The sequence below is a fragment of the Kiloniella laminariae genome, assembly GCF_027214005.1.
Taxonomy (GTDB): Bacteria; Pseudomonadota; Alphaproteobacteria; order Kiloniellales; family Kiloniellaceae; genus Kiloniella; species Kiloniella laminariae_A.
In genome coordinates, this window is record NZ_JAPWGY010000001.1 from 742345 (window position 1) to 797175 (window position 54831).

The 54831-nt window shown below is 54.3% G+C and carries 61 protein-coding genes (2 of these 61 cut by a window edge); 28 read left to right on the top strand and 33 right to left on the bottom strand.

Going from position 1 to position 54831, the window contains the following annotated elements:
• A protein-coding gene (locus O4H49_RS03425; protein ID WP_269422014.1) for a helix-turn-helix transcriptional regulator crosses the window boundary here: on the bottom strand, positions 1 to 195 show its beginning. 492 nt of this gene lie to the left of the window's left edge; 195 of the gene's 687 nt are visible here — the first part of the coding sequence; the start codon lies at positions 193 to 195; the stop codon falls past the left edge of the window.
• Positions 196 to 399: 204 nt separating this feature from the next.
• Positions 400 to 795: a RidA family protein gene (locus O4H49_RS03430; protein ID WP_269422015.1), complete on the bottom strand. Its 396-nt coding sequence runs from the start codon at positions 793 to 795 to the stop codon at positions 400 to 402.
• Between the two features lie 246 nt (positions 796 to 1041).
• Here O4H49_RS03430 and O4H49_RS03435 point away from each other — a divergent pair, with 246 nt between their 5' ends.
• Positions 1042 to 1722: a GNAT family N-acetyltransferase gene (locus tag O4H49_RS03435; protein ID WP_269422016.1), complete on the top strand. Its 681-nt coding sequence runs from the start codon at positions 1042 to 1044 to the stop codon at positions 1720 to 1722.
• A 5-nt stretch (positions 1723 to 1727) separates the two neighbouring features.
• Here O4H49_RS03435 and O4H49_RS03440 read toward each other — a convergent pair whose 3' ends face one another.
• The 6 genes from O4H49_RS03440 to O4H49_RS03465 form a co-directional block, all read right to left on the bottom strand.
• Positions 1728 to 2765 (bottom strand): hypothetical protein, encoded by a 1038-nt coding sequence (locus O4H49_RS03440; RefSeq protein ID WP_269422017.1) that lies wholly within the window; start codon positions 2763 to 2765, stop codon positions 1728 to 1730.
• Positions 2766 to 2999: 234 nt separating this feature from the next.
• Positions 3000 to 4484 carry a hypothetical protein gene (locus O4H49_RS03445; protein WP_269422018.1) on the bottom strand — a complete coding sequence of 495 codons (1485 nt, stop codon included), beginning with the start codon at positions 4482 to 4484 and terminating at the stop codon, positions 3000 to 3002.
• Positions 4485 to 4603: 119 nt separating this feature from the next.
• A complete protein-coding gene (locus O4H49_RS03450) occupies positions 4604 to 4852 on the bottom strand; it encodes a hypothetical protein (protein WP_269422019.1) in 249 nt (82 codons plus the stop codon).
• A gap of 62 nt (positions 4853 to 4914) precedes the next feature.
• Positions 4915 to 5184 carry a hypothetical protein gene (locus O4H49_RS03455; protein ID WP_269422020.1) on the bottom strand — a complete coding sequence of 90 codons (270 nt, stop codon included), beginning with the start codon at positions 5182 to 5184 and terminating at the stop codon, positions 4915 to 4917.
• Entirely contained in the window at positions 5184 to 6212 is a 1029-nt protein-coding gene (locus O4H49_RS03460) for a hypothetical protein (protein ID WP_269422021.1), read from the bottom strand. Before O4H49_RS03460 ends, O4H49_RS03455 begins: the two co-directional genes overlap by 1 nt.
• A gap of 4 nt (positions 6213 to 6216) precedes the next feature.
• Positions 6217 to 6789, bottom strand: coding sequence for a hypothetical protein (locus O4H49_RS03465; RefSeq protein ID WP_269422022.1), 573 nt, complete (start codon positions 6787 to 6789; stop codon positions 6217 to 6219).
• 390 nt (positions 6790 to 7179) lie between these two features.
• On the opposite strand from O4H49_RS03465, the gene O4H49_RS03470 reads away from it, so the two are divergent.
• Positions 7180 to 8559: a tyrosine phenol-lyase gene (locus O4H49_RS03470; RefSeq protein WP_269422023.1), complete on the top strand. Its 1380-nt coding sequence runs from the start codon at positions 7180 to 7182 to the stop codon at positions 8557 to 8559.
• Between the two features lie 198 nt (positions 8560 to 8757).
• On the top strand, positions 8758 to 9393 hold the full coding sequence (locus tag O4H49_RS03475; RefSeq protein WP_269422024.1) for a LysE family translocator: 636 nt from the start codon (positions 8758 to 8760) through the stop codon (positions 9391 to 9393).
• A gap of 156 nt (positions 9394 to 9549) precedes the next feature.
• Here O4H49_RS03475 and O4H49_RS03480 read toward each other — a convergent pair whose 3' ends face one another.
• On the bottom strand, positions 9550 to 11151 hold the full coding sequence (locus O4H49_RS03480) for a BCCT family transporter (protein WP_269422025.1): 1602 nt from the start codon (positions 11149 to 11151) through the stop codon (positions 9550 to 9552).
• A 1047-nt stretch (positions 11152 to 12198) separates the two neighbouring features.
• On the opposite strand from O4H49_RS03480, the gene O4H49_RS03485 reads away from it, so the two are divergent.
• The 6 genes from O4H49_RS03485 (at position 12199) to O4H49_RS03510 (ending at position 17921) form a co-directional block, all read left to right on the top strand.
• Positions 12199 to 13179 carry a substrate-binding periplasmic protein gene (locus O4H49_RS03485; protein WP_269422026.1) on the top strand — a complete coding sequence of 327 codons (981 nt, stop codon included), beginning with the start codon at positions 12199 to 12201 and terminating at the stop codon, positions 13177 to 13179.
• Between the two features lie 347 nt (positions 13180 to 13526).
• The gene (locus O4H49_RS03490) at positions 13527 to 14501 is read left to right on the top strand and encodes a substrate-binding periplasmic protein (RefSeq protein ID WP_269422027.1); all 975 of its coding nucleotides are present in this window, start codon (positions 13527 to 13529) and stop codon (positions 14499 to 14501) included.
• A gap of 286 nt (positions 14502 to 14787) precedes the next feature.
• Positions 14788 to 15762: a substrate-binding periplasmic protein gene (locus O4H49_RS03495; protein WP_269422028.1), complete on the top strand. Its 975-nt coding sequence runs from the start codon at positions 14788 to 14790 to the stop codon at positions 15760 to 15762.
• Between the two features lie 106 nt (positions 15763 to 15868).
• The gene (locus O4H49_RS03500) at positions 15869 to 16642 is read left to right on the top strand and encodes a phytochelatin synthase family protein (RefSeq protein WP_269422029.1); all 774 of its coding nucleotides are present in this window, start codon (positions 15869 to 15871) and stop codon (positions 16640 to 16642) included.
• Positions 16643 to 16814: 172 nt separating this feature from the next.
• Positions 16815 to 17279 (top strand): mobile mystery protein A, encoded by a 465-nt coding sequence (locus O4H49_RS03505; protein ID WP_269422030.1) that lies wholly within the window; start codon positions 16815 to 16817, stop codon positions 17277 to 17279.
• Between the two features lie 54 nt (positions 17280 to 17333).
• A complete protein-coding gene (locus O4H49_RS03510; protein ID WP_269422031.1) occupies positions 17334 to 17921 on the top strand; it encodes a mobile mystery protein B in 588 nt (195 codons plus the stop codon).
• Positions 17922 to 17967: 46 nt separating this feature from the next.
• On the opposite strand, the gene O4H49_RS03515 is transcribed toward O4H49_RS03510, so the two are convergent.
• Entirely contained in the window at positions 17968 to 18633 is a 666-nt protein-coding gene (locus O4H49_RS03515; RefSeq protein ID WP_269422032.1) for a hypothetical protein, read from the bottom strand.
• Between the two features lie 145 nt (positions 18634 to 18778).
• Entirely contained in the window at positions 18779 to 20458 is a 1680-nt protein-coding gene (locus O4H49_RS03520) for a protein adenylyltransferase SelO (RefSeq protein ID WP_269422033.1), read from the bottom strand.
• 292 nt (positions 20459 to 20750) lie between these two features.
• On the opposite strand from O4H49_RS03520, the gene O4H49_RS03525 reads away from it, so the two are divergent.
• The 3 genes from O4H49_RS03525 to O4H49_RS03535 all read left to right on the top strand — a co-directional run bounded on the left by O4H49_RS03525 (position 20751) and on the right by O4H49_RS03535 (position 23282).
• Complete coding sequence (locus tag O4H49_RS03525) at positions 20751 to 21347, top strand: heme NO-binding domain-containing protein (protein ID WP_269422034.1); 597 nt, start codon at positions 20751 to 20753, stop codon at positions 21345 to 21347.
• Positions 21340 to 22335, top strand: coding sequence for a sensor histidine kinase (locus O4H49_RS03530; RefSeq protein ID WP_269422035.1), 996 nt, complete (start codon positions 21340 to 21342; stop codon positions 22333 to 22335). Before O4H49_RS03525 ends, O4H49_RS03530 begins: the two co-directional genes overlap by 8 nt.
• A gap of 131 nt (positions 22336 to 22466) precedes the next feature.
• Positions 22467 to 23282: a class I SAM-dependent methyltransferase gene (locus O4H49_RS03535; protein WP_269422036.1), complete on the top strand. Its 816-nt coding sequence runs from the start codon at positions 22467 to 22469 to the stop codon at positions 23280 to 23282.
• 51 nt (positions 23283 to 23333) lie between these two features.
• Here O4H49_RS03535 and O4H49_RS03540 read toward each other — a convergent pair whose 3' ends face one another.
• Positions 23334 to 24155 carry a hypothetical protein gene (locus tag O4H49_RS03540; RefSeq protein ID WP_269422037.1) on the bottom strand — a complete coding sequence of 274 codons (822 nt, stop codon included), beginning with the start codon at positions 24153 to 24155 and terminating at the stop codon, positions 23334 to 23336.
• Positions 24156 to 24229: 74 nt separating this feature from the next.
• On the bottom strand, positions 24230 to 24751 hold the full coding sequence (locus O4H49_RS03545) for a hypothetical protein (protein ID WP_269422038.1): 522 nt from the start codon (positions 24749 to 24751) through the stop codon (positions 24230 to 24232).
• A gap of 242 nt (positions 24752 to 24993) precedes the next feature.
• Between O4H49_RS03545 and O4H49_RS03550 the strand changes: the two genes are divergently transcribed.
• From O4H49_RS03550 to O4H49_RS03565, 4 genes are all read left to right on the top strand, one after another.
• A complete protein-coding gene (locus tag O4H49_RS03550) occupies positions 24994 to 25416 on the top strand; it encodes a GNAT family N-acetyltransferase (RefSeq protein ID WP_269422039.1) in 423 nt (140 codons plus the stop codon).
• A 32-nt stretch (positions 25417 to 25448) separates the two neighbouring features.
• Positions 25449 to 26195 carry a hypothetical protein gene (locus tag O4H49_RS03555; protein WP_269422040.1) on the top strand — a complete coding sequence of 249 codons (747 nt, stop codon included), beginning with the start codon at positions 25449 to 25451 and terminating at the stop codon, positions 26193 to 26195.
• 46 nt (positions 26196 to 26241) lie between these two features.
• A complete protein-coding gene (locus O4H49_RS03560) occupies positions 26242 to 26391 on the top strand; it encodes a hypothetical protein (RefSeq protein ID WP_269422041.1) in 150 nt (49 codons plus the stop codon).
• A gap of 206 nt (positions 26392 to 26597) precedes the next feature.
• Entirely contained in the window at positions 26598 to 27329 is a 732-nt protein-coding gene (locus O4H49_RS03565) for a sulfite exporter TauE/SafE family protein (protein WP_269422042.1), read from the top strand.
• Here the strand turns inward: O4H49_RS03565 and O4H49_RS03570 are convergent.
• Positions 27326 to 28231, bottom strand: coding sequence for a LysR family transcriptional regulator (locus O4H49_RS03570; RefSeq protein WP_269422043.1), 906 nt, complete (start codon positions 28229 to 28231; stop codon positions 27326 to 27328). The genes O4H49_RS03565 and O4H49_RS03570 overlap by 4 nt on opposite strands.
• Before the next feature lie 107 nt (positions 28232 to 28338).
• Here O4H49_RS03570 and O4H49_RS03575 point away from each other — a divergent pair, with 107 nt between their 5' ends.
• Positions 28339 to 28854 carry a lactoylglutathione lyase family protein gene (locus O4H49_RS03575; RefSeq protein ID WP_269422044.1) on the top strand — a complete coding sequence of 172 codons (516 nt, stop codon included), beginning with the start codon at positions 28339 to 28341 and terminating at the stop codon, positions 28852 to 28854.
• A 111-nt stretch (positions 28855 to 28965) separates the two neighbouring features.
• Here the strand turns inward: O4H49_RS03575 and O4H49_RS03580 are convergent, their stop codons facing one another.
• From O4H49_RS03580 to O4H49_RS03600, 5 genes are all read right to left on the bottom strand, one after another.
• Positions 28966 to 29406 (bottom strand): DUF6463 family protein, encoded by a 441-nt coding sequence (locus O4H49_RS03580; RefSeq protein WP_269422045.1) that lies wholly within the window; start codon positions 29404 to 29406, stop codon positions 28966 to 28968.
• A gap of 205 nt (positions 29407 to 29611) precedes the next feature.
• On the bottom strand, positions 29612 to 31174 hold the full coding sequence (locus tag O4H49_RS03585; protein ID WP_269422046.1) for an ABC1 kinase family protein: 1563 nt from the start codon (positions 31172 to 31174) through the stop codon (positions 29612 to 29614).
• The gene (locus O4H49_RS03590) at positions 31164 to 31958 is read right to left on the bottom strand and encodes a TetR/AcrR family transcriptional regulator (RefSeq protein WP_269422047.1); all 795 of its coding nucleotides are present in this window, start codon (positions 31956 to 31958) and stop codon (positions 31164 to 31166) included. The genes O4H49_RS03585 and O4H49_RS03590 overlap by 11 nt, the downstream gene beginning before the upstream one ends.
• Before the next feature lie 304 nt (positions 31959 to 32262).
• On the bottom strand, positions 32263 to 32841 hold the full coding sequence (locus O4H49_RS03595; RefSeq protein WP_269422048.1) for a DUF6151 family protein: 579 nt from the start codon (positions 32839 to 32841) through the stop codon (positions 32263 to 32265).
• Between the two features lie 69 nt (positions 32842 to 32910).
• Complete coding sequence (locus O4H49_RS03600; RefSeq protein WP_269422049.1) at positions 32911 to 33564, bottom strand: hypothetical protein; 654 nt, start codon at positions 33562 to 33564, stop codon at positions 32911 to 32913.
• Between the two features lie 255 nt (positions 33565 to 33819).
• On the opposite strand from O4H49_RS03600, the gene O4H49_RS03605 reads away from it, so the two are divergent.
• Together O4H49_RS03605 and O4H49_RS03610 are read left to right on the top strand one after the other, a co-directional pair.
• On the top strand, positions 33820 to 34938 hold the full coding sequence (locus O4H49_RS03605; RefSeq protein ID WP_269422050.1) for a DUF2157 domain-containing protein: 1119 nt from the start codon (positions 33820 to 33822) through the stop codon (positions 34936 to 34938).
• Entirely contained in the window at positions 34935 to 35606 is a 672-nt protein-coding gene (locus O4H49_RS03610; RefSeq protein ID WP_269422051.1) for a hypothetical protein, read from the top strand. The genes O4H49_RS03605 and O4H49_RS03610 overlap by 4 nt, the downstream gene beginning before the upstream one ends.
• 19 nt (positions 35607 to 35625) lie before the next feature.
• On the opposite strand, the gene O4H49_RS03615 is transcribed toward O4H49_RS03610, so the two are convergent.
• Positions 35626 to 35928: a YciI family protein gene (locus O4H49_RS03615; protein WP_269422052.1), complete on the bottom strand. Its 303-nt coding sequence runs from the start codon at positions 35926 to 35928 to the stop codon at positions 35626 to 35628.
• A gap of 262 nt (positions 35929 to 36190) precedes the next feature.
• Here O4H49_RS03615 and O4H49_RS03620 point away from each other — a divergent pair, with 262 nt between their 5' ends.
• The 3 genes from O4H49_RS03620 (at position 36191) to O4H49_RS03630 (ending at position 38848) form a co-directional block, all read left to right on the top strand.
• The gene (locus tag O4H49_RS03620; protein ID WP_269422053.1) at positions 36191 to 36838 is read left to right on the top strand and encodes a glutathione S-transferase family protein; all 648 of its coding nucleotides are present in this window, start codon (positions 36191 to 36193) and stop codon (positions 36836 to 36838) included.
• A 131-nt stretch (positions 36839 to 36969) separates the two neighbouring features.
• On the top strand, positions 36970 to 37785 hold the full coding sequence (locus O4H49_RS03625) for a substrate-binding periplasmic protein (RefSeq protein ID WP_269422054.1): 816 nt from the start codon (positions 36970 to 36972) through the stop codon (positions 37783 to 37785).
• A gap of 223 nt (positions 37786 to 38008) precedes the next feature.
• Entirely contained in the window at positions 38009 to 38848 is an 840-nt protein-coding gene (locus O4H49_RS03630) for a substrate-binding periplasmic protein (RefSeq protein WP_269422055.1), read from the top strand.
• 46 nt (positions 38849 to 38894) lie between these two features.
• Here the strand turns inward: O4H49_RS03630 and O4H49_RS03635 are convergent, their stop codons facing one another.
• Positions 38895 to 39746, bottom strand: coding sequence for a substrate-binding periplasmic protein (locus O4H49_RS03635; protein ID WP_269422056.1), 852 nt, complete (start codon positions 39744 to 39746; stop codon positions 38895 to 38897).
• 752 nt (positions 39747 to 40498) lie between these two features.
• Here O4H49_RS03635 and O4H49_RS03640 point away from each other — a divergent pair.
• The gene (locus tag O4H49_RS03640; RefSeq protein WP_269422057.1) at positions 40499 to 41119 is read left to right on the top strand and encodes a TetR/AcrR family transcriptional regulator; all 621 of its coding nucleotides are present in this window, start codon (positions 40499 to 40501) and stop codon (positions 41117 to 41119) included.
• Between the two features lie 3 nt (positions 41120 to 41122).
• Positions 41123 to 41410: a YciI family protein gene (locus O4H49_RS03645; RefSeq protein WP_269422058.1), complete on the top strand. Its 288-nt coding sequence runs from the start codon at positions 41123 to 41125 to the stop codon at positions 41408 to 41410.
• A gap of 49 nt (positions 41411 to 41459) precedes the next feature.
• On the opposite strand, the gene O4H49_RS03650 is transcribed toward O4H49_RS03645, so the two are convergent.
• The 6 genes from O4H49_RS03650 to O4H49_RS03675 all read right to left on the bottom strand — a co-directional run bounded on the left by O4H49_RS03650 (position 41460) and on the right by O4H49_RS03675 (position 46121).
• Complete coding sequence (locus O4H49_RS03650; RefSeq protein WP_269422059.1) at positions 41460 to 41822, bottom strand: VOC family protein; 363 nt, start codon at positions 41820 to 41822, stop codon at positions 41460 to 41462.
• A gap of 149 nt (positions 41823 to 41971) precedes the next feature.
• Entirely contained in the window at positions 41972 to 42724 is a 753-nt protein-coding gene (locus O4H49_RS03655) for an RES family NAD+ phosphorylase (RefSeq protein ID WP_269422060.1), read from the bottom strand.
• Positions 42725 to 42735: 11 nt separating this feature from the next.
• Positions 42736 to 43167: an antitoxin Xre/MbcA/ParS toxin-binding domain-containing protein gene (locus tag O4H49_RS03660; protein WP_269422061.1), complete on the bottom strand. Its 432-nt coding sequence runs from the start codon at positions 43165 to 43167 to the stop codon at positions 42736 to 42738.
• Between the two features lie 77 nt (positions 43168 to 43244).
• Entirely contained in the window at positions 43245 to 43715 is a 471-nt protein-coding gene (locus O4H49_RS03665) for a GDYXXLXY domain-containing protein (protein WP_269422062.1), read from the bottom strand.
• A gap of 2 nt (positions 43716 to 43717) precedes the next feature.
• Entirely contained in the window at positions 43718 to 44986 is a 1269-nt protein-coding gene (locus O4H49_RS03670) for a DUF4401 domain-containing protein (protein WP_269422063.1), read from the bottom strand.
• Positions 44979 to 46121, bottom strand: coding sequence for a DUF2157 domain-containing protein (locus O4H49_RS03675; protein WP_269422064.1), 1143 nt, complete (start codon positions 46119 to 46121; stop codon positions 44979 to 44981). Before O4H49_RS03675 ends, O4H49_RS03670 begins: the two co-directional genes overlap by 8 nt.
• Positions 46122 to 46373: 252 nt before the next feature.
• Between O4H49_RS03675 and O4H49_RS03680 the strand changes: the two genes are divergently transcribed.
• From O4H49_RS03680 to O4H49_RS03690, 3 genes are all read left to right on the top strand, one after another.
• Positions 46374 to 46880, top strand: coding sequence for a GNAT family N-acetyltransferase (locus O4H49_RS03680; RefSeq protein WP_269422065.1), 507 nt, complete (start codon positions 46374 to 46376; stop codon positions 46878 to 46880).
• A 398-nt stretch (positions 46881 to 47278) separates the two neighbouring features.
• On the top strand, positions 47279 to 48151 hold the full coding sequence (locus tag O4H49_RS03685) for a substrate-binding periplasmic protein (protein WP_269422066.1): 873 nt from the start codon (positions 47279 to 47281) through the stop codon (positions 48149 to 48151).
• A 143-nt stretch (positions 48152 to 48294) separates the two neighbouring features.
• The gene (locus O4H49_RS03690) at positions 48295 to 48789 is read left to right on the top strand and encodes an AAA family ATPase (RefSeq protein WP_269422067.1); all 495 of its coding nucleotides are present in this window, start codon (positions 48295 to 48297) and stop codon (positions 48787 to 48789) included.
• 63 nt (positions 48790 to 48852) lie between these two features.
• Here the strand turns inward: O4H49_RS03690 and O4H49_RS03695 are convergent, their stop codons facing one another.
• Both O4H49_RS03695 and O4H49_RS03700 read right to left on the bottom strand, forming a co-directional pair.
• A complete protein-coding gene (locus O4H49_RS03695; RefSeq protein ID WP_269422068.1) occupies positions 48853 to 49179 on the bottom strand; it encodes a low molecular weight protein tyrosine phosphatase family protein in 327 nt (108 codons plus the stop codon).
• A gap of 50 nt (positions 49180 to 49229) precedes the next feature.
• The gene (locus O4H49_RS03700) at positions 49230 to 49736 is read right to left on the bottom strand and encodes a hypothetical protein (protein ID WP_269422069.1); all 507 of its coding nucleotides are present in this window, start codon (positions 49734 to 49736) and stop codon (positions 49230 to 49232) included.
• A gap of 302 nt (positions 49737 to 50038) precedes the next feature.
• Between O4H49_RS03700 and O4H49_RS03705 the strand changes: the two genes are divergently transcribed.
• Positions 50039 to 51301, top strand: a complete 1263-nt coding sequence (locus O4H49_RS03705) for a hypothetical protein (RefSeq protein ID WP_269422070.1) — start codon at positions 50039 to 50041, stop codon at positions 51299 to 51301.
• Between the two features lie 91 nt (positions 51302 to 51392).
• On the opposite strand, the gene O4H49_RS03710 is transcribed toward O4H49_RS03705, so the two are convergent.
• The 4 genes from O4H49_RS03710 to O4H49_RS03725 form a co-directional block, all read right to left on the bottom strand.
• Complete coding sequence (locus O4H49_RS03710; RefSeq protein ID WP_269422071.1) at positions 51393 to 52406, bottom strand: RDD family protein; 1014 nt, start codon at positions 52404 to 52406, stop codon at positions 51393 to 51395.
• Complete coding sequence (locus O4H49_RS03715) at positions 52399 to 53355, bottom strand: RDD family protein (RefSeq protein WP_269422072.1); 957 nt, start codon at positions 53353 to 53355, stop codon at positions 52399 to 52401. The genes O4H49_RS03710 and O4H49_RS03715 overlap by 8 nt, the downstream gene beginning before the upstream one ends.
• A gap of 226 nt (positions 53356 to 53581) precedes the next feature.
• Positions 53582 to 54424 (bottom strand): CbtA family protein, encoded by an 843-nt coding sequence (locus tag O4H49_RS03720; protein WP_269422073.1) that lies wholly within the window; start codon positions 54422 to 54424, stop codon positions 53582 to 53584.
• A 244-nt stretch (positions 54425 to 54668) separates the two neighbouring features.
• Positions 54669 to 54831, bottom strand: the 3' portion of a protein-coding gene (locus tag O4H49_RS03725) for a CbtB domain-containing protein (protein WP_269422074.1). The gene runs 23 nt beyond the window's last position; the window shows 163 of its 186 coding nt (coding positions 24–186); the start codon falls outside the window, past its right edge — the gene reads right to left on this strand; its stop codon occupies positions 54669 to 54671.

The window sequence follows — 54831 nt, forward strand, 5'->3', positions numbered from 1 at the left end:
ATCAAAGCCCGGGCGCAGCAGATACCCCACTCCGGCCTCGCCTTCAATCGGAAGGCCGGAGGCCTGGAGATGGGCAATATCCCGATAGATCGTGCTGACGCTGACTTCCAGATGCCGGGCAAGTTCGTTGGCCCGGCTGATACCCCGGGTCCGCATTTCGTTGATCAGCCGGAAAAGTCTTTCTGCGCGTCGCATGGGCTATATCGTTATCCGGATATCAAGGTTGTGGGGACAGAGCTGTTCCAATCCTAGACTATACATAAACCCGGCGCGCTTCGATAGTTCAGAACGGGAGAGACGCAACAGCCTGTCCGTGATCGCGTGATCTTTCCCTCAAACCTTTCCCCCAGATCTTTGAGGGCGCAAGCCGTCGCGTTGCGGACTTTACGGCGCTCTCTCTCAGTCCGCAGCCGTGGCCTCGATCTCGAACAAGAGCGGGGGGATCGCCAGCCGGGTTACGCCCAGAAGCGTCATCGGCGGGGCGACCTCTAGCGGCCCGAAACGGGAGCCAAGGATGTCAAAGTGCTTCATGGCTTCGTCTACATCCGTGGTATAGATCTGGAGCCGGATGACGTTGGCCAGGCTCATACTGGCAGCGCCGAGGACGGCTTCCAGATTGTCGAGAGCAAGGGCGATCTGGCTGCGCATGTCTCCAGGATGCTGCGGGTTGCCCTCGGCATCGACGGCGGTCTGGCCGGCACAGACCAGATGACGCTGTGTGCCTTCGACGATCTCGGCCTGGTTATAGCCGAAATTCAGTGACCAGGCCCAGGGGTTAACGGCTGTTCGTTTCATCGATTTTGTGTCCTTAACAATAATGAAGATGACAGCAATGTAACAAAGGCCTCTGTTCACCGTGGTGACAGGAGTGAAGCAGGTCCGAAGGCGTTGTATTCGACAGCTTTCAAATCGGGTATCGCGCGACTTGTGGAACTGGCCTGACAGGATCGGGGCCGGATCGGGGGGGCGAGATCAGAGGCCGGATTGGGTCCGGATGATTGCAAAACCCGGCAGCCGACGATAAGAATAAGGGTGACTGATATGAGTATTGCTGATCGTGAGGTGCCTTTGAGCCAACAGAACTTACCGACCTTTGAAAGTGAACGGCTGCTGGTCCGGCCCCGGGTCTTGGCCGATCTGGAGGACTGTCTGGCGATGGACCGGGACCCCGAGGTGACACGCTATATCCCCGGCCCCTGGAATGATCCGCAAAAACACCCGAATGATCACCCGAATAATCACAGGGATTTTGTTCTGGGGCGGATGACGGCGGACTATCCAGCCGGGTTGGGGTACTGGTCGGTTGTAGCCAAAAGGGAAAACAAAGCCAGAGAACAAGCCAGAGAACAAGCCGGAGAACAAGACAACAGTGCAGGGCAGTCAGAGGAATTCCTCGGCTGGATCCTGCTGCTGGCCTATCCTGACGAAACCGCAGAGGTTTTACCGGGTAAAGCTGAAGATACGAGCCGGGTCGAGATCGGCTGGCGCTTTGTCCGTGCGGCCTGGGGCAAGGGCTATGCCTCTGAAGCTTCGGCGCTGGTCCTCAAACATGCGCTGGCCCTGCCCGCCGTCCGCGAGGTGGTGGCCGATATCGATCCGGAAAACAGCGGATCGATCCGCGTGGCGGAAAAAATCGGTCTGGTCTTCTGCGGGGAACGCCGGGTCGATGGCGAATGGGTCTATTGCTATCACCAGACCTGTGACGCTAAGCCTGCTTTCTAGGGGCTTTATCTCAGGTCAAGCTGCGCGATGTTCAGATAACCGTAATCCCCGTCGGGGGTATAGACGGGATACCAGTTGCCGAAAATCTCGGCACCGGCACGCTGCAGGGGCGCGGCCTGTTCGTCACCATTGAGCCAGATCAGCACCGGGGCGGTTGAGGCCGGACCTACCCGCAGCGCCTGTCGACCGGGCAGGAGGTAAAGCCCTTTGCTTGCCTTTGCCGGGGTGTCTGTCTCTGTCGTGGTCTCGGCTTCGGCTTCGTCCTCGGCTTTGGGCGTAATTTCAGTGACATCAGAAGACGCGGTTTCAGCTTCGGGAGAGGGGGCAGAGCCATCGCTGCCTGCGGGGACATCACTGTCCTCGATGCTGCCCAGCTGGTAATCAGCCTGGGAGATCAGCAGGATTTCCTGTTGTTTTTCCGGCGGGAAGACGGCCTGTTCCAGAGACATCTCGCTTTCGGTAATCATGCGGTCATAGGCAACAGACAGTGCGCCGGGGTAAAGGGTCATTTCGGTAAAATAATCCCCGGTGACTTCGAACAGCGGCACCGTGCTGCCGGGAGCATAGATACTGACGCGCTGGCTGTGGGCGCCCACATGACAGGCGACCCCGACATAACTTTCCTGTCCAAGACGCAGGGGGAAGATTCCGTCCGCACTGCAGTTGTCTTCGTCATCCGGGTCTTCTGAAGTGATCTGGCAGAAATGACAGCCGGAGAGATCGACACGGCTGATGCTGCTGTCGGGATTATTGTCAGCATTGTTTTCCGGATTATTTTCTGGTGTGCTGGCTGGTGACGGGGCAAGGGGTGTCATCAACAGTTGCCACTGGCCCTGTGAGCCTTCGATCCGGTAGGTCCCGGTTCCCCCGGGCAGCGGCAGGGTCTGTCCCTGCTCGGGCATTTCGGCCAGGACGCTCTGCGAAAAAAGTACCAGGGCCAAAAGCCCGCCAAGCCCTGCCAGATGATCACGACAGCGGGCAGCAGCGAAAGATATAGGGGCACGGAAACGTGCGCGGTTCGGGACAGAGACAGGTTCGGACAAGAAACGGGCTTTCGGCGGAAAACAGTTGTGGCTGAGGACCGGGCAGAAAATATAGTATTTGCCCGATCGGGTCCACAGGACTTTAACCAAAGAACCTTGTCAGGAAAATATGACGGCAAGAGCGGATGGCCTGGGCGCGGGAGGGGGCGCCCAGGCCATCACATCGAAAACCGGATCCCCTGCTGGATCTTCTGCTGGATCCTGTGCCGGATCCTGTACGGGATGCCCTGTGCCCTAGGGAGCTTTGCGCTGTTTCAGGCGGGCAGGGTTCTGGCTTTTCTGTTGCGGGTTTTCCTGTTTTTGCTGCAGCAGGGGGGCTGTCCGGAGCGTGGGGCGCGGGATGAGGTTCTGCCGGGCAGGAGCTGTTGGGGCAAAGCCGTCTGCGGCACTCCCTGCGAGGGGAGAGGCTGTGATCGGGCGACAGGTGAAAACGCTGGTTTTCTCGACACTGTCGACCACATCGCCGCTGGCATTGGTGACATTCAGCCGGAAGGTAACGGACTGTTGCATGAAGGCCAGACCGTCCCAGGACAGGCTGTGGGGACCCTGAAAAAAGACGGTTTCTTCCTGGTCAATGGTATAGGCTTTCAGGGCTTTAATTGCGCCTTCGGCCAGAATTGCGGCCGCGCCTGATGATTTCCCCCGACCTGCGAGTTTGCCAATCAGGTTCAGGTTGTCCGGGCAGGCCATGCCCCGGTGGATGGCTTCCTTCTGAACGGCGACCACAAGGCTGGCCTCTGGTGGCAGATGGGTCATCAATTCGTCGGGGGCGGCGCTGCAGTTGACCTCGTAATCAGCCCAGTTTGACAGAAAGGCATGGCTGCTGCCGATCATCCGGACTTTGCCATCTGCCGTGTCGGCACTGACGGGATAGCTGTGTTCAAAGCTGCTTTCGCCAAATCCGTTGGTGGTGATGGTTTTTTCATCACTTTGCTGGCCTGTGTTGTCGTGATAGCGGAACTTGACCTGTTTATGGGGCTCGGCAGAAATGATCTGTCCGGTGAGTGTCATTTCACAGGCACCGCTGATGTTGCTGATCTGGGCTGTCTGGGCGGAAAGAGTTGCGTCTTCGATGGTCTGGACCACCGGGCTGAGAGAGGTATCGCGTTTTAGACAGGTAACGGTGATCGCCTTGAAAGCGTTCCAGCTGTCGACCTCTTCCGGTGTTTGCTGGCCGGTAATCCCTGTTGTGCTGTAATCCAGATTGCCGCGCACCGCGATTTTAGCTTCCCGGTTCTGGGCAAAGATTGCGCTGTTGTCCAGCCCCTGTCCGGCCAGTCTTGCAGCTTCGGCATTGCAGGCTTCGACGGCCAGAAAACCATAGCTGTCACTGTCGAGAAAGAAAGGGGCGGCGGTGTTGACCGACTTGGGGCGGGGGCGGGAATAGCTTGCGCTGTCGCCGTCGTTTTCAAACACGAGCCAGGCACCGGGATGCGCTGGATTGTCAGGCTCCAGGGCAAGGGAAGGCCAGCTTTTCCAGCTTTTGACCCGCCCGGATATTCCGGCGTCAATCTGGACGATAAAGGCTCCTTGCAGCGGCGCCGTGGGAGAAACAAGGGAAGTATATCTGTTGCCGTTGTTGGCAACAGATACATCAGGGTTGCTCATCCACTGCAAAAAGGTATCGGCGCTGTCGGCAGCAGCCAGAGAGGGATAAAGCGCTGGAAAGAGGGTTCCGGCGAGCAGGAGGCTGGTACAGGAGAGATATCTGTTTTTCATAAGAGTGTTCCCATCGCGAGTTACACAAGAAGTCCGGTTAACGGCGAACCTGTTGGTTGGTCGGGCCAAGGCGAGGGGAGGTTCAATCTTTTGGGTGTGATCAGCTGCAGGGGCGCCAATCAGCCGGGGGGATGTTGACGTTTTTTCCTGATTTTTCTGTAAGCCAGCCAGGCAAAAGTCAAGCAGCCAGAGGCAATCAGTCCCCAGCCGGACAAGCCCGCAATTCCCCGGAAAAATCCGTATCGGCCATAGCCGGATGACGGGGGGCTTATGGCGTATAGATAAAGGGCTATACCGGTGAGGATCAGAAAACTGCCGATAAAGAGGGGCCGGCATGAACCTGTTTTGGGATCAGTGTTGTCTGCCATTTTGTCCTCATTTGATTTATTCCCCATGATTTATGCACGGTCACATCAGGGCGCAGGGGGGATCAATCGGAGGGGCGGCGGAAGGCTGAGATGATTTTCCTGAGGGCGATCCAGCAGAAAACCAGGAGACCCAGAGCAATCAGTCCCCAGCCGGACAAGGCCAGAAGCCCCCAGAAAATTCCCGCCATGGCTACTCCAGAGGCCGGGCCGCTCATGGCATAAAAGTAGAGGGCAATACCGGCAAGTATCAGAAAGCTGCCGATAGACAGGAGCCCCCGCGTACTGGGCCGGGTGTCAGGGCTTTTGGGGTGTTCAGGGATTTCATTCTTCATTACGTCACGACCTCAAGGCAATAGGGGGCTTCGTCATAGGAACCCGGAATGACCTTGGGGTCAAAGTCCCGGATGCGCAGGGCAAGGGCGGTTTGGTTTTCCAGTGACCGGTCTGCCAGCTCCCGGCTTTTGCTTTTCGGGTCTTCGCAGATCCAGGTCATGTAAACCGCGGGTTTGAAAGGGGCACCAAGTTTGACCAGATAGGTTATGAAACTGAGTTTGGCCCGCTGGTTTTTACGGTTGCGATGATAATGAAACCGGCGGGCCAGCACTTGCCCCTGCATTTCGTATCCCGGCCTTATTCTGGCCGGGATGGTCAGCGCCCGCGGGCTGTCTCCGATGTCGAGCGCCATCTTTGCAGGACGAAACAGCCGGAACAGAAAAACCAGGGAGACAAAGAGAAGGAGAAGCCCGGCTGACCAGGGATAAAAGGCAAAGCTTTGCTGTTGCACGAGCAGACTGGCAATCCCTTCGATATTGGTATTGTTGCTGGTGATGAAGCCGGGGAAGAGCCCGTTTTCGAAGGCATAGATCTTGAGAACAAAAAGGTTGGTGACCGAGGCAAAAAAAGCACAGATCAGACAGCTGACCAACAGGATAACCGCGCGGGCGGGCTGGAATTCCAGCGGGGAATAAAACCGCCCTCTGTAGCGGGTGATCATGATCTGACGGTAAAGGCTGTCGATCCCGGCAGCCCCGAAAAAAGCAAAGTCACCGGGCAGGTAGTTCTCTTCTTGGGGGCGGGATGACCTGGCAAGATAGATCCCCTTGTCCAATGCCAGGCCGAGATAGATAAAAACCTCTTTTGTCCCGCAGAGCAGCGCGGCGAGATTGTGCGCGACCAGACCGAAAATCAGGGCGGCGACAAGCAGCAGGAAATTCATGCCCAGACAGAGGGCGCGAAGTTCGCCATAGCCCCACCAGCTGACGAGCAGGTCTGACAGAGGGATCTGGAACAGTGCCTGGGACAGACCATTGAAAAAGAGAATATAGGTGGCAAGAAAACCGATGAAGCCCAGAACGACCATGCTGTTATTCCTTCGGGCCAAAGGCCAGCCAGCAGAGGGCATCAAGGGGACGGCCTTGCCTGTTCCTGATCAGCTTTTCACAGCTGAGCCGGACCAGCGGGTAATCGGCATCATCAGCAGGAAGGCGAAAGGGATCAAGGGTGCCTGAAACCATCAGGTCGATCTCAAGATCCTCCAGAACCTTGTTATCGGGATCATCCGGTGTGGTTCCGGCAACAGGGAGAAGGGCAAGATAATCGCCAATCCAGTCGTATTCATCCAGCCTGCCAATAAAAACCGAGGTCAGCCGAGGCGGGCTGGGCTGTTGTTTATAGACGGCAAAGGCACTTTTCAGACTGTCGGAAACGGTAGTCTCCCGGGGAGAACAGCGGTGCCGGATGCCAGCTTCATCGCGGGTAAAGGCATCGAACCGGAGCGCCGCAGTATTGCTTTGTATGTCATGAAAGGCGCTGATGTCGATCTGGCAATCCGCGAACTGTTCCGAAAACAACAGGTTTTCTTCTGCCGACGCACTGCGCAGGAAAAGGATGACAAACAGCAGGGGAGCAAGGAAGAGCGGGCTTCTGTGCTGGTCCAATTCTCTGGTTCCTTTTCTATACATTTTCTATACATTTTCTGTGCATTGCTCTGGTGTGGCGGTTTGGCCCGCAGCCGTGTCAATCAAGGTAACTTGAATAGGTCGGAGCGGGGGTGAAAAAGGTTCAAGGGCCAGATGTTTTTTCTGATATCGGCCTATCTGTTCTTGGTCTCCACTCCATCACTACTCCATCTCTGCTCTGGGAGGAAAAAATCGGATCAGAGACTTGACCGGGGTCAAGTTCAGGGACGCCAGCCCGGGGCTAGACTGACCAGGTTGGCCACTTGTTCGAGCGCAATCTCCAAGGGTTGAAATGCCAAGTCCCTGCGGGCTTGGTGTCATTTTTTTAAAAGCCAGGCTCGTTATCGATGTTTTTATGGAGACACGAAGATGACGATTACTTCCTGGGCTGAACCCTATAAAATCAAGATGGTCGAATTGATCCGCATGACCTCGCGGCAAGAGCGGGCAAAAGCGATCCGCGATGCCGGGTTCAATACTTTCCTTTTGAAATCCGAAGATGTCTATATCGATCTGCTGACAGATTCCGGGGTCGGGGCGATGAGTGACCGGCAGTGGGCCGGAATGATGACCGGGGATGAAGCCTATGCCGGCAGCCGCAATTTCTATCATCTGGAAGAAACCATCCGCAGTTGCTACAGCTATAAATACACCTTGCCGACCCATCAGGGGCGCGGTGCAGAGCATATCCTGAGCAAGATCCTGATCAGGCCGGGCGATTACGTCCCGGGAAACATGTATTTCACCACCACCCGGTTGCATCAGGAACTGGCGGGCGCGACCTTTGTCGATGTGATCATTGACGAGGCCCATGACCCGGCCTCGGACCATCCCTTCAAGGGCAACATCGATCTGGACAAGTTCAGCGATCTGATCGCCCGGGTCGGGGCTGACAAGATCCCCTATATCTGTGTGGCGACCTGTGTGAATATGGCCGGAGGACAACCGCTGTCCCTGGAAAACCTGCGGGCCCTGCGGGGGATCTGTGATCATCATGGCATCAGGATCATGCACGATATGACCCGTGTGGCCGAGAATGCCTTTTTTATCCAGCAGCGCGAAGCGGGCTATGCCGACAAGACCGTAGCCGAGATTACCCATGAGCTTTGCGCGCTGACCGACGGGGCGACCATGTCGGCCAAAAAAGACGCCATGGTCAATATCGGCGGATTTCTGGCACTGAATGACGAACTGCTTTATGAACAGGCCTGCGAACAGGTGGTGATCTATGAAGGTCTGCACACCTATGGCGGCATGGCCGGGCGCGATATGGAGGCGCTGGCCATCGGCATTCGCGAAAGCCTTTGCGATGATCACATGCGTGCACGCATCGGGCAGGTGGAATATCTGGGGCAGAAGCTGATCGATGCCGGGGTGCCGATTGTCCGGCCGATCGGCGGACACGCGATCTTCCTTGATGCCAGGGCGATCCTGCCGCATCTGCCACAGGAACAGTTCCCGGCCCAGGCTCTGGCGGCGGCACTCTATGTCGAAAGCGGGGTGCGGACCATGGAACGGGGCATTGTATCCGCCGGGCGCAGCCCGGAAACCGGCGAGAACTATGGATCAAAGCTGGAACTGGTGCGCATGACCATTCCGCGCCGGGTCTATACCCAGTCGCACATGGATGTGGCTGCAGAGGCGGTGATTGATCTGATGGAGCGGTCAAAACAGATTTGCGGTCTGGAATTTACCTATGAACCAAGCTGTCTTCGTTTCTTTATGGGCAGATTCAAGGTGTCGGAATAAAAGGAAAAATTAATCTTAACTTGAAATAAGTTAACTAAACAAAAAGTGTGTGTTTTATTGCTGCCCCCCTCCGAAACAACGGGCTGTTTCGGAGGGGCAGGCTTGTCCGGCGCAAGAGCCGGTTGCCCCGATCCGGGAAAAGGATCAAACTGATCTGCCCGGTTTTCCTGATGTATCGGGTTTTCTATGGAGGGGATCGTGCCGTCTCTTGATCTTATGCTTCCCTTGCTGGTGGCGTCAGTCCTGCTTGCTGTTACCCCTGGTCCCGGAATGCTTTACACCACTGCCCAGACAATCAGCCGGGGCCGAAAGTCCGGGCTTTATGCGGCGGTTGGCCTTCATCTTGGAAGTTACCTGCACATTCTGGGGGCAGCCTTCGGTCTGTCCCTGCTGCTTGTCGCGGTTCCTTTTGTCTATACGATTGTGAAATTTGTTGGGGCCGGATACCTTGTCTGGATGGGGGGCAGGTATCTGACGACGAGCTTGTCCGGGGCTGTGACAAGCGGTGAGGCCGGGGGAGGCGATCACGTCAAGGCGTTGAAAGAAAGCGCCCTTGTCGAGGCGCTTAATCCAAAATCCGCGCTCTTCTTTATTGCTTTCCTGCCCCAGTTCACTGATGTAAACGCGGCTTTTCCGATCTGGCTGCAAATCCTTGTGCTCGGCGTTATTGTGAATGTCGTCTTTTCAATCGCAGAAGTGGGATATGTGCTGCTGGCTGGCAGGGCAACCCAGTTCTTTCAGAACGCCCCGACAGCGGCACGGTGGCTGCCCCGACTGGGGGGCGGCATTCTGGTGGCTCTGGGGATCAGGCTTGCGACCTCGGATCTTCGCTGATTTTCCCGCGACCCGGAAAGATAAACCCGACAGGCCGACCAGATAAAAATCCGGATAAAAGATCCAGATAAAAAAGCCCCCGGAGCAGCCTGTTGCTTCGGGGGCAGTTCGCAAGCTGACTTACTTGCAGGGTAGATTCTTGATTGTGCCGAACGGCTACATCAACTTGCGTTCGGCACTCAATCCTTTCCAGATGCTGACGCACATGAGCAGCAGCACCGCGGCGAAGGGGAAGCCTGTTGTCACCGCCATGGCCTGAAGTGCGGCCAGTCCGCCGCCAAGCAACAGGGTGATGGCAACCAGCCCCTCGAACACACACCAGAACACCCGTTGCGGCATGGGGCCATCGGTCTTGCCGCCAGCGGTGATGGTATCGATCACCAGTGAACCGGAATCAGAAGAGGTCACAAAGAACACCACCACCAGAATAATGCCGATGGCTGAGGTGATCTGGGTCAGGGGCAGTTCGGACAGCATGGCAAAGAGCCGCAGTTCGGTTGCCGCATCCTGTGCCCCGCTGTAGCCATCAACCACAATCTGGCTCAGGGCTGTGCCGCCAAAAACCGTCATCCAGAGTGCGCAGACCAGTGAAGGGATCAGCAGCACACAGATGACGAACTCGCGCACGGTCCGGCCCCGGGATACCCGGGCGATAAACATGCCGACAAAGGGCGACCAGGAAATCCACCAGGCCCAGTAGAACGAGGTCCAGCCCTGGCTGAAATTGGCATCGGTCCGGCCAAAGGGATTGGACAGGGCGGGCAGGTTGGTGACATAAGCCCCCAGACCTGAGAAGAAACCCTTGAGCAGATCTGCGGTCGGGCCGACCAGCAGCACAAAGACCAAAAGCAAAAAGGCCAGCACCATGTTGATTTCCGAGGCCCGTTTGACCCCGCCATCCAGACCGCGCACCACGGAAATCAGGGCAACGGCTGTTATCCCGATGATCAGGATGATCTTGGTGCCGCTGCTGTCGTCGATACCAAAGAGGAAGTTCAGCCCGGCATTGGCCTGTGATGCGCCAAACCCCAGCGATGTCGCCAGACCAAACAGGGTCGCCAGCACCGCCAGTACATCAACCATGTGACCGAACCAGCCCCAGACCCGATCGCCAAACAGCGGGAAAAAGGCCGAACGGAGCGAGAGCGGCAGCCCCCGGTTATAGCTGAAAAATGCCAGGGCCAGCGCAACCACGGCATACATGGCCCAGGGGTGAAGCCCCCAGTGATAGATCGTGGCAGCCATACCCAGCTGTGCAGCCGCGGCAGGATCGCCCGGAGCCCCGGCCAGTGGTGCCCAGCTTTCAGCTGTCCCTGCGGTTTCTGCGACAGAACTGGCATAGTGGGAAATCGGTTCGGATACACCAAAGAACATCAGGCCGATCCCCATGCCCGCGGCAAAGAGCATGGCGAACCAGCCCGCATAGCCGTAATCAGGCGTGGCATCCACACCACCCAGACGTACAGCACCAAGCGGCGTGACCACCAGCAACAGACAGAAAAGGACAAAGAGGTTGCCGGCGGACAGGAAGAACCAGTCAAAATTGACGGTGACCCATCCTCGCATAGAATTGAAAAGTTCGGTGGCGGCCTGGGGTACCATCAGGGTACCAAGGACAAAGGCGACAATGGCCAGTCCGGAAATCAGGAATACGGGATTGTGGATATCAAGACCGAAAGGGCCGATCTGGGTCTCGATATTGTCCTGGCCAACTTCAAAGTCGGTTTCTGTTTCACCAGGATTTGTCTGGTCAGACATTTGCTTCTCCCCAAGTTATTTTTTTTCTCTGCGATTTGCTCCTTTATGACAAAACCATGACAAGCCTACGCCGAAAATGACGGCTTTGAGAAGTGATTTTTTTAAGCTTTTGATAGCGCGTTGATATAGATATTGTATTTTTTATAATTGTAGGTTCCATATTTTGTGTTTTGTCACCCTTGATGCTTTCCAGCTTCCTTTTGTGTCATTTCGGGTCTTTTGCCGCTTTTCAGAGCCTGTCCCGGGGATGCCGGCTGTTGATCTTTGGCTTCTCTCCCTGTCTGCTGATCTTCAGGGACTGCCGATTTTCAAGGTCTGCCGATCTTCAGGTGCCGATCATGGCATCTTTTTCGGAAAAGCCGTGCTTGGGTTTGCCTGTGTCAAAGAGGGGCGGCTGTGTTCTGGTTGTGTCTTTTGGGGCACTTCAGAGGGCTGAAGGGAAAAGAATTACCCCCGGGGGTTTAATTTCCGGCGGTCTGCCCTATATGGTTGCCTGATATCGGAGCCAGTAATATCGCCAGTAATATAGCCTGTAATTCTGCGCGGGTATTTTGCGCAGGTATTTTGGGGGGAGGCTTTTCTCCGTATTCGGGGCGGTATTTGGGTGAACCTGCTGCGGCGGGTAGCGGGCAGGAGCCAGCGCAGAGGCCCGGAGAAAATCAAAGATTTTCCCGTATTGAGCAAAGCCGTCGATGAGATGGGCTCAGGCCGCGGGCTTGCCTTCCGGCTTGTCATTCTGCTGGTTTGACCTGATTGTGACAGGTAATTTATGTCGAGCCATGTTGATGAGTCTATGGCATTTATTGTTTTATTTCAACCATGTGAGAGAGTTAGGGGAATGTGGAGAGCAGCTGTTATCTCTGGTATGCTTGCAGGATTTCCACCTATGTCAAACGGACATATCCAGGAGGGTCGCTGCTCTGTTATACTGAGTCGGGTTCTCCTGTTTTTTTCAATCAGAAATTGGTTGTTTTGGCGAAAATGATCTGCAAGCCTCTATCTGGACAAATGAACACTATGATGTTGAATTTTAAAGAGGTGTTGGGGATGTTTTTATATCCTTTGCCCAAAGGTGCTCCCAACGGCGCTCAAGAACGCAGCAGAGAAATAACAAGATCCTTTCGCCGGGCGGTTTCACGTTCTCTTGCCGATAGTCTTTTCGGCTGGTGCCGGGGGACTCTCCGTGGCCTTGTTGGCGCTGCTGCCTTGGCAGGTGTCTTTTTCGCATTTGCTTCTGTTCAGTCTGCCGCGGCCCAGGAAAAGGCAACTGTGCAATCGTCTGTGACCAGGGACCCGCACAATATCGTCTTGTCTTTGGGCTTTTCCATCCCGCCCTATGTGATTGCCAACAGTAATCGCGGGGCCGAACTGGATATCGTGCGCGAGGCACTGGCGCTGGAAGGCTATATAATTACCACCCGCTATGTGCCGAACAAACGCCGCAACATAGAATACAGCAGTGGTAACAGCGACGGTGCCCTGACTGTCAGCCCGAATGAGGCACTGCCGGGTTTTTATTCCAAGTCTTATATTACCTATCAAAACGTAGCGTTTTCGCTGGAAAAAAACCAATACGCGATCAGTTCTATTGCCGATCTGTCAGGCAAACGTGTCGTCGCTTTCCAGACGGCATCTGTGGTGCTGGGGCCCGAGTTCGGGGCCTTTGCCAAAAATAACAAGATGTATCGCGAGATTGCCAAACAACGCGATCATGTGAGTCTGTTGTTCAATCGGCAAACCGATGTGATCATCGGGGATGTCAATATTCTGAACTGGCTGGTGAAAAACGGCAGCTATTCAAGCCAGACCAACAAAAACCAGCCGATGACAATTCATCGGATTTTCCCTCCGAGTCACAAGTTTGCTGTCTTCAGGGAGGAAGAGGTGACCCGGGCTTTTGACCGGGGTATCGCCGCGCTGAAAAAATCAGGCCGCTATGACGAGATCCTGAAAGACTATGACGTCTACCGCGCGCCGGGCGACGATCTGAGCTGGCGCACAAGGAAACACAAGCCCTTGACGTCATGATGACCTGATCAGTGCCAGGTTCTGCCACAACTGTTTGTCACAAGATTTTTCTTTATGATTTTGCCAGATGGTTTTGTAAGGACGGGGCAATCAGACCAAGAGATTTTTGCCCCGGTTTTCCGCGCTTTCCTGCGCCTCAAACGGGGGGAGGGCAAGCTTTATCCTGTGTCAGGTTTTATCTTATCGGTTGTTCTGCGAGAAGAAATGAACGCCTGAGATTGTACTCTTAAAGTAATGTTAATTCTTCAGGCGTGTAATCGTTATAAGAGATATTAAAGGCTGCCAAGCTGAGGTTTTGCCACCTGAGGCATCCCGATGCGGGGCATTTTCCCGAAAGAAGTTAAAAGATGAATGTTATCTTTTGCCTATTCGGTTTTTCAGACTTTCGAAACAGCGTTTCCAGCTTTTCCAGCTTTTCTAGTTTTTCAAATTTTTCTCCGGGCGACAGAAAAGCTGGCGATTACAGGAAAACAGGTAAGGGATGGATTGCCCTGTTCCTGTTCTGGGGGGGGCTTTTCAGCTTCTGTTCTGGGGGGGGCGGGCCAGTTACAAGATCGTTTGCTGCCGAAGAAAGCGCCGTTGATGAAACAGGTACAGATGACAAGCTGGCAAGAACGGCCGTTTCTCTGTTGATGGTTTCTGCCACGCCGCCCTATATTGATGAAGATAACAACCGCGGGGCCGAGCTGGATCTGGTGCGGGAGGCGCTGGCGCTGGAGGGCTATCGGGTTGTTCCCCGTTTTGTCCCGAATAAGCGCCGAAATATTGAATACAGCAGCGGACGATACGATGGCGCCCTGACAGTCAGTCTGAACGATCAACTGGACGGCTGCTATTCCGACAGTTACCTCGCCTATCAGACTGTGGCTATTTCGTTGAGATCGCGGAAATTTTCTATTCGCAAGATTGATGACCTTGAAGGGAAAAGGGTGGTGGCTTTCCAGACGGCTTCGGTGATTCTGGGTCCTGAATTCACTTCTTTTGCCAGGGAAAACCGTAAATACCGGGAGGTCGCGAAACGGCGGGATCTCCTGCTGCTGCTGTTACGCGGTCATGCTGATGTGGTTGTCGGAGAAATTAATATCGCGAACTGGATGCTCAAGCACGGTGATTATCCTGATCTGGTGGATGTGACACAGTCGCTTCGGGTACACAGGATTTTTCACCCCAGTGTCAAGTATGCCGTATTTACCGACCCGGCACTGTGCCAGGCTTTCAACCGGGGAATCGAGACTCTGCAACGTTCAGGTGACTACGACGAAACTTTACGGGCCTATGGTATTTTGGGATATGAACTTGACGTCCTGATCAATGGCGGATAGGGGCTGAATCCGGTATGCCAGCTCAAAAACACCGGCGTGGCCTTTTGCCCCGAACTTCTGAGCATTCCTAAGCCTGAATTGGATGGAGAGCATGCTTTATCCCGGGTTCAGATTTTAACTTATGGGTTGTTCTTTTTGAAAATAAAAAGCCTGAGATTGTACTCTTAAAGTAATGTTAATTCTTCAGGCGTGTAATTGTCAGGAGAGATAATTAAAAGGCTACCAAGCTGAGGTCTTGCCACCTGAGGCATCCCGATGCGGGGCATTTCCCGAAAGAAGTACAAAGATGAAAGATATCTTTTGCCTATTCGGTTTTTCAGACTTTCGAAACAGCTTTTCCAGCTTTTCCAGCTTTTCTAGTTTTTCAAATTTTTCTCCGGGCGACAGAAAAGCTGGCGATTACAGGAAAACAGGTAAGGGATGGATTGCCCTGTTCCTGCTCTGGGGGGGGCTTTTCAGCTTCTGCTCTGGCTGGGATGGACTTTATTCTTCTGCCTTTGCCGGCGATGACCCGACACCAGAACAGGCAAGCACCGGGGACAATCTGTCTGCCAGAGAGATTACGCTCCTGATGGTTTCTGCCACGCCACCCTATATCGATGAAGCTCAGAGCCGCGGGGTCGAGCTGGATCTGGTGCGGGAGGCGCTGGCGCTGGAAGGCTATCGGGTTATTCCCCGCTTTGTCCCGAGCAAGCGCCGAAATGTTGAATACAGCAGCGGGCGATATGATGGCGCCCTGACCGTCAGTCTGAATGATCAGCTGGAGGGCTGTTATTCCGACAGCTACATCACCTATCAGAATGTGGCTCTTTCGTTGAGGGCGCGGAAATTTTCCATTCGCAAGATTGCCGATCTCGAGGGGAAAAGAGTGGTGGCTTTCCAGACGGCTTCGGTGATTCTGGAGCCTGAATTCACTTCATTTGCGAAGAAGAACAGCCAATATCGGGAGATTGCGAAACGGCGGGATCTCCTGACTCTGTTGTTTCGCGATCATGCCGATGTGGTTGTCGGAGAGCTTAATATCCTGAACTGGTTGATAAAAAACGGTGAATATCCCGATCTGGTGGATGTGACGCAGCCGCTTGCGGTCCACCGGGTTTTCCGCCCCAGTGTCAAGTACGCCGTGTTCACCGACCCGGTGCTGTGCCAGGCCTTCAACCGGGGGATTGCGGTTCTGCATCGTTCAGGCGGGTATGACAAAACCTTCCGGACTTACGGAATTCTGGGATATGACCTCGACGTTCTGACCAATGGCGGATAAGGGGAAGATCAAGCTTCCGCTATAAAGTCCCCGGGCTGAATCTGGCTTGCCAGCCCCAAAATACCGGAGTAGCGTTTTTTCAGAAAAATTCAACTTCGGGGTGATCATGCTGCGCGCTTCTGTTCTTTACTCACTGGTTCTGTTTTCTGGTGCCGCTGGACTGTCCGGCTTTGCTGTTGCGGATGAACCCGCGCCCAAGCTGGGGCCGTTTGCCGTGCCGATTACCACGGACGCGGGCTTTCTGCGGACCAGTCCGGCCCCGGATTACTGGGCCTTTGCCTCTTACGTCAAGCCGCAGTTCACCAGCAGCGCCTGTTCCATCGCCACGGTAACCGCCACACTCAATGGCCTGCGCGGCCTGCCGCCCCATGCCGAAGACACTGTGACCACCCAGCCCGCCTTGCTCGAACTGGTGGCTGATCCGGTCTGGAGCGCGGTTTCTGCCGAAGACGGCGACGGCGTGATGTTTGACCAGCTGGAAGACTTCACCAGAAAGGCCGTTCATGCCCTGGCCCAGCAGGACGCCCGGCTCGCCAGCTGGCAGGTTACCAGCTGGAAACCCGCCACCAATGATGCAGCCACCCTTGCCAGCCTGCGCGCGCAACTGGCCAAAAACGAAGCCTCTGCCGATGACGCCCTGATGATCTATTTCAACCAGGGGGTTTTGACCGGCGATTGGGACGGCCCGCATATCTCGCTGATCGGGGCCTATGACGCGGCGCAGGACCGGGTGCTGATCCTCGAGGTTGATCAGGAATGGTACATTCCCTACTGGTCGCCCGTGCCCAAACTGCTCGAAGCCATGCTCAAACCCACCTCCGCCGACCACGGCGTCCTCGAAGGCCAGACCGGCGGCTTTGTCGGCATCAGCAAGCTGTAAAGGGGAGAGTGTTTCCGGGGCAGTGCATATTACCTGATATGCATTATCTGGAGAAATGTGTATCAAATGATATTCGTTCTGTCATTAATTGTGTATCATTAAATTGACAAAAAGTAGTAAATTGTATATTGTTTAATATGCATATTTCTGAATTGTTCAAAGGTGTCAGGCGATGAGTGTCAGGGAAACCGCCAGAAAACAGTATCTGCGGCTGGTTGACGGGGCGGCGGCCCAACTGGCCGATCTCGCCCGGCCCGCCGAGGGCTGGCTGGTGAGCCTGCGCAAGGCGCTGGGCATGTCCGGGGCTGATGTGGCCCGGCGCATGGGGGTGACCCGCAGTGCGGTCTATCAGGCAGAGCGCAATGAACGCGACGGCGCGATCACCTTGGCCCAGATGGAAAAGCTTGCCAGCGCACTGGGCGGACGTTTTGTCTATGCGATTGTGCCCGAAGGCAGCGTTGACGCGGTGTTACAGGCCCAGGCCTATAACAAGGCCGAAGCCCGCATCCGTCGGGCCAGCGCCCAGATGGCCCTGGAAAGCCAGGCGCTGCCCGAAGGCGAAACCCGGCGCAGGATCGCGGAGCTTGCCCGGGAACTGGTCCGCGACAGGCCGTCCGATTTCTGGCAGACCCGGTGAACGTAGACCCGGTGAACGCAGGCAGGGTGAAAAACGCGGAGGGAGCATTGAGGCATGAACTTTGTTGAGCCCGATGGGGCCACGCCGCTTGATCCCGATGAACGCCTCGGCCTGAAGTTCAGCCACATCACCACGCGCGGCGAGTTGGACGAGTTGGAACAGGCCAACATCGAACAGGCGCTGGGCTGGCTGTCGCGCCGCCGGGGCGGGGATATCCTTGACGATGCTTTTGTAAGAAAGCTGCACAAACGTCTGTTTGGCGAGGTCTGGAGCTGGGCAGGGGAATACCGCCAGAGTGAGAAGAATATCGGCGTTGATCCGCTGCAGATCCCGGTACAGCTGCGGATGTTGCTGGATGACGCGCGCTTTTGGGCAGAAAACCGGACCTATGTGCCGCTGGAAGCCGCCGCGCGGTTCCACCATCGCATGGTCCAGATCCACCCCTTCGCCAATGGCAACGGTCGCCACGCCCGCATTGCCACGGATATCATGCTCGAAGACCATTACAAGCATCCGCCGATCCTTTGGGTCAGCGGCCTTGACCTGCTGGCCGACAGCAACAGACGCACAAGCTATATCTCGGCTCTCCGCGCCGCGGATGCGGGTGATATAATGCCGTTGCTGGATTTTGTGGGCGGGTGAGGTAAAATCATTTGGCTTTAAAAGGCAGGTTTATCACTTGCTATTTCTATACCATTATCGGTCCGTACATTCCTGTGTTAATTAAAGAATTCCAAATTTTCTTTAATGTCAGGCCTGTTTCCTGATCTACAAATAAAGAGGAACGGCTTCCATGTGGAGTGCCAAGAAAATATGGGCTCATTGTTTCCCAAGTTTCGGCAAATTGAGCATCTCGCCATTTTCGAAATTCTTGTTCGATTAGTAATGGTAATGCGAGTGATTTAGGAATAGTTCCTTTTAAACCCAATGGCTTATACCACTCGCAACGGACAAGAATTGCAGTAGTCCCGGTATTATAAAGTTCTAAATCAAGTTTTTCTGCTGAAATATGGGCATCTTTGTTGTCTGGCAATTCGTCAACAGAACGGACAACAGCTTCCCAGTCACCGTAAGGACAGGTAATAAATCCATTAACAAAGTATATTGTATGGTCCAAACCTTTATAGCCACATTCCGCACTAGGTTTAGTTATGGGAAAATGAGTTTCTCTATTATTTGAAACCAAGGGATGCCATGAAGGATAGCTTTCTACAACCGGGCCACACTTATCAATAATATCAATAATTACTTCTTTAGATCGTGGTCTTTCTGTAGCGCTTATTCCCTTTGGAATTAAGTAATTCAAAGCTTTTTCAAGACCATTTTGCTCTGCTTCATTAGCTCTGAATGCCATAAGAAAATTCCTTGTCATAATATATTAATTCTACGCACAAAAATACAATTTTATGCGAAATATGTCAATATAATGTTGTTGAGAAAATCCTCGCAATTTTAAAGAATGGCCCCAGGATGTCGATAAAGACAGAGTATTTTCCGCTCTACGTCCCGCAAAAAGTCCGGTACGGCCTGTTGTCCGTTGGCGGGGTTTCGAAATTGGCGTTTTCGGGCTGTTCTTCGTAGGGGCGGGAGAGGATCGCGAGCAGTTTTTCGAAGGGGGCGAAGTCGCCGGACTGGGCGGCGCTGATCATTTCCTCGACCCGGTGGTTGCGCGGGATAAAGACCGGGTTGAGTCTTTGCATGATTTTCAGGCGCTCTGCCGGGCTGCTGGCCTCTTGCGACAGGCGCTTGTGCCAGAGGGTCAGCCAGCCCGAGGCGGGGTCGCTCAGCGCTGTCGGGGCGGCAAAGAGGGCGGCGAGATCGCTTTCCGCGTTGCTGCTTGCTGTTGCTCCGGTTTTGTCTTCTGTGGTCCTGTCTTCTGCGGCCTTGTTCGCTGCTGGTTTTTTTGCTGGTGTTCCCTTTGACGCTGGCCCCGCCGGGGCTGTGTCAGCCGGGGCTGTCAGTGCGGCGGCGCAGCGGGTGAGGTGGCGGAAGAACAGGGTAAAGTCGACCTCCTGATTATCCAGCAGTTCCAGTGTGGTCTCGACAAAGGCGCTGTCGCCTTCTTGCGGGGTGAGCAGGCCGAGTTTGCGGCCAAAACCTTCGTAAAAGGCTTTCTGGAAGGCGGGCTCAAAGCTGTTGACCGCTTCCTGGATCTCGGCGACGTCGATATTGCCCTCGGCATCTGCGGGCAGCAGCGGCACCAGCGACTGGGCGAGGCGCGAGAGGTTCCAGTGGGCAATGGCGGGCTGGTTCGACCAGGCGTAACGCCCGCCTTCGTCAATCGAGCTGAAGACCGTGGCCGGATCAAAGCGGTCGATAAAGGCGCAGGGGCCAAAGTCGATGGTCTCGCCCGCCACCGACATGTTGTCGGTGTTCATCACGCCGTGGATAAAGCCGACCTGCATCCAGCGGGCCACCAGCTCGGCCTGTCTGGCGGCGACGGCCCAGATCAGGGCGATAGCGGGGTGCGTGGCCGGGTGGGTGCCGGGCGTTGTTTGGGTGGCAGACTGTCCAAGGGATTTCAGTTCGGGATAGTGGCGCTCGATCACATGGTCGAGCAGGATCTGCAACGCACCGACGTCCTGGCGGGAATAGTGATACTGAAAGGTACCGACGCGGATATGGCTTTGCGCCACGCGGGTGAGGATGGCCCCGGGCAAAGTGGTTTCGCGGAACACCGGATCGCCCGTGGTCACTGCCGCCAGTGCCCGGGTGGTGGGAATGCCCAGCGTGGCCATGGCTTCGCTGACCAGATATTCGCGCAGCACAGGCCCCAGTGCCGCCCGGCCATCGCCGTTGCGCGAATAGGGCGTGCGGCCCGAGCCCTTGAGCTGGATATCGCGGCGGATGCCGTCCTTGCCGATGACTTCACCCAGCAGAATGGCGCGGCCATCACCCAGCCGCGGGCTCCAGCCGCCAAACTGATGCCCGGCATAGACGGCGGCGAGCGGTTCTGCGCCCTCGGGGATCGCGTTTCCGGCGAGGGCGGCGATGCCTTCATCCGAAGCAAGAGCTTCAGCCGAAATACCCAGCAGATCAGCCAGATTTTCGTTGACCTTGATCAGGGCCGGGGCCGAAACCGGCTGCGGGTTCAGTTTGGTATAAAAGACCTCGTGCAGCCGGGCAAAGCTGTTGTCGAAAGGAATCTGCAGGCGGGGGGCGGGTTTTTTTGAAGTCACGGCGGTTACTCTTGTTTTCTTTGGGCGCGAGAGGTTCTGTACCAGAGATAGTATCGCGCGACCAGAAATGCCAAAACTATTCCTGTTATTGCCTTATTCGCATTCCTGCTTTCTGGCGACAGAATGACGGGCCGGGAGCAGGGACACTTCAATATTCATTAAGACAAAGCTGCTAGTCTGTTATGCTGGTGCAAGAGGCAAGACGCTTTTTCTTCTGTTGCTGCAATTTCCGGGTATGGGCTTGTCATGCCATCACCCTGGTACCGCAAACCCTGTTAAGGGGAGAGTCAGGATGAAGGGTATTGTTTTTACCGAGTTCCTCGAGATGGTTGATGGCCGCTTTGGCGAAGAATTCTGCGACCGTCTGATTGATGCGGCTGACCTGCCTTCGGGTGGCAGCTATACCGCGGTCGGGACCTATGACTTTAACGAAATGATCACGCTGGTCGAGGCCCTGTCGCGGGAGACTGGAAAAGCCGGGCCAGATCTGATGAAGCTGTTCGGGGAATATCTGTTCGGGAGCTTCTCCAAAAGATACCCGGTGTTTTTTGAACAGAAAACCAGCTGTTTTGACTTTCTGACCAAGATCAATGATGTGATCCATCCGGAAGTGCACAAGCTTTACCCCGATGCCCAGCTGCCGCATTTTTCCCACGACTGGCCAGACGACAACAGCTTTGTCCTGGTCTATCAATCCAGCCGTCCCTTTGCTGCGCTGGCCGAAGGGCTGATTGCCGGGGCGATTGCCTATTTCGGGGAAAAAATCACCCTCGAGGTCGAGGATCTGGCGGCGGGTGCGGGAACCATGGCGCGCTTTAACCTGAGCAAAGAGCCTGGTGCTGGACCTGATTTTAGTTCCGATTTTGGACCCGATCCTGGTCATGACTGACGCCCCGGTTTCCCGCAAACGTTATCTGAGAGAAAAAGCGGCAAGGGAAGCTGCAGAGGCCCTGCTTGAGGAAAAGAGTATCGAGCTGTACAGGGCCAACAGGGCGCTGCGGGAACTGAACGCGACACTGGAGCAGAAAGTCGAGGCGCGGACCCGGGAACTGCTGGAGGCCACTGCCGCGCGTGAGGAGTTCCTCGCCTGTATGAGCCATGAACTGCGCACGCCGCTCAATGCCATTATCGGCTTTTCTGAATGTATCAATCAGGAAATGTTCGGGCAGATCGGTAATGATCATTACAAGGAATATATCGGGCTGATCCACCAGAGCGGCCAGCATCTTCTGAGCCTGATCAATGATCTGCTCAGTTTTTCCAAGATCAATTCCGGTGAATACGAGATCATCCGGGAAGAGATCGATGTGGAGAAGACGATACAGACCGCGATCCAGATGCTGCAACAAACGGCCGGGGCGAGGAACATTACCCTTGATTACCGCCTGCAGGGAAGCTGCGCCTGTCTGATGGCGGATGGGCGATCGCTCTACCAGATGCTGCTGAACCTTTTGTCCAATGCGGTGAAATATACCAACCCCGGAGGAGAGGTTCTGGTGCACTTCAGAAAGGGCACCCGCGAGGCATTGCTGGCGGTGGCAGACAGCGGCATTGGCATTGATCCGCAGGATATGGACAAGGTCTTGCAGCCTTTTGGCCAGGCCCAGAGTGCCTATGCCATTTCAAGCAAATCCCAGCTGGGCAGTACCGGACTGGGGCTGCCGATCGTCAAGTCTCTGGTCGAGCTGCACGGCGGGCGGTTGTGCCTGCGCAGTGTGGTGGGCAAGGGCTCGCTGGTCGTTCTGCACTTCCCGCTGGGCCCTCCGGCCTCGCCAGAAAAAGAAGAACAGACGCAGCCCAAACAGGTTTCACCAGAACAAGAGACCTTGCCCGGGGCTTCCACCTTGCGGGACCAATCCGCCCCGTCGCGACAGTGATTTATTCCCGCCGTGACAGTGGTTTCTTGTTGCGCTTGCTTTTTACGGCAGATTTCCTTTCTTTTGAGAAGTGGCGTAAACTTTCTGCTGCCCAGATCGTACCGGGCAGACACAGCAGGAAAGTTTTCCATATGACCGACAGTGATAAAATCTTCACCGGGTCTATTCCCGAATTCTATGACAGCTATCTGGTGCCGCTGATTTTTGAAGACTATGCCCGCGATCTGGCTGAACGGGTGGTTGGCCTGCGCCCCTCTGCCGTTCTGGAAACGGCTGCGGGCAGCGGGGTGGTTCCGCGGGCGCTGGCGCCGCAGCTGGATGCAAGTGTGCGTTATGTGGTCAGCGACCTGAACCAGCCGATGCTGGACCACGCTGCGAAAAAACAGGGGTCGCATGACTGTCGGGTTGAATGGCAACAGGCCGATGCGCTGGAGCTGCCCTTTGCCGATGCCAGCTTTGACGTGGTGTTGTGCCAGTTCGGGGTGATGTTCTATCCCGACCGGGTCCGGGGCTATGCCGAGGCAAGGCGCGTGCTCAAGCCCGGCGGCTGTTTTGTCTTCAGCGTCTGGGATCATATCCGGGAAAACGTCTTTGCCGATCTGGTCACCGCCGCTGCGGCCACGGTCTTTCCCGAAGATCCCCCGCTGTTCATGGCCCGCACCCCGCATGGCTATCACGAGCGCGCCACCATCGAACGCGACCTGAAACAGGCGGGGTTTTCCCAGATCGCTATTGAGACCCGCCCCGGTGTCAGCCGCGCACCAAACCCGCGTCACCCGGCGATTGCCTTTTGCCAGGGAACGCCCCTGCGCAACGAGATCGAGGTACGGGATTCCAGCCTGCTGGAACAGGTCACCAATACCGCCGCCTCCCATATCGCCGAACGCTATGGTAACGGCTCGGTCGAAGCCAGAATGCAGGCCCATGTGATCACGGCAATGCGCTGACGTGTGGTCTTTATCGTCTTACGGACTTGATGTTGAACAGGACCAACGGCCCTAGCTGATCATGTTGTCGCCGAGCAGGCTTTCCATGGCGCGGCTGTTCTGGGCGCGGGCTTCGGGGGTGCCGGGCCCGGCGATATCAGGGGCGATGTCAGGGGCGGTTGCCTGGACGCCGTTGGCCAACTGGCTGTTCAGTTGACCGTCAATCTGTCCGGCGCTGGCCAGATCGGTGGGGGATAGGGCGGGGCCGTCGCTGGTGATCTGTTGCTGCTGGCGGGTCTGGCCGTCTTCGCGGATCGACAGTTTGGTGCTTTCTTCCATGACCCGGGCGATCTGCAATTCAACCTTCTTGCGTTCCTCGGGCGAGAGGGCGGCGAGTTCTTCTTCGGTCAGGCCCATGCCCTTGAGGATCTGGGCGCGCATGCGCTCTGCCGGGGTCTTGCCGATAAAATCGCGGAACTCGGTAACGGCTTCACTTTCACCCGTGCCAGACTTTGCCTCCATCGCCGCGATCTGCTGGGCGGTGAAGAGGGTCTTGGCGGTGCCGTTAAGCGCCTCGGTGGTCGAGGCCAGGCCGGTATTGCCCAGGGTGATCCGGTTGGTCGTGGCAACGGAGCCGGCCTCTGTTGAAGACGTACCGGTTGTGGTGTTGCTGCTGGCCGAGACGGCGGCAGACTGTGCCGCGTTGAGCTGAACATTACTGCCCAGGGCAGAGAAAGACAGGGCAGCTTCTGCCGAGCCTGACGCTGAAGATGTGCCGGATTTGCCGCCCGTCCGCGAGGTCGCGGCAGCGTGTTCCGTTGCGACCATGCGGTGCAGGTCTACTTTTTCGTCCTGATTATAAGGCCTTAGAGAGTAGGAGCTGGATATCTGCATGTCAGTGCCCTGGCAAAGCTGTTAAAATCTACAGTTGATGAAGCAATATCCGTGCCGAAGTTGGGGGGCGGCACTTATTTTCCGTGCGAGAAAACGCTGGCAACCAGAGCCCGGGCCTGTTTTTCTGTCAACTCGGCGAGAGACTGCGGCAAGGTGAAATCCAGGGCATCGGCGTGCTTGGCAAGCGTTGTCCGGTCCAACTGGCCGAGATATTCCATGGGGTTCTGCAATTGATCCTTAACCTGTGCCTGTTTGAGTTCTTCATAAACCGCTGTGTTGCTCGCGGGTGCAGCGTTTGCGGCATCCATCCAGTTCATCGACGCTTTCAGATATTTAAGGGCGCTGGGCATGGCTTTGACCAGATCGGCAGCTCTTTCCTGGTCTGAGCGCGGGGTATCGAGGGCCTGCTGATAAATCATCTTCTGAGCTTCGGCAGAAATTGTGATCTTGTCACCTTCCCGGCCACTCTGCTCAGAAGACACGGCTGTATTCCCGCTGGCAAGCGCCTGTCTTTTGGCCTGTTCCATGATCTGGCTGGCCGAAGGATTGTTCTCTGCCGTGTGGTTATAGAGGGATAAACTGGATAGATTGATCATGCTGGTTCTCTTGCCGGTTCTTTTGGGAAATTATAATTTTTTATCAAGCAATAGTTGTGCCATTCTGACCTGACCTGGTTTGGCAGGCAGGGGAGATGACTGCAAAAGTTTGGCCCGGAAAAATTGGCCCGGAAAAATTGACCCGAAAATTGACCGGGCAATCTTCTCGGCAAGCAGCAGGGGAAACCAGCGCCTGAAAACCAGAGTGTGAATATCAGAGAGTAAAAACTGGAAGGACAAAAATGCCGGACTACAGGATCAACAGTGACCTTGATCAGATGGATCTGGATGTGATCCACGGATTTATCAGCCAGTCCTATTGGGCCAAAGGCATTCCGCGCGATCTGCTGGAGCGGGCGCTGGGCAATTCGCTGTGTTTCGGGCTGTTTGACGGCGGAAATAACCAGATCGGTTTTGCCCGGATGATCACCGACCGGGCGACCTTTGCCTATCTCGCCGATGTGTTTGTTCTGGAAAGTCACCGGGGCCGGGGCCTGGGCAAACTGTTGATGCAGGCCATCGTTGATCACCCGGAGCTGCAGGGCCTGCGCCGCATGATGCTTGCCACCCGCGACGCCCATGATCTCTATGCCCAATACGGTTTCACCCCGATCCCCAACCCGGAAATCCTGATGCAGAACTTGAACCCGACGGTTTATGGGTAACAAAAGATGATGCAGGAAATGAGCCTTCTAATTTGGATGTTGTTTTATCTGAAGGGCTGAGTATTAATTACATAATACACTTATTGGTAGATTTTGTGATGAATGTCGCTTTAGGGTTTCTCAAAATAAATACGATATTTCAAAAAATTTGGGAGCATGATGAGAAAAAAATTGATTTCAGAGTTTTTCGAACAAGTTTATTCGAGCAATATTTGTTTTGGATAATGATTTTTTCAGCGATATTGGCAATACTTTTTGCCGTCTCAACGCATTTTATTGTTGGTTATCACCTTAAAATCATAGCGAATTTTCTTGTTGTCATAAGTCAAGTCGCAGGGATTTTGTATCAATTTTCCTTCCTGTTCCTGCTCTCTGAACTTATAAGGAGGCCTACACGTCATTTTCTCAGCCGAGTAGCTGAATCAGCTTCAAAAGATTACGAGCTTGCTAATGAGTTATCTCACTTTTCAATGTTACAGCTGAATTATACGAAGGATCGGCTTATACTAGAGTGTCGGAACTTTCGATCCAGAGTTGGTATGTTGATCGGAGCTCTTGAAAAAATCGGAGTTGTTCCAGTATTTCTATCATTGTTTTTTTCAATCACCAATATTCCTTCAGAGAATGCTGAGGTGATTATGGGACTAGAATGGCTTCCATATGGGGTAATAGCTTTATATGTAATGGTGGTTTGCGTTTCATTTTTTGCTCATAAACTTGAGCGTTATATATTGCTTCTAAGTACTGCGATTGAAATTAAAAGAGATCATGTTGTTTGATTGATGCCCTCGATTATCGAATGTGTTGTTCTAGATAAAGGGAACGGTGCTGTTTCGCGGTCGCAATGCCCTGCACCGTGTTGCCCCGGTCGAGGGTGATCGCACCCGTATTCTGGTGGTGCTGGCCTATAACAGCCAACCCGGTATTGCCCTGTCAGAGTCCGCGTGCATGACCTTTTACGGGCGCTTGGGCTAGGGGCAGGTCACTGATGACGCGCCATCAAGATTATCTTGGGAAATCCGGGTATTTGCATGAATGGTAGTGGGGGATAAGCCACAATCTATTTGCTTTATTGTGGGTGTAATTAAATTATCAGTTGTGTCTGGTGAAGGCTTCCTTGCACACTCTTCCTGCAATTGTTGCATTTATGGTGTCTTGCAGGGTGCCTTGAGATAAATGACATGGAAATACTGATATATATACTGGTTGGAATCTCGTCGTTCTTTTTTGTTATTGTTCCCATAACCGGCGGCGTTGTTCTTAACCCGCTGTTATCACTGATTGTTGATCCGCATACGGCAGTCAGTATTACTGTTTTCTTTTTTATGATCAACAGCGGGATCAAGGCATTGATATTCCGCCACGACATCGTCTGGGAACTTGTGGCCCGTATGTTGCCCGTCTCAATAATTGCCGCGGTTGTCGGTTCTTATCTGATTGGATTTATTCCCGAGATTGCCCTTTATATAATGATGCTTTTGATGACATTGTTCTTTGCGTCAAAGAGAATTTTTCCGTCTCTTTTTCGTAAGAAACAAGACCAGAAGAACCAGAATTATGGCTCTGTAATCACCAGTATACTGTCAGGCTTTATGCAAGGAGTTGGCCTTGGCGGCGGCGGGTCTTTGCGAAAGGTGTATTTTCTTTCCGGGAACCTGTCCTTGCAACAGATGCATGGGACGACGTCGGCTTTAAGTCTTGTGTTGGGAACCGCGGCGACTTTCATCCGTCTGGAAACAGACCAGGTCACATTTGATATCCTGCTCCCTGTTTTATATCTGATTCCCCTTATGGTCATTTCCATTGTCTATGGAAAGAAGGTGCTTGTGAAACTGAGCGAACGGGCTTCGGATATTATTATCCGCGCAACCCTGGCGCTGACGGTTGTATTTCTGACAATGAAGTTGCTCTAGCGGTTTGTTTCTCGTGGGGCTGCAGTCCCGGAGGATAACAGGCTGTCGATACAGGATCTGATCAGCTGGTACCGGTTGGGCAGGGGGCGGTGTTTCTTGGTAATCAGGTAAAGCGTTTCCCGACAGGGCACCGCAAGACTGGCTTTGCAGATGCGTTTCTGATCGGGGAAAAGATCGACGGTTGATTCAGGCAAAACAGTAAAACCAAGACCTTCGGACACGGGCAGCAGGATCTGGCTCAGCTGGTTTATATAGCCTTTTTGGGGCAGGTCAGCGAAGCCGCTGAATTCACGGGGATAGTTTTTTTCCAATACCTGTGAGGCATAGTGGGCACCGTTGGGATGGTCAATATAGCCAAGGGATAAAAGATCGGCCCATACGCCCGTATGGTGGGCAGGCAGGGCGAGGCAGAGTTCCTCGTGCCCGATCCGGGTGATGTTGATTTGCGGGTCCTCGATAAACGAGGTGATCAGCCCCAGATCCATCAGGTTCTTTTTTATCAGATCAACGGCGGTGGCATCGGGGGCGGCCTCAAGCGAGATCCGCAGCTCCCGATGGTGTTCTTGCAACTGCAGCAACGCCGGGTACAGCCGGGTTGCCATCGAGCCGGAACAGGTAATCCGGCACTCGCCGCAAAAGGGGGAATCTTCGCCCAGGCTGTCGCGCAATTCCTTTTCCGCTTTTTGCTGTTTCCGGGCAAAACGCAGAAAGGTTTCCCCGTCGGGCGTCAGCTCCATCGTTTTTCCCCGCCTGGCAAAGAGAGATACATCCAGCTCTCTTTCCAGCCGTTGCAGGTGCAGGGTAACACCGGGCTGGGTCATGTTCAGGTCTTCGGCCGTGCGGGTGAAATGACGGGTTTTGTGCAGGGACAGGAAGGTGGCGATATGAAGAGGATTTATCATAACAATATTTTATCAAATTAATCAGATATCATAATTTCACATGATCATTAATTTTTGGCAAGCTCCGGACAGAAACAAATCATCAGTAAGTCATTCAGGAGAATGTCATGAATACGACAGCACAACAGTCTTACCCGCGCAGCTTTTCCCATATCGGGATTTCGGTCCCGGATCTGGAGGCGGCGGTCAAGTTTTATACGGATGTTCTGGGCTGGTACCTGATTATGGAGCCGACGGAGGTTGTCGAGGATAACTCTGCCATCGGTGAAATGTGTACGGATGTTTTCGGGGCGGGGTGGGAACGTTTTCGCATCGCCCATCTTTCGACCGGGGACCGGATTGGGGTTGAGCTGTTCGAGTTCAAGAACCAGCAGAACCCGGAAAACAATTTTGAATACTGGAAAACGGGCATTTTCCATTTCTGTATTCAGGACCCCAATGTCGAAGAACTGGCCGAGAAAATCGTTGCTGCCGGGGGCAAAAAACGGATGAAGCAACCGCGGTTTTATTATCCGGGGGAAAAACCCTATCGCATGATCTATATGGAAGATCCTTTCGGCAATATTCTGGAGATCTACAGTCACAGCTATGAATTACATTATGGCTCGGGCGCTTACAGTTAAGCGGGCTGTTTCATCAGGTGTCTTTTAGCGGGTCTTCGTGGGGGCCGTCTTCACGGAACCCGCCTTTGTTTACCCCGTCTTTGTTTATCCCGTCTGTATTGCCTCCAGGATTTACTGGCCCCAGGACTTGTTTGCAGAATGGTTTTTGATGGCAAAACCGATGACGGCGGGGATCAGCAGCCAGAAACCGGAAGAGGGGAGCAGGGCAATGCCGAGCAGGCTTAGCATAGCCAGCAGGGCCAGCGGGATTTCCTGAAACGGGAGCGGTGGCCTTTGCCGTTCGGTCTGGTCGATCAGGTAACCTGCCAGAAACAGCGGCAGGCCAAAGAGGAAAAACCAGACGGTGTTGCCAATCCGGGCATCGATCAGGCCGCTGTTGAAAAATCCGGCCGCGAAGATCCGTTTCAGGGCCTCAGGGAACAGCACGACAGTAAAGGCGATGTGGAGCAGGGCAACGGCCATGATCCAGCGCCCGACCCAGCGCTGGTCGATGATTGTCTTAAGGACAGTGCCGGAGCGCTGTTCTGTGGTGCGAAGGATGTTTTGGGGCATCCTGTCTGCCTTGCCTCTCACCGCCATTTTAGTGTTCCGCTTTTCATGTCGTTCCTTTCAGCCTGTCGGATGTCACCCTGTCGCATTTTGTCGGGTCCCTTGCACCCGGTACCCTGTTATCGAGGGGGCCGACCTGGTGGATTATCGGGGCTGGATTATCAAGACCGGATTATCAGGTGCGGTCTACCGGATTATCGGGGCCAGATCATTGACTGGCCTGGTGGCCGTGCCAGGGATTGCCGGTTTTGACCACTGCGCCCAGTCGGCTGAGCATCAGGCCAAGGCCACGATAGGCGCGATCAAAATAGAGCAGGTCGCGGTTGATCCCCTTCATATAGGGCGCGATCTTGCGGGTTGTATCGGTGGTCATTTCCGGCCAGATCCAGTTGGTGAAGTCAAATTCCGCTTTCTGGTACGGCGCAATCATCCAGTGCTGGATCCGGTCGAGTTCGGGTTGCAGGATCTCGTGAAAGGCCCTGTCGTCCATGTCAGGTCTGATCAGGTCAAAGTCTTCGTAATAACGCTTTAATCCGGCGAAATCCTGCTGTTCCGAAGAACCCTGTTGTTCCTGGGGGCCGTGATGGCGGATCATCAGCTGGTAATAACCCGCGACCTTTTGGGTGAAGCTGCTGTCGATCTCACGGATGCAGCCAAAATCCAGCACCCCCAGTTCGCCCCCGGCCATGAAAAGAAAGTTTCCGGGGTGCGGGTCGGCGTGCAGATGGTTCAGATCAAAAAAGCTGTGGAAGAAAAAATCATAGAGCAGCTGGCCGTAGTGGTTTTTCTCGGCCTGCGAAGGTTTGCCCGCCAGCCATTCCTCCAGATGTTGCCCGGCCAGGTCTTCCATGGTCAGGACCCGCTCGCTGCTGTAATCGGCAAATACCGCAGGGATACGGACCTGCTTGAGCTTCAGGCGGCTTTTAAAACGGCTGAGGTTTTCTGCCTCCTGATAATAATCGACCTCGCGCTGCAGCTGCAGGGTGATTTCCTCCAGCACCGGGTCAATTACCGAGCGGGCGGGCATAAAGCTGGTCGAGGCCGCAACCACCGACAGCAGGCCGCTGAGCACCTTGACGTCGCTTTTGATCGAGGCGGCAATTCCGGGATACTGAACCTTGACCGCGACGGCCTGGCCTTCATTACTGGCCTGGCCCTCATCTCCGGGCAGGGTGGCCTTGTGCACCTGCCCCAGACTGGCGGCGGCAAAGGCGTCCTTGTCAAAACGGGCAAAGATTTCGCCGGGGCCTGTGCCAAACTCGTTGCGGAAGACCTTGTCGATCAGCGCCCGGTTCAGCGGTGTTGCCTGATAACAGGCTTTTGCCAGCTCCTTGCGGATGCCTTCGGGCAGGATTTCGGCCTCCATGCTCAGGATCTGTGAGGCCTTGAGGGCGGTGCCCTTGAGCTGGTTCAAGGCCTTGAACAAAGTTCTGCCAATGTCTTCTTCGTGCAGCCGCCGGGCAAGGGCCTGACTTTCCGCATTCGAGGGCGTGCCCTCGGATAGTGCCGCGCGCTTTTGGGCGAATTTTTGCGCCAGTTTGCTGCGCCCCATATGACCGAGATGGCGCAGTCCGACCCGGGTCGCTGTCAGGCCGATGGTCGCCGAACGCTGTAATCTGTGCGTGGCGATACTGCCTGTATCGGGTTTGCCAGCCTTGCTGGTCTCCTGACTGTTGCTGTCCGCTTTACCGGGTGTTGCGCCCTCGTCAGCCTTATGGGGCAGGTCGTTTTTACTGGTTATGGTTTTATTTGCTGCGTCTTTATTTATCATGGCGGCTTCCCCGGGAAACAAAGCTGCCCATGCCTTTCATCAGTGCGGCCAACCCCACCGCGCCGCCCATAGCGCCGCCCATTCCGCCCATCATTCCGGGCATTTTTGTGCCGCTATCCATAAAGCGCATCACCTGGCTTTTAAACAGGAAACTGACCAGATCAGCCCCCTTGCCGATAACGCCGCTTTTCAGCACGGTGGTGAAAAAACCGATGGTGATTTCGACAAACTGTGTGGTCTGGGTAAAGTCCTCGCTGTCGTCCTGCAACCAATAGAGCACCGTGCCAAGCAGGCCATCGACCATCAGGTGGGTAATCGCCCCTTGCAGTGGCAGATCGGGGATTTCCCCGGCCTCGATTGCCTGATCCAGAATCTCGCCCAGTTTCTTTTTCAGTGCCTTGCTGGCGGGGAATTCCCGCTGCATCAAAAACGAGGGGGAGTTGCGCAGAATTTCCAGACTCTCGGCGACAAACTCGCGGTTTTCCAGCAGTTCATCAAGATAGTTATAGACAAAGAACTGCAGCTTTTCTTCCAGTGTGAAGTCGGCAAAGTCGGCGTTTTCCTCGACAAGATCAAGAATGTTGAACAGCACACCCTCGTGATAGGCCAGCAGGAACTTGTCCTTGTTGGGAAAGTATTTATAGACCGAGGAATCCCCCATGCCCGCCGCCTTGGCGATCTGCTTCATCGAGACATTATGAAAACCCTGTTCGGAAAACAGCTCGACCGCCACGGCAATCAGCTTGCTGCGATTGGCTTCTTTCTGCTTGCTGGAGATGCGCATAATGAAAATTACTCTCTATTAAATTCCGATATATTGTCATTTAATGTAGATATATTTTCAATAGAGTCAATCGCGACCCTACCTTTCCCGGAAAAAGAAAAGTCTTCGACTTGTTTAATCATCTGTTTTTAATGAATATATTGCGCAAGAGGACGGGGACGAGGGCTCCGTCCGACTCCTCTTGCCTTCCTTGTGCTTCTGGTGTGTGGCCGGGGCGTTCCCGATTTACTCCCGATTTACTCAGGGCAGGCTGTCGCTTTAGCCTGAGCTAATACACCTGAGCGTTTAACAAAAGTGAAGGCTTCTATTGTTTTTCCGAGACGATAATAGGGTCTGAAACCGGTTTGCCGTCGGGGGTAAAAAAGGGTGTCGGGCGATGTCTGCCGAGCAGGCGGTTTGCCACGGCGCGGGGGATAACCCGCAGCAGCAGCTTAAGCGGGAAGCCTTTGTGCAGAGGTCCGGGGGGTGTTCCCCTGGCATATTTCCCCATGACATAGCTGCGTACCGGGCCGAGATTCTGACTGCGTTTGGCCTTCTGGCCCATAAAGCTGTGAACCAGCCCGACGACAGGCAGCCCGGCCGAGAAGGTATTGCCGACGGGGGTCTTGCAGCAGTCACAGTACCAGCGGAGCAAGCCGTCGGGGGTCAGGCGCAGGGAGCGGAGCAGCTCGGCACCATGGCTGATCTTCAGCTGGGCCGGGGTCAGCTGGTAAATATCGGTACCGCCGTATTCGTCCAGAATTTCTGTCTCCCGCCCGAGATACCGGGCAAAGGCCTGACAGTCGTCACAGTAACAGACAATACGGGTGCCTTTGCCGGGGGAAACATTATGGGCCAGGCCCTGGACTTTGCCACAGCTGCAACTCAGGGGGATGTCGGTCATGATGGCTTCCGGGCTCTGGTAATCGCTTCTTGCAGATTAAGGGGAGTGAAGCGTTGCTGCAACCGGGATTTAGGCCAGATGTTGAGCTTGATAGTGAACATACTCCCGGGCAGGGAGTGGCTGTTTCAGCGGAGGCATGTGGGCAACGCCGATCATGGTCTCAAGGACCAGGGTCAGGGCGATCTGCAGATCGATCATCTGCCCGGCCTTGGCCAGCATATAGGCGAGGGCAAAACCCAGAGCCATGGTCTTCCCTGTGCGATCCAGATCATAGCGCGCGGCGATTTCATTGACCTTGAGCCGCAAAGCAGGGCAGGCGTTGGGCGACCATTCCCTGGGATGGTTTTGTACCGGGATGGAGAGCGGCGGAAAGGGACTGCTGTTCAGGGCGGTGGTCATCCGCTGCAGCGCGGCTTCCGGGTCGGGCAGGGTGATTTCTATGCCCTCGCGCTTGAGCATCAGCCGGATAATGGTCCAGACGGTTTTCCCGGATGATCTTCCCGAAGGCTTCGCAGGTGAAAAAATCAGGCGCAGGGCTTTTTCGGTGACCCGCTTTCCTTCAGCTGCTGTCCCGCCCTGTGCCGCCAGCAGAGCACTTTCCCCGGTCAAGGCTGCCGCAGCCCCCAACAGGGTTTCGTTGTGCAGGCCCGAAGGCTTGTTGTAGTGCTTCATCAACAGGCTGATGATTTCCAGCCCGGCTGTTGATTCTGTTGCGCTGGACATCAGCGAAAACTCCAGTTCGTCTCATGCTGATAACACGCCCTGCGTGTTGTCATTTTGGAATAAATTTTTTTATATGATTGGTATTTATGAAAATATACGCGGTATCTGTAATGAAGAACACATAATCTTTTTGTCTCAAAACAAGGTAAAATACACGTTAATCGTGTAGTCTCCTTTTGAGACGGTAACCCTTTTCTGTTGCGAAAAATCCACTTTCTCCCTAGGGTTTTTGACTTAACAGGGATGGGGGCGGATATGGACAGGCGTACGGCAGCGGAGCGGAGCCAACAGATCCTGGCCTTTCGTGCCGAGCTGGCAATACTGGAACAACAGGGGCTGGCAAAGTTTTCCGCTGCGGAAGGCAAAAGGGTTTCGGGCTATCACGACGGGTTGCTGGCGGATTTTTCCCGGCGGTTTGACACCGATCTCAGCAGCTCGCAGCAGCAGCTTTCCTGGGGGATGCGGCTTGCGTCCTCTTTTGGTGCGCTGGCTTTTTCCTTTGCCATATTCCTGTTTTTTGAACACTACTGGGATGTCTTTTCCATAAACCTGCAGATCGGTCTGGCTACAGCTGCGCCTCTTGTTGCCCTGGGGCTGAGCGAACTGGTCGAGCGGCGCTTTGCCACGCGCCACTATACCGGACTGGCGGCGTTGGTTGCGCTGGCCTGTTTTGGCGCGAACCTCAGTATTCTGGGAGAAATCTATAATATCTCGGCTTCAGCCAATGCCTTTCTCGCCTGGGGGGCTTTTGCACTGGTTCTAGCCAGTCGGTATGACCTGCGCGTGGTTTTGGGGCTCGGTCTTGGCTGTCTGATTATCTTTGTCGCAGGCACCCTGACAGGGATGGCGGGCTATCTCTGGCCGCGGCGACAGCTGCCCGAGCTGTATCTGCTGGCCTCTGTGGTGATCCTGATCCTGCCGCTGCTGGCCGGGCTGTCCTCAAGGTATCTGCCGAAAATCACCGGGGCGATCCGCCACAACCGCGAGGTCTATGCCTTTGTCGGGCTGGCGGGGATCTATACCAGCTTTCAGTGGCTCGGCCTGGATGCGGAGCAGAGCCTTTTGCCTCTGGCTGACTGGACGCTGGAATATATCTATTCCCTGCTGGCTTTTGCTGCTGCGGGCTTGGGCATCTGGCTGTCCCTGCGCCAGCGCTGGCAGCTCGGCAGCTATCTCTCTGCCGGATATCTCTTGCTTTATGCCCTGATCAAATACGCGATCTGGTTCTGGGATGACTGGCCGGAATATGTTTTCTTCCTGATCCTCGGCATCATCGCCCTGGGCATGATTGTTTTTCTAAACAGTCTGCGCAGCCGCCTGCGTGGACAGCAGCAAGTTGTTTTGGAAGAGGCAAATAAGGGAGAGCTGTCATGAAGAGCGAAGCGGAGCAGGCAGAAGTCCGCCAGGAGCCTCACCGGCAACAAAAACCCGGGAAATCCGGACTGGTCATGGCACTGGTTGTGCTGGCCCTTGCCAATACAGGGGTCTGGGCCGGGGTGATCTGGAACCGCAGCGGGATTCCGACCGGGGAAATCAGCTTTACCCAGTGCGACTTTGTTGACTTCACCAACGATGCCAGTGGCAGCGGACGGCCCCAGCCCTTTATTGGCAATCTCTATCTTTCCATAGACGGGCTGGAAATCGGTCAGGATAACGCGGAACGACTGGGCCGTTTTTATCAGGGTTATGTGGCAGTCAGCCGGGGCGGAGAAGCCTGGGTAAAACATTACAACAGTTTGAGTGAAAATGATCGGCGCTGGAACAGCAGCGCCCAGCAGCTTCTGGCGGTTGCCGTGTCGCACAAGGCAGAAGAGCTCTTGGCCGATTATGGCACGGATGGTCACAGCGCGGTTCTGCCCGCCTATGTCGGTGTCGATCGCTGGGTGGCGCAGAACCATCTGGTCCAGGTCGGTGACGAGATGCGCGCGACCCTCAGCAGCATCCCGGTACAGGGCGAAGACTGTATCCCGAGCCACCGGATCACCGTCAACTGGGGCCAGCGTTATGAACCCTGGATCAGTGAAGTGGTGGAGATCAGGTAAGCAACACCGGATGAAAGGATTAGCGCAAGCCCTCGGCGGTCATGCGCGGCTGGAACTCGGTGATGCTGTAGCGGGCGATCTTGTTGGCGTGAAAGGGATCTTCGGTGATCAGCTGTTCAACTTCTGCCCGGCTTTCTGCCACCGCCAGAATAACGCCACCACTGCGTGGCACCTTGGCACCGGAGGCGAGAAAGCGTTTGCTGGCGTAGTATTTGTCCAGAAAGGTCCGATGCGCTTCGATCAGGGGTTCGACCTGCTCCAGCGGGACCAGATATTCAAGATCAATGACAAAAATGTTCTGTCCGGCGGGGATGATCGACATGGGGTGCCTGTAACTTTCTGTGACGTTCTGTGATTTTCTGGGATTTTCTGGGATTTCTTTAGGTGGGCGTTCAGATTTATGAAAAAAGCATAACGGGCGCTGAGGGTCAACGGCTGTGCTTAAAGCCTAATGGCTCCAGAGCTTTTATGGCAATGGATCTGTTGGCGAGCGGGAAAAGTCGACAGTTTAAGCTGCCTTGTGTGAAGAGGCTGAAAACTGTCCTGTCAAATTTACCCCTGTCAAATCTATCTGGAACCTTGCGATGAAATTGCTCTATCAGACCCATTCCCCCTATGCCCGAAAAGTTCTGGTTATGGCCCATGAAACCGGACTTGTGTCCCGGATGACCGTTGTCCATATGGAAACCAGTCCGACGGCACGCAATGACGAGGTTTTTACCCTGAACCCGCTGGGCAAGGTGCCGGTCCTTGTTGATGAGGACGAAGTGATTTTTGACTCGTCGGTTATCTGTGATTATCTGGGGCAAAAATATCTGGATCAAAAGCATGACGGGGTTAAATGTCTCGCCGATGACAGCAAGGAGTACTGGGCGACAAGGGAGCTGGAGGCGCTGGCGACAGGCATTGCCGATGCCGGAATTCTGGCGCGATGGGAACTGGCACGACGTCCGGAAGACAAGCGCTATCAACCTTTTCTGGAAGGGCAGTTGTTAAAGGTCAAAGAGGCTTGCGCCTATGTCGGGCAGAAGATCGTGCTTGACCCTGCTGACTTCGGGCTGGGGCAGATGGCGTTGGCGACGGCCCTGAGCTGGCTGGACTATGTCGGGTTGCGGGATTTCAGGGCAGACAATCCCGGCCTGTCCGCTTGGCTGGATACCGTTTCCATGCGACCCTCCATGCAGGCCACGGCCTATTCTGGCACAACCCTGGATCTGGCCAGGCCCGGATAATCTGGGGCCATGGGGCGCGGGTAACCAGAAAAAAATGTCAGTGTGGCAGGTCAGTTCCTGCTGACCAATGAGTAACCCAACATTAATTTATTGGCTCTAAGCTTTCTTGACCGGGGTGGTTAGGGTGAAGAATGGGTTCAATATGCCGCAAGAATAGTGTCGGGACTTTGAGGGAGGCAATCACACGTCGTCGATTGTTGACAGGTTCATTATTGGCGGCAGGGGGAATGCTCCTGCCGGGCAGATCCTGGGCGGTACCTTCTGTACATATCGTGTATGCTCCTGATTTTATTCCTTTGAGCTATCTTGACCATGACAAGGTGATGCGGGGCTTCTATGTGGATCTGTTCGATGAAATCCTCGGAAAGGGTCTGGGGCTGGATGTCTTGCATAGTGGTCTTCCCTGGAAGAGGGCGCAACTGTTGGTGAAAAAGCGGCAGGCAGATGCCCTGTGCACAAACAGTACTCCGACAAGACGCGGGTATCTGAATTTTTGCAAAGAAGAGATCATCGAAAACCGGCGGGTAGTTGTTTTTAAGAAAGGGGGGGACCTTGACCGGGATGTTGCATCGGATCTTACCCTCGAGGAAGTAAAGGAACTTAAACATATCAGTTATTTGGGAAATGGTTGGGCAGAGGCCAATCTCACAGGTATGAACCTTGAATTTGCGACAACTTCGAGTAATGCCCTGAAGGTTCTGGACGATGGCAAGGCTGATGTTTTTATTACAGGAGAGCTTCAGGCAAGATTTCGTATCAGGGCTTTGGGCTTTCACGACCAGCTTGCCTTCAGGTATTTGAAAACGGCAGAGAAGGCGGTTCACCATTTTGGTTTGCGGAAAGACTTTCCTGGATGCCAGAAAATCATTACGGCTTTTGATCAACGGCTGATCTCCATGAAAAAGGACGGCCACTTTGCCCGGCTGTTGTCATCCTATATAGGATGACGAATACAAACTCTTGTGTCTGTTGCCGTTCTTAATCCCGATGCCCTGTGCAAATCCGGGTTCCTGAATGGTAAACAAAACAAAGGTTTTTCTTCCTGAAATATGATATCCTTTCGCGGAAGCTTTCGTGCGGATCACCTGCTGCAAATGTATGGGTGGTGAGGAAACAAACAGGCGAAGACGACAAGCTGCGTAACCGGATCTGTATCTGACGGAGGGTGATATGCGCTATTTGTTGGGGCTGGTGGTTTTCTGGCTGGGGATCGGGCCGGGTGTGGGGCCGGGGAGTGTCGGGCTGTGGATTTCCGGGGCGGCTGCCCAGAGCACCGAGGCAGAGGCGCCAGAGGTGCCCCAGCGTAGTGACCCGAAAACAGTGTATCTCACCAACGGGGAGTGGCCGCCTTACAGCTCTCGCCATCTGGACCACTACGGCTTTTTTTCGCGTATTGTAACAGAGGCTCTGACGCTGGAAGGTTATAGCGTTGTCTATGGTTTTTTCCCCTGGAAACGCTCTTATGAGCTGGCCAAAAAAGGCCATTGGGAAGGCACGATTGGCTGGGCCCCGACAGAGGAGCGACAGACCGATTTCTATTTTTCTTCAGAAATCGTCAATGTAGAGAAGGTGTTTTTTCACCTTCGGGACAAGTCGTTTGACTGGAACAAGGTCGAGGATCTGGCCGACTATCGTCTTGGGGTTACAGCTGGCTATACCTATGGCCGGGATTTTGACCAGCTGCGGCAAGACGAGGGTCTGAAGATTGATGAGTCCAACAATGACAAGGCCAATCTTGTCAAACTGTTGCGTGGGCGTATTGACGCCTTCCCGCTTGAGCTGGATGTGGGCTATTACATGATCCAGTCGACCCTGAAAAAGCGGGATGCATCAAAAATCACCCATCACCCCAGAGCCGTGATGGAAACCCCGATAGCTGTTGCGATCTCGCGCCAGATCGCCCCGGAACGGGCTGATGAGATCCTCGCTGCGTTAAACCGGGGGCTGCAGACTTTGCGAGAGCTTGGCATTTATGAAAAATATCGCACCGAGATGATGCCGCGGTCGTAACGCTCTGTTTTATTCGTTTGTGGGTAAAGACGCAGGATATCCGGGGCTAGAACAGCAGTTCTTCTTCACCCCATAAATCACGGAGCCCCTGCAGAACTCCGTTTTGTTCAAGCTTTTGCAAGGATATCGATATCCGCTGTACCACCTCGTCTGGCAGGTGGGGCGAGACCATCATATAGAAGGTTTCACTGCCCAGGGCCGAGCTGTGGATACGCAGATTGCCCAGGTTGTTCGCCCCCGTCTGTTTCAGGCCGGGGCGGCGGACATAATAAAATCTGGCCCGACGGTTCCAGAGCTTGTCTATATTCTGCTGAAGCGATTGTCCGCTGCTGTCGACCCGGATGCCAAGATCTTCCAGCTTCTTGATCACGCTGCTGCCGGCATTGACCAGAACGACGTTGTCCGGGGAAAGGGCCTGAACATCGGCCCAATTTTGTGGCGCGGCTGTGTCGTCCTGCCGGGAAAGCAGGTGATAATCGACTGTCCAGACCGGAAAGTCGATTACATGGAGAGAGTGGCGGCGGTCATCGCTGGCCTGGAGCCCGCAGGCAAGGTCCAGTTTGCCTGTGCTGGTTTCATAAACAATGCGTGAAAGGGTACGCCACTGATCCTGACCCTTGAATTTTAACCCCGGATCTGCTGTTTCAATTGCTTCGAGCAGGTCAGGACAAAATCCGGTTGGGCTGTGTTCGTTGTTTCTCCCCATAAATTTAGGCGCCCCGCCAATCTGGGCAGAGGTGCGCAGGACAAGGGGTTCATTTGCCTGAACCTGGGAAAGGGAAAATAAAGGGACAAAAAAAACTGCTGCTGTCAGAAGCCGGGTCATTCCTGAAAAACGAGATGCCGGGAAAAGGCATGGTGCTTTCCAGGGCAGGATAGTCGCCAGGGATTTTTTCATAGAAAACAGACCCTCATCGCTTTTTGCAACTATTTTCATTATCCAGCAGAACCAGGTATTGCCATTGAGGCTTCGTTTGTGATCCTTCAATTATTTTCATTCTGTTCTGCGGCAATGGTACAGCACAATGGTTCGGGTTTCTACATCAACCTTACGTTGTCAAAGGCTTTAATGGCATTATTTCCAAATATTCAGGTGTTTTTGTTGAATTCGGTGAAAATTTTTCTGCTTTGTACAATTAATAGTAGTTGTTTTCATGATCTCTGTTCGCGATTTGATGTCTCATTCAAACCCCGGTTTCAGATCGCCCCAAGCCAGATTATTAAAGGCCAGATTATCTCAGTCTAAATTGCTTCAGGCCAAAATGTTTTAGACCAAATTGTTTTGGCCAGATTGTTTCAGGTCAATATGTCTCAAGGACATATCGGTTTGATGTTCTTGGGGCTGACATGGTCAAGCCTGCTATGCGGGTTTTGCCAACCCGCATAGCTTGGGGGACGAAGGACATCGGCCAGATTAATAAGCAAAGGTAAGCGTGGGCGTGACCTGAACCCTGAACCCCGAGCCCAGAACCAAGAACCAAGAACCAAGAACCAAGAACCGGGCCCCACTGAACTAAAGCCCTTGTTCCGGAATTGATCGACGCTTGACAAATTAGGACGGTCATCCTACATCTGTTGGTGCAGGGCAATCGCCGGCAATTTTCTGGTGAAATATTTTGGGGTGTAATCCTCTGGGACAGGAGGTTTTTCGTGAAAGACCAGACGACACGTGATCATATCATCGAAGCCGCCGATCGGCTGTTCTATCAGCAGGGCTTTGAACATACATCCTTTTCACATATTGCCGGGGCGGTGCAGATTTCACGCGGAAATTTTTATTACCACTTCAAAACCAAAGACGAGATTCTCGAGGCGGTGATCAACAAACGTCTGGCTGATCGACGGATGATGCTGGGGCAGTGGGAAATCGACGGCGATACACCGGTTGACCGTATCCAGAGTTTCATCAACATCCTGCTTGTCAACAAGGACAAGATACAACTCTATGGTTGCCCGATCGGAACCCTGAGCACAGAACTGGCCAAGCTCAACCATGGTGCCCAGGAACAGGCGAACCAGCTTTTTACCCTGTTTCGCAGCTGGCTTGGCAGGCAGTTTTCATTGTTGGGTCGGGACAGGGATGCCGATGTCCTGGCCATGCATGTGCTTGCCCATAGCCAGGGGGTTGCCACACTTGCAAATGCGTTCAATGACGAGGCCTTTATCAGGCAAGAAGTCAGACAGATCAGTGACTGGCTGGCCGAAATCGCAGGTCACTGCCCGAAAGAGCAAGGGCAACAACAGCTTTCAAAAAAAGAACAGGAGAAATGACGGATGTTTATTGTTCTGCTTAGGTTTTCTGACAACAAGGCGCAGGCCAGCGCGTTTATGCAAGGCCATAATGAATGGATCAAACGCGGTTTCGACGAGGGTGTTTTTCTGGTCGTCGGCAGCCTTCAGCTGAAAGCGGGTGGCGGGATTGTGGCACATAATACCAGCCTGTCAGACCTGCAAAGCCGCGTGAATGCCGACCCCTTTGTTGCGGAAAACGTTGTCACGGCAGAAATCATTGAAATCACCCCGGCAAAAGCTGATGACCGGCTGAAGTTTTTATTGGGCTGATATCCGGAGGGCAAAGCGCCCTGTGCGGGTTTTGCCGGGGCGCCCCCGATCAGCTATGGCTGAGGATATTGACCAGTTTGCCAAAGGGATCACGGACATAAAACCGGCGCACGCCCCAGGGCTCGTTCACCGGGCCGTATTCTATCGGGAAACCCGCAGCTTTCATCTGACTGCAGACAAGATCCACATCCTCGACCTCGATCGAAAGATCCGGCACGGGTGTGCCGGAGCCGCCCTCGCTGGCGATGCTGATCTGGACGGCCATGGTCTGGTCTGATCCATAGGTGACAATCCAGCCGTGATCCATCAACCGATCCAGCCCGAGGATCTCGCCATAAAAAGTCTTTGCCGCTGCGGGGTCGGGAGCCTGCGCCGATGTTGCGATGTTGGAGACAATACGCTTTACGGTCATTGGTTTACCTGTTTCCGGGGGAGGGGCTGTTATATCGTTTTTTCAGGGTGCCAGGAATTTGAAAGCGTTTCCAGATCGTGATCCGCTAATCATATCAGGGATCATATCGGGCAGGAAATGGGGATCAAAGCGAAATTTGCGCCAAGGTGCTAGGCCTCAAGCGGCCTGATCTCTGGCTCAAGACTGCCGCTCCAGCAAAACTCCCAGCTCTGGCCCGGACGGATGTTCTGGATCAGATGCGGGCGAAAGATGGCGATACACCTGCCGCCTTTGTGGCGGACCGAGGGGTAGATCACGCCATTGGCCTCTGCCCGGAACAGGTTGCGGGCCAGGCTCTGCCCGGCGGGATAGGCCCGGGCGGGGTCGGGGGCGAGGTAATCCTGATCATGCTGTTTCGACAGATCATGCAGATCGGTGGAAAAGCCGGCCAGCAGTTCGCGGTAGCGGGTTGTGTTGATCAGGCTGTTGGTGTTTTTCAGTTCGTTTGACAGATGAAAGGCAACTTCTGATTGGGCGGTTTTTACTGCTGATTTGCCAAAGGTGGCATACCAGGCGCCGCGTTCTGGCCCGTTAAAGCGGTTGCCTCTTGCGTGGGTGTAACAAAAGGCGGCGTTGATATAGCTCCAGCCATAACGCGCGTTTTCGGCGATCAGTTCATCGGGCGACAATCCGGCAGGCAGGGCGACCAGCGACTGGTGCCGGGGCGAGGTCATCATCTCCAGCTCTTCAAGGATGGCCAGATCATCGGGGCTGTCGGCAAGCGGCTGTAAAGCGGGTTCGTTCAGATAGGCGGTGGAGATCAGGCGACAGGTATCGGGTTCTGTGAAGTTGACCCGCGGCAGACTGGCCGGATCGGTCGTTCTATTTTCCAGATCCCGGCTTTCCAATGTCCGCCCCGTCAAATCCCGCCCCGTCAAAGCCCACCGCGCAGGGCGTCGATGTGTTGGCGCACCGCCATCATGGCCGGAATACCGCCGTTGATCATAACCTCCAGCGGTTTTTGGCCGTGAAAACCTGATCCGGCGTTCTGGCGGGTAACCCAGCCATAGGTCAGCGGCCCGTCAAATAACAGGCGCAGGCCCTTGTAGATACCAAGGATCAGGCTGGCGCGGGTCATTTTATCCTGATCCAGCCGCCCGTGATAGCTTCCGGCCTTCATCCGGTTCCAGGTGGCAATTGGCACATCAAACAGACTGGCGGCATCGCGGTTGGTCAGTTCCCAGGCCACGGCGGTGCGCACCACCGCCTTGACGATAGCGGTAACCCGGGCATCATCAGACGTCGGGGTCACAGCGGCGGTGTGGGCAAAAGGCTGTGCGACTTCCTGTAGTCCGGGGATGTTCATAATTTCACCTCATATGAGATTTATATGTGTATCATATGATATTTATTGTGAAGAAGTCAATTCATATTTTTCCACACTTACAAATCCTCCACCAGCCCAACCAGCAGCGGGGTGCCGCTGTCGTCGAATTTGAAGACACCGTATTTTGCAGTTTCATATTTTTCCGCTTCGCCTTCCTGGAAAAAGAAGCTGTCGGGGACCAGTTTGATACCGCGGGGGTTTCTGCTGTATTTCAGGCGCAGTTCTCCTTTGGCCAGTGCGGTGCCGTCATCAAAGCGGACAACCCGGGCGACGTTGGTTTCATCGGGGCGGATGACCAGATAGCCGCGGGGGTCTGAAGGGCGAAGGGGGAGCTGCAAAGCGTCGCGTTCGAGCGTATAGCTCAGGCGCATGAAGTCGCCCTGCATCAGCGACCGTGGATCAACCGGAGCCAGTTCCAGATATACCGTCTGTCCGTGTTTTTTAATCTGTTCCTTCTGGTAAATCGCAAAGTTAAGGGCCAGAAAAACCACGAGGGCGAGGGCGATCAGGGCAAGCTTTCTGCGCATGGTTATTCTCTCCCGGAGGGCGTTGACGGGGCGGGAACAGTCTGGTCCGGATCAGGCCGGGTTAAATCAAGCTGGTGCCAGCCTTTGAAACGCAGGTAGAAATATCCTGCGAGCAGGATCAGACCGCTGCCGATCAGAACAACAGATTTTTCCAGCAGGGTAAGATCGAGATTGTAGTAATAGATCCAGATAAAAAACGGCAAAAACACTGCGCCCATGAGAGAGAAAAGGCGCAGGTGGGCGGCATATCCCAGAATCAGCAGGCAGAGCGAAAGCAAGAGGCCGGGCGAAGTAAGGGTTGTGAGCAGCAGCGCGCCGAACAGGGCAAACTGGATCGCCCGATGGTGCAGGGCCTTTACCCCTCCCGCGGCCCAGCAGATCAGGGTCAGAAGCGCAAGGCCGAGAAGCAGGGTGAGAAAACGGGAGATGATCAGCGTGGCTTCATCGGATGGAGGGTCGAAATCCGGCAGGGCGATCAGCACAACGCCGAGACAGAGCGAGGCAACCAGCGCCTGGGATAGCGGCATCAGCGCGGCGCTGGTCTTGCTGTAGCCAAGCAGGAAAGCTGCCGCCAGCAGATTGAGCAACAGAAAGCCGTTGTAGACCCAGGCCAGATAGCTGTCGGGAGACAGGTTCTGGAGAATATTGCCGTGAAACCCGATCAGCACGGCAAGCGGGGCGAGATAGCGATAGAGGGATTGGGGATAAAAGAAACAGGTTACACCAACCATCAGCAGGGCAAAAAAATTCACCACCCAGAGGTTTTCATCGGCCCAGCTGAAGATGCAGAACAGCAGAAAGCTCTGTCCGACAGCCAGCAGGGTAAAAGAGCTCTGCAGGCAAAAAGTATGTCTGATGCTCTGGGTTTGACCCCGGGTTTGACCCCGGGTTTGATCTGGGGCTTGACCTGCTGCTGACCGGGAGAGGGGCAGCAGCGCAAAGGCAGCAGCGACGAGCAGAATGCCAGAGCCTGCCAGCTGTGCGGGACTGTCGAAGTCAATGATCTCGATAATGCTGATGAAAGCGAAAAAGAAAAATGAAGCAATGGCTGTTCCGACCGCGGCAAGCAGCTTGATATAAAACGGCAGTTCCGGGGCGGTCTGTCGCTGCCGGACAAAACTCTCAAGCCGGGGGGCGGGCCCGAGCAGTTTTTGCTGTTGCAACTGTGTGAACAGACTGGCGACTGAAAGCCGGTCTTTTGGGAGGTCCGGTGTTTGACCGGGGGTTATTTGACCGGACCTTGCGCTTTTCGCTTGGGAAGTATCAGCCATGTCCAGCCTCCTGTGCGCTCAGCATCCGGCGCAGATAATATATAAAGCCGCAGAAGAGGGCGAAGCTGAAAACCGCGATGAAAAGAACGGAGATCGCACCGGGAAGGGGCAGTTTTTCCACAAAAAAGACGGTGATAAATTCAATCACGACGGCGAGGGAAAAAATTACGGCAGCCAAGGCCGGAATATCGCGTCTGATTGTCTGCTCCCGGCCCGCCCGGGTTACTTTCAGGCGTTTGCCGTAATACCTGTAGCAACCGATATATCCGGCCAGCCCGAGGAGTGCGCTGTACAGGATACCCTTGTCGGCGTAATGGGTTGCAAAGAACAGAAACACCAGAGGATACATCATCAGGGCCAGCAGCGGGACCAGCAGAACCCAGCGGGTCCAGCGGGGCTGCAACCACTCGAAACCGTTTTTACTGTAAAGGCATTCGCGCAGGACAAGGGCGCTTCCGGTGACCAGGATGACCAGCCCGCTGATAAAGCTGACCATATCGCGCTCAGGCCGGGCTGCCTGATCCCACCAGAAACCAATCGCGATGTTGACGATCACCAGCCAGACGACCCACTGGGCAGCAAAATTGGACAAAAGGGTCCAGCCGAAAGCCAGCAGGGCCCAGGCGGCAAAGAGCTGCCAGACATCGGCCCCGGTCTGATAGATCTGGCCGAAGACCGCCAGAAAAACCCCGATCAGCACCGAAGCGGCCAGCAAGGCGAGCTGTCCCGGAAGCTGTCTGGCTTTAAACAGCAGGGCAGCGATCACCGAGGCAAGAAGAGCGGCTTCGATCAGGCCAAACTTTACCAGCGGCGGGGTTTTGTTCCAGTTAAAGGCAGAAAAAAACACAATGCCCGCGAGGATCAGCGCCGTGGCCAGCACCAGCAGCAGCCGGGAGATCCACAAAGCCCAGCTGCGATGCGGGATCAGCAGTTGCAGCGCGGCATCCCGGGCCTCCCGGCTGAGGATACCTGCGGCATAAAGCCCGTCGATCAGTCCCCGGTCTGCCAGAATTTGGTCAAGGGGAATTTGGCCAAGGGGTGAGGTGGGGCCAGAACGAACAGAGTGGTTCAAATCGGGATTTTTTGACGCAAGGTCGGCCTGTTCCGGCGTTAGTGCCGATTTGTTTTCACCCATGGTCCCCCACGATCTTCGCCCTCTGTTTATGATCTGGTGCCGTTTGTGGTAAGATGTCGCTACCCTGGCGTTCAAAAATCGGTTAGATGACACCATATTCGTGTTTATCTTCAGGGATTCACCGGGGCAGGTCAATCGCTTTGCGCAGCAGCTGGTCTGGTATTCTGGTATAAAGGTGTCTTCTGCTCTGATGGATAAAGGCCAGATAATAAGGGCCAGATGATAAGGCCAGAGGAAGAGGGAGAGGAAAGAATGAACAAAATCGCCGGCAGTGAGCTGCGCAAGATGCCGCAAGTCAGGCTGGAGCGTTTGCCAGAGCGTGCCTTTGCCGACTGGAAGGCGCAGGGGATCAAGGGATATGCTGCGGACAAGCGCAAGAGCCATGGCTATAGTGCTGAAGATGCCCTGAAGCTTTCCACCGACTCATTCGCGCGCAGCTTGCCACAGGGCCTCGCAACACCGGACAATCATATCTTTCAGGTGCTGAATGGGCAGGATCAGGTGGTTGGCTCTGTCTGGTTTGCCGTGCAGGAGGACTACGGGCTGCGCCGGGCCTTTATCTATGACATTGTGATTGTCGAGCGCGAAAGACGCAAGGGCTATGGCCGCGCGACCATGGCGGCACTGGAGGGGGAAGTGCGCAAGCTGGGAATCAAGACACTGGGGCTGCATGTTTTTGCTTTTAACAAGGCGGCAGAACAGCTTTATCGCTGGCTTGGCTATCAGGTCACTGATCTGACAATGGAAAAGAAACTCTGACGTCCCAGTATTATTCCCAGTAGCCTTGTGGGTAATTTTTCTGGGTAATTGTTCCGGTTTGGGCTTTCAGCTTTCCGGAAAATAAGGAAATCCGGTTTCAAAGGCCTATCAGGCGATCTGTTATTGTATCTCAGCCAGATTTTTCGATATTTTTTTACCTCGGTCATTACAGCCTGTGGTTTATGTTTCCGGTTAATGGTTCAGTACTGACTATTTTTTCATAGCTCTATCACCAGCTTGGCGACTAAAAACAAGCCATAGGTTGTGTAGTCCTTGTTTTTAAAGCAAAAGATTGTTTTTTATTGCGTGAAGAACATCATGAGAGTGACAGAATTTACCATTTTCAATGAGAGAATGTGCTAGACTCATCCTGAGGGGAACTCGTTTTGGAGATCCTGATGGTAAATATTTTCTGGCTTCGCAGGGCGTGTATCCTGTTCCTGTCTATCGTCGGTTTTTCGGCGCAGTGTCTGGGCCAGAATTCGGCCCCCAATTCGGCTCAGGGTTCGACCGAGGGTTCGGTGCTGGAATTTTATACTGAAAATTTTCCACCCTACAATTATCTTGAAAATGGTGAGCTCAAGGGAATTGCCAGCTCTACCATCAACGAACTGGCGGCAGAAGTCGGTGAGGAACCGGAAATTTCAGTTATGGCCTGGCCCAGGGCCTTTAAAATGGCGCAGGAAAAGCCTGACCGTGCAATATTCTCGATGGTTCGAACCCCCGAACGGGAAGATCTGTTTCAGTGGGTCGGCCCTTTGCAAACTATTCGTCTGGCTCTCTACAGCGCCAGCAGCAATGCAGAGCGCTATAAAGGCAGCAATGCGGAAAATATCGAACTGGCCAAACAGGCGGGAACCATTTCCGTTCAGTTCAAGGGGGCGGGGTACGAAATCCTTACAAAGCTCGGGTTCGTGAACCTGAGCCCGATCCAGGATATCGGGGAAAGTTTTTCGCTCTTGTTGAACCGTCGCCATGACCTGATGCAGATGTCGGATGCCTATGTCGATTATATGATTGAGCAAAAACATATTTCGGCCGGGGAAATCACCCAGATAGCTGTGATTGGTGAGTTTGATATCTATCTTGCTTTTTCCAGGATGACAGCTGAAGTCGTGGTCGAGAGATGGCGCCAGGCATTGGAGGTGCTGAAAAAAAAGCAGACAAAGATTGAGCAGAGCAGTTCTCACCCTGGTATCGGCATTGTCGAGGAGATGTTGCCGGGTTCCTCTGCACAGGAGAAAGCGGTGCTTTACAGCCGTGTGATGTAACCTCTGTTCTGGCGGCAGGAGAGAAGGTGCTGCCGTCCGGTTTTACAGTGGTCATATTTACCCAAGCCATTTGATTCACTCGAAAATTTACGCTAAAGAATATCCCGAAGGTTTTCGTTTGAAACTTTTGGGGTAAGGGGTTCATGGCGCAGGTTTTTCTGATTGTTGGCAATACCGGGGCGGGGAAAAGCACCTATGCAGCCAAGCTGGCGCAACAGGAAAAGGCCCATATCTTTGCCGTCGATGTCTGGATGAAAAATCTTTTCCTGATGGATATGCCCGACCCGGCGTCCTATGAATGGGCGCTGGAACGCACTCAACGGATCGAGGTCCAACAGCTGATCGAGACACTCGGGTTGCTGGAAAAGGGGATGAGTGTGATCCTGGACATCGGTTTCTTCGCCCGAAGCCAGCGCCAGCGGGTTGCCAATTTCCTGCGCCAAAACGACCATATACCCCAGGTCCACTATCTTGATGTCGACAAAGAGACCCGGTGGCAAAGGGTGCAGGACCGCAACAGGGGCGAGAGCGAGACCTATCAGTTCGAGGTCAGCCGCGAGGTGTTTGAATTCTGCGAGACCATTTTTGAACCGCTTGGTGAGGAAGAACGGGCGCAGGCTTTCGTCCTCAAACCCTAGAAGAAAACTCCGCAGTACCTGGCCGTTCTGTTTCCTTGCCCCTTTATGAGGCCGCGTGGCCCATCAGATCTCGAGATAGCCTTCAAACGACTGTTCGAGGATCTCAACCAGTTCCGGGTCCATGTACTGATAGTGGTCCGGGATATCAAGCACATGCAGCGGGGTGTCTTCGAGGAAGTCGCGAAAATCGGTCAGCAGCCGTTTTTTGTGTTTTTGTTCCATGACAAAGATCATGTCGGCCCAGAGAATATCGTCTCCACTGAGGCACCGCCGGGCACCGCTTGCCGTCCCGGCTGAGCGGACGGAAAATTGCGGATACTTGCGCAGCAGGGTTTCTGCGGTCGGGCTGCGCCATTTGTTTTTGCTACAGATAAACAGAAGTTTTTGCATGGCTTTACCCGGTGGTTTTCAAAAGGATAAATTGCACTGTTGAGCGTCTCTTATTCCAGGATCTGCCGGGCGCGCAGCAAATATTTTTCCCCAGCCATCTCGCCGTTATAATAGACAAAACTGTAGCTGATTTCCAGCAGATTGACATCAACCGGGGCGGTATAGCGGATAAAGGGCAGTTCGACATCAGCCGAAAGATCGCCGAACAGCATCTTGCCATAACGCAGCTTGTAAATGTAAATCTCTCCGCCTGCTTCGCGAGGGCCGCTGTTCATTTCATCAAAGAATACCAGCTGCCGCACCCCTTCGATCTTCTGCCCGTCTGCCCGGATCTCGATGATCTTGAGGCCCCAGCGGGGGTCCTGATAGATCTCGCTGCCGGGGCGGGGGCGGATCGGAAATGTCAGGACCGGGGCATCAGGGTTGAAATCAACCTCGGTTATGAGTGACGGATTTCCGGGATCAAATTGGGCGCAGGCAGAAAGAGCGACAGGAAACAGGGCAAAGAGCAGAAACAAAGCCAGGGTTTTGTCAGATGTTTTTGTCCTGTTGCGCATTTGGTCTCTCCCAAATCTCTGCCTCTCTTGCCTTCTGGAAAGAAGAGGTCAGTAATCCAGCCTGTCGAAACAGTATGCGGCAAATATATTACTGGATCATGAGCAGAAATATCATTTTAACAGAGGAGGTGTTTTTAAAGGGATTGAGGTGCCATTAATTCTTTTCATGGTTGTCCTGTTTCTGTAGTGTCCCCCCACTTTATCTGGGGAAGTTTTTGACCAACGCTTTGTCTCCAATCCTTATGCCTATTGAATGAAAAACTGAGAAATCAATATGAAAGTAATATAAAGAGCGGGTGACCATGATGGGAATATTTTTGAAGTTTTTCCTCTATCTTATCGGCATTATCGTTTCGATCCCTGTAATTTTCTTCCTTTACCTGACCTGGTCGCAACGTCCTTATCATGCACCTACGTTCTATTCCCGTGTCACGGTGGATATGAAGGTTGATGGTCATGCTGTGCATATGGAACGCATAATTACGTGCAAAACGGTTCCTATGGGAGGAAACGATCTTTCCAGACTGTTTAAGAGGGTTTCTAGCCAATACGTCAGTTATCCCCGTGCCTTTGGCAGTTATCTGCCCGATGGGGCTGCCGTCATGATGTGGACACCCTATGAGTGTGATCGTGAAGAATATCAGGATGATCGTGGTGAAACAAAGATAAGGGCAAAGCAGCTCCATCCTGACTACGTTCCCCGCATTGGCTGGACGCCTGATACTTCGACAATGGAAACGCTCGAACTCTACATTGACCGAGATTCATTCAAATCCGATACGGCCAGAGTAACGGATCTGAAATTTCACGTCGAACTGGTCGATGATGGCATGGCCGAAAAAGAGATGACGGAACCGGACGATTTTCAGTGGTTCAGTGGTAACATTTATACAGATGGTGATTGGAAATCTTATAGAGAAGTTGGATTTAACGCCTACTACGCTTTAGTTTTAAAAGAGAAGCAATGGCGTGGCTATAATGCCATTGTTGATGCAGAACTCGATAGTTACACCCATCCCCAAATGGTTGAGCGACGACCAGAGCTTGGGGGGCAGCAACCACGGCACCTGCTATCTGGTTTATTTGCACAACAAGGTCCCGAAGGCTATGGAATAACATATGGGTACCGTGCAGATGGAGTGCTTTATTCAGATCTTGCTGGTGGATTTCCAAAGACTGGACATGGGATAACATCAAATCCAGAAAACCGTATTGAGCACCTCTTCCCTGAAGGGCAAGCCCTAAGGGTTAAGAGAAGTGGTCTATGGGACCGATTTGTTATGCATAGGCAAGGCCCATGGAGAATTAATGGAAAGAGAGTTACGGATAACCCCAATTTGCTGGATAATGCTATTCCATCCATGGAGATAACATTCCTGTACGGTGATACCGTTATTTCCCCTAAGTCAGGTTATCTCCCTGACCGAAAATTACACCCAAGCCTTTATCTGTATGATCCGGAAACAAAAGAAATCTTTTTGATCGAAGTTGCTGCTTTTTCAGTATACCCCGCCGTTGAACATCCTTTGTTTCAACAGGCAGCAACAAGAGGAGTTCAGAAATGACATCTGAAATACTAGGCTATGCTTTGATATCATCCCATGTGTATGACAAAAATTTTCGTGCTACTGATGAGGTTGTTACAGGGCAGTGGCACTAACGATAGCTGCCATAGATAAAGGCCAGACCGAGCAGGCCGAGGATCATCTGCAGGGTCAGGTCTTCGCGCTGGGCGATGACGCTGCTGGTCTTCCTGTCCCATGTGGTGATGCCATCATTCCCCAGATCAAAGCAGGCATGGACCATAAAGATCATATCGGCAATCGGCAGGCCGAAACAAAGGCCGTGCCGCCAGAGCGAAAGTTCCCGCTGCAGGGCGGACCTCAGCCCCAGCGGTTTTCCCTCGCGGTTCAGCACCCGGATGCCAAAGAACCACTTGCCGACAGAACAGCCACTCAGGCCAACAACCAGTGCATTGGCGCAGGCCAGCAGAAGGTGGATAAAGGGGTAGCTGAGCAGAATAATCAGCCCGCCTGCAATGAGCAGAACCAGTAAGGTCCCGGGTTCAAGGCCGCTTTCGAGGGTGGTGAGCAAGAGCTGGGCAAGCTGCAGGAGCGGGCTCTTGGCCAGCCAGAGCAAAAGGCCGAGATAGAGGCTGTTATCCAGCTGGCGGGCAAAAAACCGTCGCCAGGGGTGTGGGGCGCCATCATTCCAACCTTCCACGCGTCGCCAGCTTTTAATTGCACCAGACAGACGTTGTTTCAGCGCCGGAGCCGCCGCTGTGGTTCCCTGGGCAGGGTCGCGGTCTGGAGAGAATGCCGAGGGGCTGGGGTGAGCTGATGAAGCACTGGTGCGATCAGGGCTGGTATCAGGGAAAGAGGCTCTGTCAGGAAAAGCGGGGGCTGCCGGGGAGACTGCAGAGGGCGCGTGTGTGATAACGCCGTTTGTGCCAAAGTCGTCGGGATCGTCGGGAAGTGGTCCCAGATCAAGATCCTGCAAAAAACTCCATTGATCACTTTCTTCACGGCGGACAAAGGTCTTGCTGCTGATCTGTCGGTTTTTCAGCAAAACGGCGAGTTGTTGGCGTGAAACCGGTCCCTGTTCCTGATTGTCGGTCCAGTAAATCCAGCCCAGGGATTTATGCGGCGGGGGTGAGGTCGGGTCAGCCAAGATAACCTCCGATCAGGCGGATAAGGGTCAGCCAGAGGATTACTCCGGCAATGCTGAGGCAGATCTGCCGGGCGTCATTCGGGCGCTGGACCGGGACCAGATCAAGGGCCTGGTCCCAGGAGGTGCGTTTTGCACTTTGCAGTGTGAAATAGCTGGTCGCCTGGGTAATAAACATGACCAGGGGTATACCCAGGGCCAGGCCATTGAGCCAGAGAAACAATTCACGCCGGAAGGCGGTGATGATGCCTATGGTTTTGTAATTTCGGTCCAGCACGCGGATGCCAAAGATCCACTTGCCGATGGTGCCGCCTGTCACACCGATCATGAGAGCGCTCAGGAACAGGGAAAAGAATACGGTCAGGAAACCATCAATCAGGAAGCCGCCTTTGTGCAAACTCAGGAAGGAAAAGAAGCTGGTGGCAGCCGGGGCATTGACCCAGAAAAACACGGTGCCGAAAAGTGTGAAACCAATATAGCCATTAATCAGGATATCAAGCATCCGGGCAAAATAACGCCGCCAGGGATGGGGTCTCAGGTCTTTCCAGCCGTCGCGGTCGGCTTCGGTCCCGATAACCCGCATGGGTTCCAGAGGAGTTTTTTTCTTGCGGTTTTGGCTGTCCGGGGACGGATTCCTGACCGTGGTTTCAACGGCGGGATCAGGAGCGGGCCGGGCAGAAGGTTTTTCTTGCGGGGGGATCCATGATGCCCGGGCTTTGGGTGCTGTATCAGGGCGTTCGGGATCAAGCGGGTTTTTACCGCCGGAGAGGTAGCCGAATTCCTCTGGCGTCAACAGCAGGGACCTCAGTTCAACCCATTGCCAGGCCTTGGCGTTGCTGGCCCTGACCAGGCTGTCATTGGAAATCTCTCCCTGTTGCAGCAGGTTATAGAGCTGTCGTCGGGAAACCGGACCGACCTCGCCCGTTGCTCCTTTATAGTGCCACTCCAGCATCTTCAATCCCTGTTAGTGAAGCTGTTTTTATTAAACTGTATCTTGAAATCCGGAGATTTTGTTGTCTCTTCTACCATTAGAAGAATAATTCCCGGATGACAATCTGTCCGTCAGATCTCTGACAGAAACAGGAAGGACGGAGAGGATCAAAAAGAAAACCCCGCCCAGGCGGGGAGCTTGAGCGGGGTTTTCTGCAGAGAGTGTGCGCGTCCCTTGGCTATTGGATTTATGCTTCGGTGGTTGCCAGGCGCTGCCACAGTGTGCCGGAAGTCCAGCCGAGGATAACCCAGAACAGGGCGCTGACCACGATGGACGCGGCGGCGAAATGTCCGGCCAGTTCTGGCGGGGCATTGCCGCCCAGCTCTGCGGGCTGTGGTGCGCCGATCAGGTGCGGGATCAGCAGCAGCAGCAAGCCGGCGACATGCAGCAGGCGTTTGTCGTTGAACACCATCAGCCAGAGACCGGCGGCGGTGGCAACCACAGCGCCGATCCACCAGAGCTGACGCCCTTCCAGTTCGGCTGCCATGCTGCCGGGAACTTCGGGGGGCAGCCCAAGGGCCGGAGCCAGGGTAAAGGCGGCAAAGCCCGCCAGCCCCCAGATCACGCCGCGACGGCCACTGAGTTCGGTATTGGAAAAGACAAAACAGGCCACAAGAATGGCGGCGAAACCAACCCCGGTCAGCACGTTGGCCAGGGTGGTGAAGAGGGTGCGTTCCCATCCGTCAGCCGGACCCCAGGCTTCCTCTTCGCCGTGTCCGCCTTCGTGGGTGCCGCCAACCAGATGAAACTGGCCACTGCGGTCGTCATAAAGCGTATCGGACTGGTTCCGGGACAGGCTTCGGGACGGGTCGTTCAGGTTTTTGGGAAAGAAAGCCGCCTTGTGCAGGGCATTTTCCATCAACTCACGCAAGATCGGGTCCGGCAAGGCGGCATGGTGATCGGGGGCCGCGTTTTCATATTCTTCCGCGTGAAGGATAATCGGTGTGGTGGTGAATTCATGGATCACCGACAGCAGCAACCCTGCTGCTACCCCGGCAGCAATCGCCGTGGTCATAATTCTTCTCAGCATTTTCAGTCTCGTCTGGATCTCTGCCGCACCCTGATACAGACCGCCGGAAGAATTCCGGGCTCGCTGTGCTCTTTATTGTATCCGGGTGCCCTGACAGGATCACCTGAGAAGTTCACCGGATAAGAGCACTGGACAGGATCAGGGGCGCAATCAGCATAAACCGAATGACCAGACAGCCGGGAAATCAGAAAACCAATCTTCCGGCGATCAGGTCATTCGGTCATCAGCAATTCAGCGTTCGTGCCTAGTGGCAGGGGAACGCATAGGAATGACGAGTGTCATGGGCGGCATTGTGAATTTCCGCAGGCTGGGCAAAGCCCACGCCATAAACCATGAAAACGCCAAAAAACATGGCAAAGCTTGCAGCAAAAACCGCAGAAGTGCGAGACTGAGTGGTCTGTGCTGTC

Excerpts from the sequence above, each read along its gene's own strand:
- O4H49_RS03430 (WP_269422015.1), bottom strand. The coding sequence starts at position 795 with ATGAAACGAACAGCCGTTAACCCCTGGGCCTGGTCACTGAATTTCGGC.
- O4H49_RS03435 (WP_269422016.1), top strand. The coding sequence starts at position 1,042 with ATGAGTATTGCTGATCGTGAGGTGCCTTTGAGCCAACAGAACTTACCG.
- O4H49_RS03445 (WP_269422018.1), bottom strand. The coding sequence starts at position 4,484 with ATGAAAAACAGATATCTCTCCTGTACCAGCCTCCTGCTCGCCGGAACC.
- O4H49_RS03450 (WP_269422019.1), bottom strand. The coding sequence starts at position 4,852 with ATGGCAGACAACACTGATCCCAAAACAGGTTCATGCCGGCCCCTCTTT.
- O4H49_RS03455 (WP_269422020.1), bottom strand. The coding sequence starts at position 5,184 with ATGAAGAATGAAATCCCTGAACACCCCAAAAGCCCTGACACCCGGCCC.
- O4H49_RS03460 (WP_269422021.1), bottom strand. The coding sequence starts at position 6,212 with ATGGTCGTTCTGGGCTTCATCGGTTTTCTTGCCACCTATATTCTCTTT.
- O4H49_RS03470 (WP_269422023.1), top strand. The coding sequence starts at position 7,180 with ATGACGATTACTTCCTGGGCTGAACCCTATAAAATCAAGATGGTCGAA.
- O4H49_RS03480 (WP_269422025.1), bottom strand. The coding sequence starts at position 11,151 with ATGTCTGACCAGACAAATCCTGGTGAAACAGAAACCGACTTTGAAGTT.
- O4H49_RS03485 (WP_269422026.1), top strand. The coding sequence starts at position 12,199 with ATGTTTTTATATCCTTTGCCCAAAGGTGCTCCCAACGGCGCTCAAGAA.
- O4H49_RS03490 (WP_269422027.1), top strand. The coding sequence starts at position 13,527 with ATGAATGTTATCTTTTGCCTATTCGGTTTTTCAGACTTTCGAAACAGC.
- O4H49_RS03495 (WP_269422028.1), top strand. The coding sequence starts at position 14,788 with ATGAAAGATATCTTTTGCCTATTCGGTTTTTCAGACTTTCGAAACAGC.
- O4H49_RS03500 (WP_269422029.1), top strand. The coding sequence starts at position 15,869 with ATGCTGCGCGCTTCTGTTCTTTACTCACTGGTTCTGTTTTCTGGTGCC.
- O4H49_RS03505 (WP_269422030.1), top strand. The coding sequence starts at position 16,815 with ATGAGTGTCAGGGAAACCGCCAGAAAACAGTATCTGCGGCTGGTTGAC.
- O4H49_RS03510 (WP_269422031.1), top strand. The coding sequence starts at position 17,334 with ATGAACTTTGTTGAGCCCGATGGGGCCACGCCGCTTGATCCCGATGAA.
- O4H49_RS03515 (WP_269422032.1), bottom strand. The coding sequence starts at position 18,633 with ATGGCATTCAGAGCTAATGAAGCAGAGCAAAATGGTCTTGAAAAAGCT.
- O4H49_RS03525 (WP_269422034.1), top strand. The coding sequence starts at position 20,751 with ATGAAGGGTATTGTTTTTACCGAGTTCCTCGAGATGGTTGATGGCCGC.
- O4H49_RS03530 (WP_269422035.1), top strand. The coding sequence starts at position 21,340 with ATGACTGACGCCCCGGTTTCCCGCAAACGTTATCTGAGAGAAAAAGCG.
- O4H49_RS03535 (WP_269422036.1), top strand. The coding sequence starts at position 22,467 with ATGACCGACAGTGATAAAATCTTCACCGGGTCTATTCCCGAATTCTAT.
- O4H49_RS03540 (WP_269422037.1), bottom strand. The coding sequence starts at position 24,155 with ATGCAGATATCCAGCTCCTACTCTCTAAGGCCTTATAATCAGGACGAA.
- O4H49_RS03545 (WP_269422038.1), bottom strand. The coding sequence starts at position 24,751 with ATGATCAATCTATCCAGTTTATCCCTCTATAACCACACGGCAGAGAAC.
- O4H49_RS03550 (WP_269422039.1), top strand. The coding sequence starts at position 24,994 with ATGCCGGACTACAGGATCAACAGTGACCTTGATCAGATGGATCTGGAT.
- O4H49_RS03565 (WP_269422042.1), top strand. The coding sequence starts at position 26,598 with ATGGAAATACTGATATATATACTGGTTGGAATCTCGTCGTTCTTTTTT.
- O4H49_RS03570 (WP_269422043.1), bottom strand. The coding sequence starts at position 28,231 with ATGATAAATCCTCTTCATATCGCCACCTTCCTGTCCCTGCACAAAACC.
- O4H49_RS03575 (WP_269422044.1), top strand. The coding sequence starts at position 28,339 with ATGAATACGACAGCACAACAGTCTTACCCGCGCAGCTTTTCCCATATC.
- O4H49_RS03580 (WP_269422045.1), bottom strand. The coding sequence starts at position 29,406 with ATGCCCCAAAACATCCTTCGCACCACAGAACAGCGCTCCGGCACTGTC.
- O4H49_RS03585 (WP_269422046.1), bottom strand. The coding sequence starts at position 31,174 with ATGATAAATAAAGACGCAGCAAATAAAACCATAACCAGTAAAAACGAC.
- O4H49_RS03590 (WP_269422047.1), bottom strand. The coding sequence starts at position 31,958 with ATGCGCATCTCCAGCAAGCAGAAAGAAGCCAATCGCAGCAAGCTGATT.
- O4H49_RS03595 (WP_269422048.1), bottom strand. The coding sequence starts at position 32,841 with ATGACCGACATCCCCCTGAGTTGCAGCTGTGGCAAAGTCCAGGGCCTG.
- O4H49_RS03600 (WP_269422049.1), bottom strand. The coding sequence starts at position 33,564 with ATGTCCAGCGCAACAGAATCAACAGCCGGGCTGGAAATCATCAGCCTG.
- O4H49_RS03605 (WP_269422050.1), top strand. The coding sequence starts at position 33,820 with ATGGACAGGCGTACGGCAGCGGAGCGGAGCCAACAGATCCTGGCCTTT.
- O4H49_RS03610 (WP_269422051.1), top strand. The coding sequence starts at position 34,935 with ATGAAGAGCGAAGCGGAGCAGGCAGAAGTCCGCCAGGAGCCTCACCGG.
- O4H49_RS03615 (WP_269422052.1), bottom strand. The coding sequence starts at position 35,928 with ATGTCGATCATCCCCGCCGGACAGAACATTTTTGTCATTGATCTTGAA.
- O4H49_RS03620 (WP_269422053.1), top strand. The coding sequence starts at position 36,191 with ATGAAATTGCTCTATCAGACCCATTCCCCCTATGCCCGAAAAGTTCTG.
- O4H49_RS03625 (WP_269422054.1), top strand. The coding sequence starts at position 36,970 with ATGGGTTCAATATGCCGCAAGAATAGTGTCGGGACTTTGAGGGAGGCA.
- O4H49_RS03630 (WP_269422055.1), top strand. The coding sequence starts at position 38,009 with ATGCGCTATTTGTTGGGGCTGGTGGTTTTCTGGCTGGGGATCGGGCCG.
- O4H49_RS03635 (WP_269422056.1), bottom strand. The coding sequence starts at position 39,746 with ATGAAAAAATCCCTGGCGACTATCCTGCCCTGGAAAGCACCATGCCTT.
- O4H49_RS03645 (WP_269422058.1), top strand. The coding sequence starts at position 41,123 with ATGTTTATTGTTCTGCTTAGGTTTTCTGACAACAAGGCGCAGGCCAGC.
- O4H49_RS03650 (WP_269422059.1), bottom strand. The coding sequence starts at position 41,822 with ATGACCGTAAAGCGTATTGTCTCCAACATCGCAACATCGGCGCAGGCT.
- O4H49_RS03660 (WP_269422061.1), bottom strand. The coding sequence starts at position 43,167 with ATGAACATCCCCGGACTACAGGAAGTCGCACAGCCTTTTGCCCACACC.
- O4H49_RS03665 (WP_269422062.1), bottom strand. The coding sequence starts at position 43,715 with ATGCGCAGAAAGCTTGCCCTGATCGCCCTCGCCCTCGTGGTTTTTCTG.
- O4H49_RS03670 (WP_269422063.1), bottom strand. The coding sequence starts at position 44,986 with ATGGCTGATACTTCCCAAGCGAAAAGCGCAAGGTCCGGTCAAATAACC.
- O4H49_RS03675 (WP_269422064.1), bottom strand. The coding sequence starts at position 46,121 with ATGGGTGAAAACAAATCGGCACTAACGCCGGAACAGGCCGACCTTGCG.
- O4H49_RS03680 (WP_269422065.1), top strand. The coding sequence starts at position 46,374 with ATGAACAAAATCGCCGGCAGTGAGCTGCGCAAGATGCCGCAAGTCAGG.
- O4H49_RS03685 (WP_269422066.1), top strand. The coding sequence starts at position 47,279 with ATGGTAAATATTTTCTGGCTTCGCAGGGCGTGTATCCTGTTCCTGTCT.
- O4H49_RS03690 (WP_269422067.1), top strand. The coding sequence starts at position 48,295 with ATGGCGCAGGTTTTTCTGATTGTTGGCAATACCGGGGCGGGGAAAAGC.
- O4H49_RS03695 (WP_269422068.1), bottom strand. The coding sequence starts at position 49,179 with ATGCAAAAACTTCTGTTTATCTGTAGCAAAAACAAATGGCGCAGCCCG.
- O4H49_RS03700 (WP_269422069.1), bottom strand. The coding sequence starts at position 49,736 with ATGCGCAACAGGACAAAAACATCTGACAAAACCCTGGCTTTGTTTCTG.
- O4H49_RS03705 (WP_269422070.1), top strand. The coding sequence starts at position 50,039 with ATGATGGGAATATTTTTGAAGTTTTTCCTCTATCTTATCGGCATTATC.
- O4H49_RS03715 (WP_269422072.1), bottom strand. The coding sequence starts at position 53,355 with ATGCTGGAGTGGCACTATAAAGGAGCAACGGGCGAGGTCGGTCCGGTT.
- O4H49_RS03720 (WP_269422073.1), bottom strand. The coding sequence starts at position 54,424 with ATGCTGAGAAGAATTATGACCACGGCGATTGCTGCCGGGGTAGCAGCA.